The organism is Paraburkholderia panacisoli (assembly GCF_008369935.1).
Lineage (GTDB): Bacteria > Pseudomonadota > Gammaproteobacteria > Burkholderiales > Burkholderiaceae > Paraburkholderia > Paraburkholderia panacisoli.
The window spans coordinates 1-42,404 of record NZ_VTUZ01000063.1 but is presented as its reverse complement, the minus strand read 5'-3'; the positions used below and the strand labels follow the sequence as shown (position 1 = coordinate 42,404).

Genomic DNA, 42,404 nt, shown 5'->3' with positions numbered 1-42,404 from the left:
CGTTTGAAAACGGAGCTGTTCTATCCTCGGAACTGGCAAGCGACGACGATTGAGCAGTTCATCGAAGTGGTTGGCTCGTATATACGTTGGTACAACGACAAGCGAATCAAGATATCGCTTGGCTCACTCAGTCCCTCGGAATACCGGGAACGTCTCGGTATCGGTACATAAACCAGTCCAACTTATCCGCCGCACCCCCGTTTGCGACATATCGACTTCGCCTCGACGGGTGAGAGGTTTCCGGCGCCGCGTGAGATGTCGCGCTACCAGACGTGCGAGTTCTTTTGCCACTCCACCCGGCGCGTATCCAATAACCCGGGACGTTTCAGGGCCGGTGAGTGTGGTCGAAGCGGACTGGCTAATAGAGCGGTTGCGCATCCTGCTTGGCTGGTAGCAGTCAACTGACCGAGGGCTGGGCTGTGCGTGCGAGCTTCACGCGTCCGGTAGGGGAGTCTATGTGTCCTATGAAGATGACGATTTTGCAGCCGCTTCGTGTCACCCCAGAGCTCCTGGTGGCAACCGAGAGTGTCCTTCGTAAGAGCGAATCGCTTGAAGAGTTCATGGCGACTGCGTTGCGTGAATGCGTCGCTCGCCGTCGCTTCCAAAGTGGGTTTGTCGCGAGAGGTCTTGCGTGAGGAGCGTGGGCACTTCGCGACAATGAGTTCTTTAGTGCGGACAACTGTCCCTACCGCAAAACGCCTTCACGTTCCTGTGAATCGGCAAACGCGCCGCACGGCCACTCGATCAATCAGCAGAAGGTGGCTCGTACAGCCGCGGTATGACTCACTCGGTGCATGGAACTGGGGCTGTCTTCCTTCTCAAAGGAGGAAATAGTCGGCCACGTTTCCTGCGTTTGAAATTGCGTGAACCGCGAGCGGGCTATGGCGCAAAAAAAACCGAACCCCAGGGAGATTCACTTTCTGAGGAGCATTTGAACCGTTTAACGTGTCATCCGTGTACGGGAAAACACGTAGGTTTATGAGCCAATCGGAGGCCGCAGCAGAAATTGCTGTCGAGCCGAGCAGAGACGGTGAAAGCTGCTGTTCGGCCGCTCGATTAAAGTTCTGGTTGCCGCATCTGCTCAATACACTTAAGTCTCCATCTGGACATACGAGAGGAGTAATCGTGGAACTGACCGACTTCGACGCCCTTACCTTTGACTGCTACGGCACCTTGATTGATTGGGAGAGTGGCATTTTCCAAGGCCTGAGGCCGTTGCTCGAGCGCGCCAGGACGCCGCTCACGCGCGACCAGGTTCTGGAGGCCCATGCTCGCCACGAATCGTCGCAGCAGAAGTACACGCCGGCGAAGCGCTATCAGGAGCTGCTGCCCATCGTCTACAAACGACTGGCCGAAGAATGGGGCCTCTCGTTCACGCACGAAGAATGCGTGGCCTACGGTCGTTCGGTGCAAAATTGGCCTGCGTTTGAGGACAGCGCCGAAGCGCTGCAGTACCTGAAGAAGCACTACAAGCTCGTCATTTTGTCGAACATCGACAATGAGAGCTTCACGTACAGCAACGCCAAACTGCAGGTCGAGTTTGACGCAATCATTACGGCGGAAGACGTTGGCTCTTACAAGCCGTCGCCGCGAAATTTCGAATACATGCTCGAGAAGCTCGGTGACCGCGGCATCAAGAAAGAAAGAATTCTTCACACGGCCGAAAGTCTTTTCCATGACCACAAGCCCGCAAACGAGTTCGGATTGGCATCGTGCTGGATTTATCGCCGTCATGCGCAGACGGGCTTCGGTGCGACGATGAATCCCGGCACGCAGCCGAACATCGACTTCCGGTTCAACAGCATGGCCGACTTCGCCAAAGCACACCAGGAAGCACTGGCAAAGAAGTAATTTATTGATGTCTTGTCAGCGTCGCCGAGGCGCGGGTTATCCTCGCGCTGAGGATGCTGGTGGGACATTTGCCGCGCAACGGGGCGTATGAAGGCACTGATACATAGGGGGCGTTGTGGCTTTGACAGATTTCAAGGCACTCACATTTGACTGCTACGGAACTCTGATTGACTGGGAGTCAGGGATCGCATCGGGTCTGTCGGAGCTTGCCTCGCGGGCGCCCGAACCTTTAGCGCGCGATGAAATCCTTGAGGCCCATGCACGTCATGAGTCGTATCAACAGAAGATGACGCCCGCGATGCCATATGACCAGCTCCTTCGGGTTGTGTACAAGCGCCTGGCGGAGGAATGGGGCCTGCGTTACAGCTGGGCCGAAGCGGTCGCGTATGGCGCCTCGGTGGGAGATTGGCCCGCCTTTCCGGACTCGGCGAGCACGCTGCAATATCTCAAGAAATATTTCAAGCTGGTGGTCGTATCCAATGTCGATAACCGAAGCTTCAGTGCGAGCAACGCGAAGCTGGCGGTCGACTTCGACGCAATCGTGACGGCCGAGGATGTCGGTTCGTACAAGCCGTCGCGGAACAACTTCGAGTACCTGTTCTCGACGCTGTCGTCGATGGGCATCGCAAAGGACGATACACTGCATGTCGCAGATAGCGTCTATCACGACCACCAACCTGCGAGTGAAATGCAGCTTCGCTCATGCTGGATTCAGCGGCGCTATGAGCAGCGTGGATTCGGAGCAAACATGAAGTACTCTGTCGAACCATCCGTTGACTACAAGTTCACGAGCATGGCTCAACTGGTCAAGGCACACCACGAGGACTTGGCTCGCGCTTAGTACGGCAGCCTTCGATTGACGCAACAGCCAATTCGAACACGCACGATATGCGACAAAAGCTTGACCGGACCGATATAAAAATCCTTGCCGAACTGCAGAAGAACGGCAACACGACGAACGCAAATCTCGCGAGCGCCGTCGGGTTGTCCGCAAGCCCTTGCCTGCAGCGTGTGAAGCGTCTTGAAGCCGCAGGAATCATATCCGGCTACGGAGCGCATCTGAACCTGGCCAAGCTAACCAGCACGGTCACGGTCTTCACTGAAATCATGCTTCACGACCACAGGCGCGAGGATTTCACGCGCTTCGAAGCGAACCTGCGTGATTTTGACGAGATTACAGAGTGCCATCTCGTCAGCGGAGGCTACGACTACCTCCTTAAGTCCATCGTCAAAAACATCGGCCATTACCAGGAAGTCATCGAAAAGCTGGTCGACCGCAATCTCGGAATCGAGAAATATTTCAGCTACATCGTCATTCGGTCGCCCTTCGTCAAACAGACGATGCCGCTCGATAAGCTGCTATCCGACGACGAATAGGAGGAGAGCGAGCACAATTTCAGTTTGAATTCGCCGCTGTGGCGTCGATAAGAACCTCTTGCTGGCATGACCTTCTCCTTCAAGTGAAGGCCCAACAAGCGTATCACTTCCGAACCTCGCCCGGTCCAGCCTCAGGAGTTCACTCAAATTGCAGCGCAGGGTGGGTCAGGATTCCGTGCAAATCAACACACGAGCGTCCAGTTGAGCGGCTGCCCTTCAATCTTTTGTCGGTGAGGGCATTCCAAGAGTCGGGCGCTAAAAGGCCAGCCTTCTTGAAAGCATCCGCGTTGTAGCCGAGACCCGTCGCGACCACGCCAATGCCAACAGCGTCTGGGCCGAGCCGAGCCTAGCCAAGGGGTAAAGGTCGTTCATGACAAGCCCGTCCTCGAGCTTCGAGCACAACCCGATTCGAGTGGCCTGGTACATAGGGCCATCGTCCATCAATGCGACGTTAATCTGCTGGCGACTTTTCTGAGCCTGCAGTTTCGCGAACGTACCGCACCTTCACGTCCGGCGGCTACAGCCACCTGGTCTGTTGGTGCGAATAGAAGCTCCGGCGTCTCATCGATGAATTGGGCTATCAACCACGGGCAGGCTATACGGTCGATTTTCGGGCGTTCACGCGTAACCCATTTCATGTCGGTCTCCGCGTCGGCTGTGCGGCACTGAACCGTTGCGCAGCATTTTCCCAGTTCAGCAGCGTGAAGAGCTGGGTGAGGTACTCATTGCGCTTGTTCTGGTACCGCAGGTATTACGCGTGTTCGAAGACATCGAGAACAAGGATGGGCTGGATGCCCCAGGCGGTCAGCTTCTGATGATTTTCACACTGCAAGACCATCAGCTTCCCGGTTGTTGGATGGTATCCGAGAACGCCCCAGCCAAACGCTTCTAGCGCTAGCGTCGCCGCGAACAGCTGGGCCTTGAACCTGGCGTACGAACCGAAGGTCTCGTCGATTGCCTTGGCCAGTTCGCCTTTAGGTTCGGCGCCTTTGCCCGAGACGCTGGTCCAATAAATCGTGTGCACGATGTGGCTCGAGAGTTGGAACGCCAACTCTTTCTCGTAGAACATCGCCAATGCAAAGTCGTTCGAATCGCGTGCCTTCTCAAGCGCCTCTTCCGCCTTGTTTAACCGGACGGCTGGGCGGAGGCACTTATTCCGGCGTCGCCTTGGCTTCGAGCCTAACCAGCTGACGCTCGGCACTTCCATCGTCACTGTCATGCTCTGGGGGACGTCCGAGCTTTCAGGCGCGCTGGATTGCGTCGGGTTGCGAGGCCAGGACGGTACAAATGCTTACAAAGCATTGTGCTTGCGAGTACACCATCTTCGCTGCTGTGACGTTATTGCAGGCACATCCCAGTGGAGCTCGCAATGAACACGAACGTCGCCTCGAACATGCCGCCGCGCGGTCGCATCCATCCCCTGGTCGCGGGTGCGGCCGTGGCCGTTATCCTCGCCAGCGCGACCGGCATCGCGGCGATGACCGGAATACTGCCCACTTCACGAGCTGTTACGGCGCCTCCGACGCAAGCTGTTGCGGCCGCCGCCCCGGTCGCCAGCGCGCCGGTCACATCGCCGCAATCGTACGTCGAACAACGTGCGACGCAGGAGGCGCCAGCCCAGCCGCGCGTCCATCACCACCGTAGCGCTCCGGTTGAGCAGGCTCCGAGGTATGCGAACAACGATACCTATCAAAGTCAGGCTCAACCCGCGCCAAGGCCAGTAGCATTTGACCCGAATGCCGGGGAAGTTGTCGCCGTCAACGTAGTCCAGGAACCCGAGCCGACGACGGGGCTCGGAGCCGTAGGCGGCGCTGTCGCTGGCGGGCTGTTGGGAAATCAGGTCGGTGGAGGACGCGGTCGCGTTCTGGCAACGATTGCTGGCGCGGTCGGTGGCGGGCTTGCGGGCAATGGCATCGAGCATGCGGTGCGCAAGTCTACTACCTACCAGGTGCAGGTCAGAATGCAGGACGGCAGCAACCGGAATTTCACCTATACGACACAGCCTCAGGTTCAGGTCGGAGAACGTGTCCGTGTCTCGGGCGACTCCCTGAACGCGTCGTAGGCATGGTCGGAACCGGCAGTATCACAGCGTGATACAGCCGGTTACAGTTTTGGCATTTCCGCCGCACCTGCTTCCGCGCGCCCCCCCTAAAATCCGCGTCGTCCGCCATTGTTTGGCACCCGCCAGAAACGAGCAGGACAGGAGAACTCCATGAAACACGCTACCCTTTTTCTGGCAGTGGGCCTTTCCGCTGCGTGCGCATCCAGCGTGGCTCTCGCCCACGCTGACATTGGAGTTTATCTGGGGGCGCCCGGTCCCGTCTATGTCGCACCACCCCCAGTCGTGTACGACGCACCGCCGGTGGTCTACGCGCCAGCCCCGGTCTACGGCTACGGTTACCGCTATGAAGGGGATTACGACGAGCGCAGGTGGCATGACCACGGTCGCCACCGTGGATGGGAACGCCATCATCATGGCGACGATGACGACTAATTCACCGATGGCTGCGCCCGATAGCGACTGAATGCTCGCGGACGGGATTCGACGCACACCCAAATCGGGTGTTCATCATCTACCTTGAAGTGCTGCAGGATGCCGGTGTTGCAGCCGAGCCCGCGCAGACCGCGTCGCCATATCCGGGTAGCTCAATAACGGCGGCCACTTTTGTGTCGGGCGCGTTCGTCTTTGGCATACATACAACAGGTGATGCTTTTGTGTGCAACACCTGGATTTTTTCATCGGTCGCTGTGGCGGCTCCCGCATGAAGCCGCAGACATATAAGGGTTACGTGTCATCCGTGACCTTTTGGGCCTGCGAGCCGGCGCCCAAGATTTAACTGGGGCACTCGATGCGTGCATCTATATTCTGCGCCACAAAAAGTTAAAACATAGTTCGCTACGTATCATCGAATGCCATCTTTAGACATTCGAGCCATTCAATGGATGGGGCTCTTTTTTTGAAAGAACAGGAGCATCTTGCAGATGCTCCCAAAAAAGGGCGCTTCATGAATTGAGCGAAGACGAGAGAGCGCCTTCGTGGCAGTCGAGTGCGAGTTGGCTAACCTCGTAGCTTTTTTTACCCATGTGTATCGACCCACGCGCGAGCCCAACCGAGTCCTGCGTGTTGGGCTTCTTCTTCAGTGTCTCGAAGTAACTGAGAACTCCTGATGCTTGAATCAGCTTCCCGCGCATCCTGATGGTCCCGCTAGCCGCTTAACGCTCCGCTGCAGGATGTCTTCCTGCTGGAGAATAGCCCCCATACGCTGTAGCCCTCATAGCTTTGAGACTCCATCAGCGTGCGACCTCGGCGGTGGCTCTGGGGATGAGGGCGCGCATGTATCGATCTGCATGTTTGGCGGGTTGGTCCGGGTCACATGAGCGCAGCGGTGTCGGTCGCGACCAATGAGGCGCAGCGCGACTCGCGCTTCTATCACGCCGTGCTCGAACGCTTCAAAGGTTTGTCGCATATCACAGTCGAGGCTCAACCCGCTCAATCTGCAACGTGACCGATTGTCGTTAAGTCGCCAAGCGCCGAATTTCTCGGAGATTTGCTCTGTAGTTGGGCGCCGCCATCCTAAGGGCACGCACAGTAAAATGTTAAGCGCTCAAATTCAAGTGACGCCTCCGCGGTACGGAAGAGTTTTTTGCATGGACCTTTCCACTGTGGGAAGGTCAAGTAGCGGAAGTCGCTCAGGCGCAAAGAGGCAATAAATTGCCTGGAACATGGATAAATGGCTCCGCTATAATCCTGGCCATGAAAGTTCTCCGGACATTGCTCCTCCTGTTGCTCTGCGCTGCGCTTCCCATCAGTGGGCTGGCGGCCAGCGGCTTGACAGGAGAATGTCCGATGCAGATGGACATGGGCTACGACGATAGTAGTGCGATGTCTTCGGAGATGCCCGGATGCGAGACCATGAAATCTTCGCAACCGGAAAAAGTCAAAGGCTTCTTTTGCAAGGCAACGGCGCAATGCCAGCTTGGTAGTCTGTATCACCCGGTTTCCACTATCGAAGTAACCCGTCCCGCCGGGCTGTCCAGCCCCGTCGTATTCCACTACGCACTGTCGCTCACCGTCCGCGAACCGGCCGGACTCTGGCGACCTCCTCGCGCCATCTAATCCCTTTCTGACAGGTTCACCGCATCTGCGGTGAGGTCGTCCTGCGTCCAGGACGTGGATTCCCTGTGGGAGTCCGCCGTTGGGGTTAGAACATGCCTTTAACTATTTGCACGCCGTCATGCCGGCGTGCACCACTGCGCGCGCGCTCGCTTTTTGCCGCGCTGATTCTCGCGAGCGTCGCTGCGCACGCTCAGGAAGCACCCGTCACGCTTGATGCGGCGCTCCAGTCCGCTACCGACCGCTCCGCCGCCATGGGGGCTGCGCAGGCATCAGTGCGCGCCAGCTCAGAAGCCTCCGTCCGCGCAGGACAGTTGCCCGACCCGATGCTCAAAGCCGGTGTTGATAACCTGCCTGTGAACGGACCGCAACGGTTCACCATCGGCCAGGACTTCATGACCATGCGCCGTATCGGCATCGAGCAGGAATGGGTGTCGGGCGACAAGCGCCGACTCCGGTCCGCATTGGCGAACGATGTAGTGGACCGAGAGCGGGCTGGCTACCTCGGCCAGCTTGTGAACACCCGCCAGCAAACGGCCACAGCGTGGCTGAACGCGGTCTATGCAAAGAAGGCCGTTTCGCTGCAGCAGGAACTCGTTGACCACATGACCCATGAACTGGACGCGACGAAAGCGTCTTATCGCGGAGCGAAAGCGACTGCCGCCGATGTTACGCAGGCCCAGGCGATGCTCGCGCAAACCCAGGATCAGTTGCTCAAGGCCCGGCAGACGTGGCAGACCGCGCTCATAGGTCTGTCCCGCTGGACGGCAACGCCCGTTTCTGATGTGACGGGCGAGCCGCCGGCGCCACAGTCCTATGTATCGTCACTGCCGCCCGAGGAACTGCGTGAGGTGCAGCCGGTGCTCGTCGCAGCATCCCGGGACATCGCCGTCGCCGATGCCGATACCGCCGTTGCGAGCAGTAACCGCAGTCCCAACTGGACGTGGGAGGTCGCCTACCAGCAGCGCGGAGGCGGGTTCTCGAACATGGTCTCGGTTGGCGTCAGCATCCCGCTGCCCATCCATCGAAAGAACTATCAGGATCGGGATGCGGCGGAAAAAGCTGAACTGGGCACCAAGGCGCGACTGATGTACGAGGACGCGCAGCGTCAGGTCGAAGCGGATATCCGTACGCAGTCAGCCACGCTCGCGAGCGGTCGCGAGCGCATTACCCATCTCACCCACTCCCTGCTTCCGGCTGCGGACCAGCGCGTGCAACTGGCGGCTGCCGCATACAGGGCAGGCACTGGCTCGCTGGCCGATACCTTCGCTGCCAGGCGTGCGCAGCTCGACGCCGAACTTCAGGTGCTCGACCTGCAGCGCGACGTGTCGCAAACCTGGGCGCAACTGGAATACCAGGTCGTGCCCGCCTCGATGTCCGCTTCGACGCCCGTCAGTCAGTGAAGGAGAACAACATGCAGAAGAGACAACTGGCACGCGCGGCCCTGATGGTGTTTGCCGCAGTGGCATTGCTGGGTGCCGGCTATGTCGCCGGCACGCATCGTTCAACGATGGGCGGCGAGAGCGCTGTTGCGACAACTCCCTCCAGCGACAAAACCGACCCGAAGACTGGCCGGAAGGTACTGTACTGGCACGACCCGATGGTGCCGAACCAGCATTTCGACAAGCCGGGCAAGTCGCCTTTCATGAATATGCAGTTAGAGCCGGTCTATGCCGACGAAGGGGGCGCCAACGGCATCAAGATTGACCCGGGCCTTCAGCAGAACCTGGGCATTCGCTACGCGGCGGCGCGCCGGCAGGAAACAACAGAAGGATTCGACGCGGTAGGTACGACGCAGTTCGATGAGTCGAAAGCTGACGTCGTCCAGTCGCGGGTGACCGGCTACATTGACCATCTTTACGCAAGCGCCCCGATGCAACGCGTCGCAAAAGGCGCTCCGATTGCGTCGCTCTTCGTTCCAGATTGGCTTGCGCCGCAGGAAGAGTATCTGGCGCTGAAACGTGGCGGCATGGATGACGGCATGCTTGCGGCGTCACGTGCGCGCATGCGGGCGATGTCCATTCCGGACGGCGTGATTGCAAGTCTCGACCGCACCGGCAAGGCGCAGACACACATCACGCTATCCGCACCGGAAACCGGCGTGCTGACCGAACTGAATGTGCGTGATGGCGCGATGGTGTCGCCCGGTCAGACGCTTGCGAAAGTCTCCGGGCTCGACAGGCTGTGGCTCGTGGTGGAGGTGCCTGAAGCGCTGGCGCTTCAGGTCCGACCGGGCATGAGCGTGGACGCCGTGTTTGCCGGTGACCCTGCGCAACATTTCACGGGACACATCCGTGAAATCCTGCCAGGCATCAGCACGAGTAGCCGTACGCTTCAGGCTCGCCTCGAAATCGATAACGCGGACTTCAGGTTGACGCCGGGGATGTTGATGCGGGCGCGCGTCGGCGCCGCAAAAAAGATATCGCGGTTGCTGGTTCCGTCGGAAGCCGTCATCACGACGGGTAAGCGGTCGGTGGTCATCGTCAGGAATTCAGACGGCAGGTTACAACCTGTCTCGGTCACCGTTGGCAACGATGCCGGCGACGATACCGAGGTGACCAACGGCCTGATCGAAGGCCAGCAGGTCGTCGCATCCGGCCAGTTCCTGATTGACTCGGAAGCGAGCCTGAAATCCGTTCTGCCGAAGCTCGAAGCAACCGCACCGACCGGTGCGAGCGCGCCTGCTCCAGCACCTGCCGCAGCAGCACCGCAGACCTACGACACCACAGGTAAGGTCGAAGAGATAACGGCGGGAGACATCACGTTTTCACATCAACCCGTTCCTGCTCTGGGCTGGGGCGCGATGACGATGTCATTCAGCAAACCGTCGCCGACAGCGTTTCCGGACGTGAAGCCTGGCCAGACTGTTCATTTTGTCTTCACGCAGTCGGGTGACGGATACCAGTTGACCAAGGTCGAACCGGTCGGGGGCGCCAAATGATTGCGCGCCTGATAAGGTGGTCCATCCACAACCGTTTCCTGGTTCTGCTCGCGACCGTGCTCGTTACGGCATGGGGTGTCTATTCGGTCACGCAAACGCCGCTCGATGCGCTGCCCGACCTGTCCGATACGCAGGTCATCATCAAGGCGTCGTACCCGGGCAAAGCACCGCAGGTCGTCGAGGACCAGGTCACGTATCCGCTCACAACGACGCTGCTCGGCGTACCGGGGGCAAAGACCATTCGCGCGTATTCCTCGTTCGGCGATGCGTTCGTGTATGTGCTGTTCGACGACAAGACCGACCAGTATTGGGCACGCTCGCGCGTCCTCGAATATCTGAATCAGGTGCAGAGCCACCTGCCGCAGGGGGCAACCGTTTCGCTGGGACCCGATGCAACCGGCGTGGGCTGGGTGTACGAATATGCGCTCGTCGACAAGACCGGGCAGCACGACCTTGGACAACTTCGCGCACTTAACGACTGGTTCCTGAAGTTCGAACTGAAATCAGTGCCTGACGTTTCTGAAGTCGCGAGTATCGGCGGCATGGTGCGCCAGTTCCAGGTTGTGCTCGACCCGGACAAGCTTCGTGCGTATGGCATCACGCAGGGGGCGGTGGTCGACGCACTCAGCAAAGCGAACCAGGAGTCGGGCGGGTCAGTTGTCGAGATGGCCGAGTCAGAGTACATGGTCCGTTCGTCTGGCTACCTGCACACACTCGACGACTTTCGCAACGTCGTATTGCGAACGAACGATGCCGGTACGCCGGTTCTGCTCGGTGATGTAGCCCGGATTCAAATCGGGCCTGAGATGCGGCGAGGTATCGCTGAGCTGAATGGGCAGGGAGAAGTCGCGGGGGGCGTCATCGTCATGCGCTCCGGCAAGAATGCGCTGACGACCATCGATGCAGTGAAGGCGAAACTGGCTGACCTGAAGCGGTCGTTGCCGACCGGTGTCGAGGTCGTGACGACCTACGACCGCTCGCAGCTCATCGAGCGTGCGGTGGACAACCTCAAGGACAAGCTCATCGAGGAATTCATCATCGTTGGGCTGGTCTGCGCGGTGTTCCTGTTCCACCTGCGCAGTGCGTTCGTCGCGATTCTGTCGCTACCGCTCGGCGTGCTTGCCGCGTTCATCGTCATGCGCTATCAGGGTGTCAACGCGAACCTGATGTCGCTGGGAGGCATTGCGATTGCCATCGGCGCGATGCTTGACGCGGCCATCGTGATGATTGAAAACGCTCACAAGCATCTGGAGGCGTACGACCACGAGCATCCGGGCGAACAAATCACGACCGCACAGCGCTGGGACCTTATCGCGACATCTGCAGCGGAGGTGGGGCCGGCACTGTTCTTTTCGCTTCTCATCATCACCCTGTCCTTCATCCCGGTGTTTTCGCTGGAGGGACAGGAGGGGAAACTGTTCTCTCCGTTGGCTTTCACCAAAACCTACACCATTGCTGCTGCTGCCGGGTTATCGGTCACGCTCGTGCCGGTGCTGATGGGCTATCTGATTCGAGGTCGCATTCCTCATGAAAACTCGAACCCCATCAATCGCGTGCTGATTCGACTGTACCAACCGTTGCTGGAAGCGACGCTGCGGCGGCCGTGGGTTGCCATTGGTCTGGCGGTCGTCGCGCTGGCCGCTTCGGTGATTCCGTTGTCCCAGATCGGCGGCGAATTCATGCCACCGCTCGATGAAGGCGACCTGCTGTATATGCCGACAGCGCTCCCGGGAATTTCGGCCGAGAAAGCGAGTGAACTGCTGCAGCAGACGGACCGGCTCATCAAGACGGTTCCGGAGGTGCAGACCGTCTTCGGCAAGTCCGGCCGGGCCGATACTGCAACTGACCCTGCACCGCTCGAAATGTTCGAAACCACGATTCAGTTCAAGCCGCGTAGCCAGTGGCGACCCGGCACGACGCCGGAGAAGCTGGTCGATGAACTGGACCGGACCGTCAAGGCGCCGGGGCTGTCGAACGTGTGGGTGCCGCCCATCCGTAATCGTCTGGACATGCTGTCTACCGGCATCAAGACGCCGGTCGGCGTCAAGATTTCGGGCAGCGACCTCTCGCAAATCGACAGAATTGCGGAGCAGGTCGAAACTGCGGTCAAGAATGTACCGGGCGTCACGTCTGCACTGGCCGAGCGTCTGAACGGCGGCCGGTACATAGACATCGACATCGACCGCCAGACGGCTGCACGTTACGGCCTTTCCGTCGGCGATATCCAGTCGGTCATTTCTTCGGCCGTCGGCGGGGAAAACGTGGGCGAAGTGATTGCTGGCCGCGAGCGGTTTCCCATCAACATCCGCTATCCGCGCGAAATCCGGGATTCGATCGAGAAGCTGCGTCAGTTGCCGGTCGTCACGGACCGTGGCGCGCAAATCCAGCTCGGCGATGTCGCGCACATCACGATTGCCGATGGTCCTCCGATGATTCGCAGCGAAAATGCGCGGCTCTCCGGCTATGTCTATGTCGATATCCGCAATACGGACCTGCAGTCAGCGGTCGAGTCAATGCAGCGCGCGGTTGCGGAGAAGGTGACGCTTCCGCCTGGCTATTCGATTGCATGGTCCGGCCAGTTCGAATATCTCGAGCGCGCGGCGGCGAAACTGCGCACGGTCATTCCCGTGACGCTCGTTGTTATCTTCGTGCTGCTCTTCCTGACCTTCAACTCTGCGGCCGATGCACTCCTGCTGATGTCGACGGTGCCGTTTGCTCTGGTGGGCGGGTTCTGGCTCATCTGGATTCTGGGTCACGCGGTGTCTGTCGCAACCGCAGTCGGATTTATCGCACTCGCTGGTGTCGCAGCCGAGTTTGGTGTCGTGATGCTGCTCTACCTGAAGGGGGCGCTCAGTCGCCGGCTGGAGGATGGTGAACCGCTAACGGAGGCACTCCTGTTCGATGCGATTCGTGAAGGCGCCGTTTTGCGCGTGCGACCGAAAGCGATGACGGTTGCTGTCGTGCTTGCCGGTCTCATCCCCATCATGGTCGGACACGGCGCCGGCTCGGAAGTCATGCAGCGCATTGCCGCGCCGATGGTAGGCGGCATGGTCACGGCACCCATCCTTTCGATGTTCGTCATCCCTGCAGCCTGGTTCCTGCTGCAACGCCGCCGCGCGCGAAGGCTGGGCCATGCGCGTCATCCCCACGCAGTACCTTCCGGCATGAAAGTGCCTTCTACTCAAACTGGAGAAACCCAATGAAGAGGTTGATTGTTGCGTCTGTTGCTCTTGCAGCCATCGTTGCTGCGCCCGCGTTCGCTGGTGATGGTATGGCTGGCATGAACATGTCCGAGCCGTCAGCATCGAAGACGTCATCGAAAACCGCGCTCACCGAGGCGGAGGTCAGGAAGGTGGACGCTGTGACCGGCATGGTCACCCTGAAGCACGGCGCGCTGGATAACGTCGGGATGCCGCCGATGACGATGGCGTTCAAGGCGAAGGATGCCGCGATGGTCAAGCAGGTTCACGAGGGGGACAAGGTCAAGGTTCGTGTCGAAAACGTCAACGGCACCCTGACCATTGTGAAACTGGAAAAGCAGTCATGATGGCGCGTTGACACCGCACTCGCAGGCTCGCCGCGTGACAGCGGGCCTGCGGTCGCACATTTGCGCCCACATCTTGTGCGTAGAGGCACAGCAATGCGAAGGACATCATCCGACGGACGCAGGGAATTTGCCGTCAAGCAGACGCAGCGAAGCGTACGTTGCGCTTCGCGCTGGGCTTGCTGTTCGTATTCCTGTCTCTGGCTGCTTACGCGGTGACCGAATCTGACCTGCTGCCCGTCAACGAAGCCTTCCCGTTGACGGGCAGCGTCAGCGGGCCACAACAGGTAACGCTCGACTTCGGCACGCGTCTACCGAGGGCGTCATCCAGTTGGACCATTGCATCCCGACAAAAAGGCGAGGGCGTCAATTAGGCGCCCTTTGGAACATGGACCGCAGACTCCGGGCGGGCGAGGTCAGGGAGGCACTTGGCCGGGCGTACCGTCAAGAATACGAAGCTTGTCGGCCATGTCAGGAAGATTGTGGCCGCCCGAGCGGGATTCGTTGACGAGTCGATGCGCGGTTGCACGACATTGCGCAAGCGTCTCATGCAGTCGTGGTTCGGCCTGGAGGCCGGTCACCACCCTTTCCAGCTCAGACGGGGACTCACTCAGCAGGGCAGGAACGACTTCATCTGACGGTATCAGAGAGCCGTTACTCAGAAGCTGTGCGGTCCAGTCGCATCCGTAAAGCAGCGCGCGACGCTCGCTCCTTTGTGCTTCTTCCTGGTCCAGTGTGGCAAGGCTGTGCCGGTTCTTGTGAAGCGAGGTGCGCCAGGTTGTGAGGATGTCATTGCGCAATCTTGCAATTGCTTCACCGAGTGCCGCATTCTGCCCACCGGCTGCGAGGCGGCGTTCATCGAGTCGGTCGACGTAGTCCCGATATCCTTCGAGGAACGATTGCCAGTTCAGCGGCAATTCGGTCGTTTGCGAGAACGACTGGCTGAGCTCACTAAGCTCCTTGCTGATTTCGTGCAGGGCCTGGGCGTCGGTAAGACGTGCCTCATAGACCTCACGAGCCGTAACCATCTGGCGGTGCAGGGGAAACAGGGAATTGTTGTAGCGTCGTTGCAGGTGTCGCTCGGCAGCGCCGGGATGGGCGCTCCATTTCCAGTTGGGTAGCGTTTTCGCATCAAAGTCGACCGCGTCTATCATAGCTCGAAACACCGCCAGCGCCTCTTCGGTTGCATGGCCAAAGCAGTCAGCGAGCTTGTAGTCATTGCCTTGCAGACTGGCGCTCTCATTTCCAGCATAAGGGGATTCGGGCGCGAGCCGGAGGAAGCCTGTGGCCAGAAAGAATTCCGTCGGTAGCTCCACCGACAGGCCCTCGAGGTGGAACGTGCGCTCCAAGGAGGAAATCCCCTCGATAGAGTGCGCCAGGCGGTTTTCGAAGTCGAGGAGCGCATTAATCCTGTCGCCGGACGACGGTTGCGCTGCCTCAGCGAGCAGGCAGAAGGACTCACGTACCATTCGTGCCGAGATAGTGCCGTGCTTCTCGGCAAAAAGCCAGAACCAGAGGGCGAGCTGATATCCTTGAACTCCGTTTCGCAGGACCGGTTCGACATCTGGTGTGAAGCTGATGCCAGGTGCGGCCCACGCTGCGAACGGTGCTGCATCGCTGCCCAAGTACATGCCCAGAAGCTGCGTTATCGACTGATTCGCATCGCTGGGCCAGCTTCGCGTCCCATCTTGCCGCTTCTCAGTTTTCCAGAGTCTCCAGGCCATCCTGAACCTCGCAAAGGGATGCGGTATCCGCCTCGGCAACGATACTTGCACACTCAGCCGGGGGCGTAAACCGGCGGCTACCCTCGTTCTTCTTGGACAGTTCGACGCAGTCCTCGCGGCGTTGATGAGGCTTGTAGCCGGAATGGGGAATATCCGCAGGTGCGCCACCGGTGGCTGAACCGATGCCGCCAAAAGCAAGGCTTTTTCCGCCCGCTCCCCGGAGCCCGAGTAGAGGGCGTGCGCGTTGGCTGACGGTGGAGTTGACGAGGGCGCCAACAGCCTTTTGACTTGGTCTCTGGCGCTCGCGCCCGACTCCTTCTGTTGCCGGCCATCGTCGTTTCTGCTCTGGTTTCGCTGGCCGCGCAGGGCGGCCTGGCCGCGAAAGCTGGCGGGGCGAAAGTTGGCCCCGGCGTCATGCGGGTGGTCTTCTGGAGCGCATTGGCCATGGGCGCGTCCTCAGGCGTCGGCGCCTTATTCGGAGCGGTAGCCTGAGGCGCCGACGCCGTCCGAAGGGATATACCCGAGACAACGCTCCCGAAGCACAGTCGGGAAACGCTACAAGTGCTTACAAATCTTGCCGTCGCGACGTCCACCGGTTTGTCGGCTCCGGCGTTCTTGCTGATACACGTCAACGGAGCGCGACATGAATACCAATCTGACTTCCAATTTGCCGCAGCGCAGTCGTATCCACCCTCTGGTTGCCGGTGCGGCTGTGGCCGTCATCCTGGCCAGTGCGACCGGCATCGCTGCGATGACCGGCATTCTTCCGACGTCCCGAGCCACGACCGCGCCTTCCACTCCGGCGGTACCGGTCGTCGCGCAGACGGCCAGCGCGTCGCTTGCATCGCCGCAACCAGATGCCCAGCAACACGTCATGCGGGAGGAAGCGCCAGTCCAGCCCCGTGTGCATCATCATCGGACCAGCCCGGTGGAGCAGGCTCCCAGGTATTCAAACAACAACGCGTATCAAAACGCGGCGCAACCCGCACCAAGGCCGGTCGCGGTCGACCCAAACGCTGGCGAAGTTGTCGCCATCAATACAGTTAAGGAATCCGAACCGACAACGGGTCTCGGCGTCGTAGGCGGAGCTGTCGCTGGAGGCCTGCTCGGAAATCAGGTTGGGGGAGGACGTGGTCGTGTTCTTGCAACGATTGCTGGAGCGGTTGGCGGTGGATTGGCGGGCAATGGCATCGAGCACGCAGTACGCAAGGCGACGAGCTACCAGGTACAAGTCAGAATGCAGGATGGCAGCTACCGGAATTTCAACTACTCGACGCAGCCGCCGGTCCAGATGGGCGAGCGTGTTCATGTGTCCGGCGACTCACTGGCAGCGTCGTAAGCAGAGTCAGAGCCTCGGCTAAGCCAACGGTGTTGTGAACTCGCGCATAAAATCAAGCGGCGATACCCGTGCACCTACGAAGAACTGCCTATCGATGGCATCGTCGAGTTCTGGAGTTGAAATCGAGGAAGCCGTACGGGTCCGCCGGCGGCGTGCCCGGGATGGTGAAGGCAATGTCCTGAGTGTCGCCCGGAAGCTGCTCGACGCGGAGCGCGACCGGCTTGCTGGCCGTGAAGCCCACCCCGAAGAACTCGACCCTGTCGGTGACGTCAAGGCCCTGCGCCGTGCCGAAATATTCCCGCGTGGAAAGCCGGGCGCCAGGTGGTGGGTGTGGGGTCGCGCAGGCTGCGCAGAGCGCCGACAGGAGGAACGCGGTACCGGTTGCGCGCAATTTGCGGACAATGCTCATGTGCACTGCTCCTGCTATCCTGGAAGCGCGAAGGAAGGTTGGCGCCTGAAAGCTACAGCTAGGGCAGCGAGTGTAGTGAAAAAATCAGGCACCAGTCGCACGCCGCCATCACACTCGAGTGTGACCGGCGCGCCGCACGAGTCGCAGTGCGCCAGCTCACCGTCGTGCGCATCATCCGCCAGATGGACCTCACCGGCTTGGCCGCAGGCCGTGCAGCGGTTGACGTACAGGACCCGCCCGTCGGTTGTCACTTTTCTGCTCCTTGCCGGTCTGCCCGGATGCGTGCTCTGTCAGGGCGGTGCCCGGTTGGGTCCGCCAGGTCCCGTGTTGTTATTTGGCGAGCTGGCAGGTCTTGGAATCAAAGCCAAGCGTCATGTTCTTCGTCACGTTGGGTATGACAGCCATGGGTTCGTCCGGTTTTCGGTCTAGATAGGTAACGACGATGGAGCGGCCATGGAACACAATCGACCGCGGCATGATGCGGTCGCCAAGGAAGACAGCGTTGGTCTTACTGCAGTCACTGAATGCCACCGCTACGTAGTTGAAAATGCCGCTACCGCCTGGTTCGTCCGCCAGGAATATCGCGGCAGCAGGCTTCGAGTCAAGCCGGCCACCGGCGGGCTTGCCGAACACACGCGTCACGTGCTGCGTCGCCGAGCCAGGTGCGGCCGGCACCGCTCGCTTGCCATTCGACAACTTCACGTCTTCGTTGTCGATGCGGAAGGTCGCATTCCTGTAGTCGACATCGACAGATCCAGCCAGGGCCCGGACGGCTACTAGCGCGAGGCAGGTCGCGATTGCGGCGGCGGTCAACTGCTTCCTCATAATTCATGCGCTCCGTCAGGAAACGTCTGCCGCGTAGTCGCGAAGTGAACGTTCCGAAGTTGTTGTTGTTCGGGCAGCCCGTGGTCAGACGCCGACGACGTGCTCGCAGAACCACTCGTTGAACGCATCGAAGCCCTGCACGGTTAGCCCGAGCCGGTGCGCATTCTCGCAGGCCCGCACCAGCATCCAGGACGCGGCTTCCTCGAGGTCGGCTTCGAAGTCGGGCGCATCGGCTTTATCGAAGTGGCTCAGCGCGGCGGCCACACAGCTCTCCGCGGCATTGAAGGCCTGGCGGTCCAGCGGCCGGCCGTGCAGCTTCGTGTGCGCCAGGTCGGCCGCATCGAACTTCCAGTCCACGCCCGTTGGCTTGCCGGCGTGCCGCAGCGCCTCGCCCAGTACACGTTCGGCCGCGCTGGCCAGGGTGATGGCCGAGGCGAAGCGATGGCGCTCCAGGAACGCGACGAGCGCCATCTCCAGCTGCTCGCGCGCAAGGTCGATGTGGTTGCAGGTTTGCGAGGTCATGCCCAGGCTCCAGGACGGATGTGGAGGTTCCAGTCTATCGCCGCCGTGGCGCGTGCAAGAGAAATACTGCTGCGTCCGCTGCCACGCCGTGAAGTTTCCGCGCCCCCGGAGCCGATAGACAACCTCGTAGGGCGGCAAGGCGCCTTTGTTCGACGCGCCCTCAAAGCCATGCCCGCGGTGCGGGACTCTTCCGGCTGGAAGATTGCACTGGCAAGTAACGAGACAACTGAGAGAAAAATGGAGGGTCCGGCTGCTCACCGCTCGCCCAGATTGCGAGCAGCCTTTTCGTCGGTACGACCAGATTGGCACTGCTTCGCATGTGGTTGCAACATGAAACGACGAGTTGTTTGCACGCACGGGCCATGCCGCTCTCACAATGGCCGGACGCAATGAGTTCGCCGCGTCGCATGCTCTTCTTGTTCAGGCCAAGTCTCTATTAACCGAGGCATGAAATCAGCGGCGGCGAACTGGACGCGGTTACGCAGCTCGATTGTCGAACCTCGGCGGTTCAATGGCCATGCCCGCCTCCGTGCCCGCCATGACCGCCCCATTGGCCATGTCCACCACCCCAGTAGCCGAAGCTGAACGACACCGGCGGCCCCCACCAGCCGGGCCAGCCATACCACGGGTAGGGGGGATAGTACGCAGGGTAGTAGGCGGGCGCGACGTACATGGGCGTCGGAGAGACATACGCGGGTTCACTCGGCGATGCGGGCGGGATGTTCTGGGCGTCGGAGCCGTTCGACAAGCCGTAGCCTTGAGCAGGGACTTCGTGCTGGGTAGCGACAGAAGGAACGGCGGGATAGTATCCGTATGGATAGTAGCCGGGAGGGACGTAGTAGCAGCCGGACAGCGCAAGCAGTGCAAAGGCGCTACCGGCGCGCGCCGTTGCCGGGAAGGGCTTCATGACATGCTCCTGTTCCGTCGCGACGCCACGATGCGATGCGGCGCGCACTTATGAGCATACTTCAGCGCTGGAATAGAGGGAACGGTGCGTGGATGGCCGGATGCCGGTCCGACCCCAACCGCGGCGCCTGAGGAGGAAGCAGAGTTTCGCCCAAAACTGTCCTTCGCCACTTCCTGCCAATTGAGTCCTTGCCATTCTCTGCACCGGTCAGGCGCTCGCTGTCGCCCTCCGCCTGCACCCTCTCGGGGACGGTGAATTGAGCGGCGAACAAAGGAAACACAAACCTGAGTGCCGCGTGCTAACGCTTCCGTGTGTCTGTGGTTCTTTCCTAGTTCGATCAGCAGTGCATCAGGACGTCGAGCCTGGCTGGGGCCAAGGCCAACCCTTCTTCTCGTCGGGCGCATCCCACTCAGCGGCCGGCGCGGCCTCGACCGACGCTTCGACCGGACTCGCTTCTTCAGCGGCGACGTGAGCCGGTTCGTCCGAGACGCTCCTTTTCATCTCGGGAAGCCCGGTCCCAAACCATCCCACCTTCTTCTGCATATGGGCGACATACTTCTTCCAGCCGTCAGGGTTGCCATCAAAAAGGTCGTGCTGAACGGTTGACGCAAGCGCATTGCGGTTGAGCTCTGTCTCGAGCAGTTCCTTTGGCCACAGGAAGAACGCGCTCGCGACGCGTGCGCTGAACTCGGCCACCGTCATTTTCGGGGCAAGCGCCCGGAGGTACCCGAAGTCCTGCAACGAATCCTGTTCCTTCGCAAGTTGAGCCACCAGCGCATCGGGCCGACCAGTCTTGGTCAGACAGCTCAAAGCTTCGAGCATGTCCCCGAGGTGAAGTAGCAAATCTCGTCTATGAAATCGGTCGTCCATCGCGCATCTCCTTTCATTGCGTTCATGTTCGATGATACGTGTCTCGTGGGGACATCCACCGACCGCGTTGTGCGTGGTCCGCCGACCGGAATGGTCGACAGACGACGAAAGCGCAGGTCGTCCGCATGAGCCCGTCGTCTGGCTCAATTCATCCCAGAGGTCTTGTATCGCGCGCCGCTGTGCAATGGACAGGGCACTCATATTGTGAAACATTCCCGGCGCAATTCCCGCAATCCAGGCGTCAAATGCCAAGCGTCTAAAGTGACGGTTTGGTGTCACACCACCTGTCGGAAACGCCAATTGTTCAGAGCATTCTCCTCTGTTAAAAACGTGTGCGTGTGCGGCGGTCCACCGTCGCGTTTTACAACACATCAGTCTTTGAATAGGGTCAGGAAAATGGCAACGGGTACCGTGAAGTGGTTTAACGACGCAAAGGGTTTTGGTTTCATCACGCCGGATGAGGGTGGCGAAGACCTGTTTGCTCATTTTTCGGAGGTGAAGGCGGAGGGCTTCAAGTCTCTCAAGGACGGGCAAAAGGTGAGCTTCGAAGTCAAGCAAGGTCCGAAGGGCAAGCAGGCGGCAAACATACAGCCAATCTGACACCTCACCGAACTCGCTGTCGCGTAGGGACCGGTCCGCCGAAGCGGACCAGTCCTTTTCAACAACGCGCCGTGACACGGTCTTCCCGGGTGTGCTGGTTTCGGACGTGAGCCGGATAACAAACGTGGGTGGACATCACGTGCGCCGGAATGAACGACCAGCGCACACGAGAAGAGGGCTTGTCCGATAGCAGCCATAGCGCGGTGTGGCCAGCGGTCAGCTCGCCGCGCGGCGCGACCACGTCGGGTTCAACGTTTCTTCAAATGATTGGTTCGGGTGGCCAGGTCGCTCGGTGTACCGGAACGCGACGTGACCCTTTGGCGCGCAGGAGTTTTCGTTCCGAAGAGTACGGATTGTGAGCGCCTTTCTGACCATCTCGACGCGGACGTCGCGCGGCTATGCGCAGGTGAAGCGTAGGCCGCAGCATGTCATGGTGGTCCTCATCGGACGCGAGCTCGCGAGTGATTCGGCTTGTCGCCACTCACCGGCGCCCCGGTCGGGTCGCGTGCCGGGCCCCTGCCATTGGCCGGCATCACGGTCGAAATGGCATGTTTGAATACGAGTTGCACGGCGGCTGGACCAGACTCCAGCAGAACGGCAAACTGGTCGAAGGCGGCCAGTTGACCACTCAGTCTGATGCCGTTCACGAGGAACACATTTACGGTGGTCTTGTCCCTTACGAGCGTCTGCAGAAAGTCGTCTTGTACGCTGGGCGGGCGGTCATGTTCTGAGGTCAATGGGATAGGTCCTTCGATTGTGCCGGCGATAGCTGAAGCCGCCAGCCGGACCAGAAGACGTGTGCTACTGCGACTCGATGGCGTCGAGGCGCGCTTCCGCTATTCTGTCCGGGTGTTGGTCGTGGTACGCGTCGAACTACTGTGAGCATAACTGAGCAGGTGAAGCCCCGTCAGCCCGGGCGCCAGATAGTGTTCACGGAAACAGTCACGCGTGCGCTCTAATGGCGCCACCCGCGATGTCCGTAGTAGCCACGGCCGTAGCACCCGCGGCCGTAATACCCACGTCCATAGTAACCAGGGCCGTAGTAACCGCGGCCGTAATAGCCTCGATATCCGCCGTACCCCTAGGGATAACGATAGTATCCGGGCGAGGGGCGCGGTCCAAGTATCACCGGCGGCCCGTAGATGACGGGAGGCGGCGCATAAATAACCGGCGGACCGACATACACGGGGCCCGGCACACCAATGCCGACGCCTACAGACACGTCGCCCGCCTGCGACTGGCGGTCCGCCTGGCACGCCTTACCCGTGGCGTCAGTGCTCGCTCGGCCTGATGGCAGGGTCGTTTTCCACCACTTCATGGGTCGCTGACCAGTACGGCTGCCGGTTGTAGCAGCTGTACGTTGACTCTCCCCACTTCGCATCTGCCATCGTCGGCCAGTGGTCCTTGTCGAAACCCGGGTCGTCCTTGAGGCGCTGTGCGGCAATGTCGACGACGAAGCACTTCTCGTTCGTATCGAGGGTCAATGCACCCCATGGGATGGCATGCAGGTTAGAACCCATTCCGAGGAAACCGCCCTCAGAAAGTACTGTGTAGGCGATGCGACCGTTGCGGACGTAGAGCATGATGTCTGAAATTTTCCCCACATGTTCGCCATCAGAGGACATGACCCTTCGCCGATACCACCGCCGACGATGTCAGCTCCGCGTCGGGTGTCACCTTGCGGGTTGATTGAGCCCCCCTCAATGTGTTCAATGCCTCAGAAATCGGCTCTGGTGAAAACACCTACGCCTTTAACCTCAAAACGTCTTTGACTGTCTTTCGAAGCGAAACTAAACTCTTTTGCAACGAAAGATAGGAAACTAGGCTACATGCTCCCAAGCAAAAGTTCTTTGAAGCGCAGGCTGCAAATTGTCGAGCTGGTTCGAAAGCGTGGGGAGATTTCTGTCGAGGAGCTGAGTCAGGTCTTTGATGTTTCAAGTGTCACGATTCGGACCGACCTGACCTACCTTGAACAGCAACGGTATCTCATCCGTTCGACGGGGAAGGCGCGCTATGTTGCGCAAAAGGCCGGCGTGAATATCCTTGTTCCGGTAACGGACGAGGCGGCCCGAAAGGCCTCGGAGACAGTGATTGCGCGGTTCGCGGCGGAAACTGTCGGCGACCACCAGTCAGTGATGATGGGGGCCGGCGTGATCGTCCACAAGATTCTGCCGTTTCTTTCAGACCGCTCGAATCTTGCTCTAACGGTGCACGATACGGATATGGCTCAGACCGCACAGCGCTTTCTCCACTGCGAACTCACACTCACAGGTGGCCAGCTGGAACACGCGACTGTCATGACTGGCCCTGATGCGGAGGCGATGGTGGCGCGACGTTCGATTGACCTCTGCTTCCTCGAGGCGACCGGGCTGGACCGCGAGGGAAACCTGATGTGTGATGAGCCGGCAGTGGCTCGTGTGTTTCAAGCGGCTCAGAGTGCGGCGAGCCGAACGATAGTTGTGGCCTACCAGCCGCATCTAAGTGAGCGCGAAGGCGAGATTTTCGCAAACCTCCGCGACATCGACGCGCTGCTGCTGGACGATGGAGTAGCCCCGCCGACCATGGACCTCATGCCGAAACATGGTCTTCAGCTTCACCGCCGGGAGAGCGGCATCCTGGAATACCGAAGAGACGCCCGATAGACCTGAGAGAACCTCGAAGAAGCTTGAATGATTTTGAAATCAGGCAAATTCGACAAGTTGTTTTTATAAGCATACCTAATAGTGTGCTCATATTTTGACTTGGTTATAGCTATGGAACGCCATCGAAAGGCGGTCCATTTTTCCAACGATCGCAGCAAGCTGCGAAAATCTCGTCGGCTGCGCGGAAGTTCAAACGAAATTCGCCATGGCTAACACTCAACTGCGCAAGTCCGGCTTCATCCTCACGATGGGTGAAATCCTCGTCAAAATTATGGCAACGAAACCCGGTCAGTCGTTTCGTCAACCCGGAACGCTCGTCGGGCCCTATGCGAGTGGCGCGCCCGCAATTTTTATCGACCAGGTCGCAAAGGTCGGCAGCCCTGGTGCCATGATTGGTTGCGTCGGTGATGATGACTTCGGTGCGCTCAACGTTGAGCGGTTGCGCGCAGATGGGGTGGACGTTTCTGGAATCGCCGTCATCAAATCGGCGACTACCGGAAGTAGTACGTGTATGCCCTGAAACGCGGGGCGCCGGTGAACGCTGACGCCCTTGCGAACCCCAAGGTGACACATCATGCAACAAGCTGTCTCTTCGGCTGCGATGCCTGCCGCTCATGCCGGCGGCCTCGACCAGAAAGGCGCGTCTTCGGCGCGTTGGCTATCGGGAGGGCGTATTTAAGGGCAATCCGCGCGAGCCGAGGGACTACAAACGCTCGACGTGGCGCTGACCGCTGCGTAGGTGCGTCACGTGTTCTCAAAAAAGCACAATTGGCCCGGTGCCACGCCGACAGGTTCTCATCGCCCGGCAAGGAACTGCGCGAGTTCGTGGAGGCCAGCATCTGGCTTCATGCTCTCAGGCGCTCGGAGTAGTATGGTCATACACACCTGACCACCAGGAGGGGAGACCATGATTACCTGTCAGCAATGTGGTGGCCAAGGAAAAATCAAGTGCGAAAAATGTGGCGGGACGGGAGAGGTACAGATAACCGAAATCGAGACTGTTTCAGACATGTCTCGCACGTCTAACACCATCACGTGCCTAAAATGCGCCGGAGAGCGCTGGCAACTCTGCACACGATGTTACGGTTCCGGAGAAGTCCATGATAACGAGACCTCCGAAATTTTCGACCCCGAAGGCCGAGATACTTGACTTCCTCAGGAGAACGCCGGGAAGACTCAATTGGCAGTTGCAAGTGCGATAGAACTATTGATGTATGGGCCTATCGCATACCCCCTTCTTTCTAGTAAAGGGTAAGGTGGTGGCGATTCCTGACCTGGGGCCCCCGCCGTCGTTCTTACGCTGCCGGCGGCCAGCCGTGTGTTTCGCTCTGGCAATCGCGACACCACGCATAGAGCGCGTCGTACATCACCATGCCGTGCGAAAGCATCTCATGGTCGTTCTCAAAGATTCGCGATAGGCCGAGAGATAAGGCCAACAAACCCGGTGCCTGCGCAGCCAGGTCGAGGCGCGCGGTATCCGCGCCACGTACGATTACTGCGAGCGCGGCCAGCGCAGGGTCTGTCAGGTGATACTCCGCCAGGAAAGTGTCGAAACTGCAAAGCTCGCCAACGTGAGTCAGTTTTACGGCAGGAATATCAAACGGAATTGCACCCTCGCGCTCCGCGACGACCAGCACCTGGTCCGCTGGCACAAAGAGAAATTCCGGCGACTTGTCGATGAACCTGTGGACGAGCCGCGGGCAGGCAATGCGGTCAATTTTCGGGCGCTCGCGCGTAATCCATTTCATGTCACCCTCCGCGCGGGAAGTGCGGCTTGCATTCTCTGAGCCGCGTTATTCCAGTTGACAAGGCTAAATAGCTGATTGACGTAATCGCCGCGTCTGTTCTGATACTTCAGGTAGTACGCGTGCTCGAACACGTCTAGCACGAGAATGGGCTGAATGCCCCAGGCTGTGAGCTTTTGATGGTTCTCACACTGCAGGACCATGAGCTTCGCGGTCGCTGGATGGTAGCCAACGATGCCCCAGCCAGACGCTTCCACGGCAACGGTTGCCGCCACCAGTTGCGCCTTGAACTTCGTGTACGCCCCGAAATTTCTGTCGATTGCCTTTGCGAGGTCTCCCTTCGGTTCGCCGCCTTTGCCCGATACAGTGGTCCAGTAAATCGTGTGAAGGATGTGACTCGACAACTGAAACGCGAGTTCTTTCTCATAAAATTTCACGAGCGAGAAGTCATTCGACTCTCGCGCTTTTACTAATCCATCTTCGGCTTTGTTCGCGGCGACTGCTGCCGGCTTATGGTGAAAGTTGTAGTGCAGTTCAACGGTGCGCGCGTCAATGACCGGTTCAAGCGCATCGTAGGCAAATGGCAATGGCGCTGCGGCGTATTTGCCGTCCGCGTCTGTCAGCTTATCGATGTAACCGGCGTCCTCTGCGGCATGTGCAGTTTGTGCCTGGGCCAGCATGATTCCCGCCCCAACAGCAGCCGAGTTGTACAGGAAGTTACGACGTGTTGCCATGATTGCTTTCCTCGCAGACTGCGCACACGTCCACCGTTAGATGCCGTGTGAGTGAATGAGCGGGTAGACAACAAGACCAAACAGGGCCGCCGCGACGACAATGACCGGCTCCTGCAATTTCTTGAAGCGCCACAGAAGCAGCACGGTCGCGACGGCCAGGGTCACAGTGGGAACGTCAATGAGCGAACGCTTTGCGATAACCAGTACGGAGCCCGTGATGGCGCCGACGGCGGCGGCCGTGATGCCGTCAACGAAAGCCTTGACAGCCGGCAGCTTGCCGTATTTTTTGAAGTACGGCGCCGGCAGAACCGTGAACAGATAACAGGGCAGGAAAGTCCCCAGCGCTGCGACACAAGCGCCCGAAAAACCCGCGACCAGAAATCCGATGAAGCCGACCGTGATGACGACCGGGCCAGGCGTAATCATCGCGACGGCAACCGCATCGACAAACTGACGCTCATTCAACCAATGATGTTCCGTGACCACGCCTCCATACAGGAACGGCACGATGGCAAGACCGGAACCGAAGACGAATGCGCCGGCTTTCGCGAAAAACAGTCCTATCTGCCCGAGCAGCGGCAGGTCCAGGCCGCTGAGCACGCCGCTCAGCGTCGGCAGATAACCCGCCGCAATTCCATTCACGGAGCCTTTGGTGAGCCACTTCGGTGGAGCGCGCCTTAACCACCCGATAACTCCCGCTGCAATGAAGAGCCACGCAATCTCGGACTCCGTGATGAACGTGACTGCGGCCAGCGTCAGGAAAATTCCCCACAGGAGCTTGTCCGAGCCGACTGTCTTTGTCGTCAGCTTGTAGGCGCTCATCGCGATGATGCCGACGACAGCCGCTCCCACACCATAGAACACCGCCTGCATCCACGACAGGCCACCAAAGTGCGCATACGCCCAGCCGAGCGCCACCACCATCAGAAACGAAGGGATGACGAACGCAATTCCGACGAGGGTGGCGCCCAGCACCCGGAAGTGCACATATCCGAGATAGATGGCGAGTTGCGCGGCCATCGGGCCCGGCGCCAGTTGCGCCAGCGCTATTCCTTCCTTGTAGTCTTCTTCGCTAATCCAGCCCAGCCGTTCAACGAGGTCGCGGCGCATGTAGCCGGCCAGGGCGACCGGGCCGCCGAAGCCAACGGTGCCGAGACGCAGCATGTAGCGGACGAGCTGGCCCAGTGTATAAGTGGGCGCGACGTGTGTGGCGGTGCTCATGGACGCTTCCCGGCGTCAGTCTTCCCAGATGCGGCAAAGTGCGCGAGCAGCGAATCGAGGACGTTGCTCATCTCGGCGAGCATTTCGTCGTCGGTCAACGCGCGCGCTTTTGCCCCAGCCATCACAGCTTCGAAGCCAATGGCTTCTGGCACAACCGGACCGCCAATATCGAGCGCGTGTACCAGCGCGCCCAGCTTGAGCAGCCCCGGTTCGTCGTCAAGGCCGAAGCTGGCTACCAGCACCTCGAAACTCACGCGGTCGCCGATGTGTGTGAACGCAGCGCCGTCGAAGTCAAAGCCCAGCGCATCGTCCGGGCACTCGCTCGGCGACGCGAGCCACAGGAAGCGTGCCCGCGAATCGATAAAACGCCGGATAAGCCACGCGCTGGCAACACGGTCGACCCACAGGCGTTGACGCGTTGCCCACGTCCGGCCCTGATGGTCTTCGCGAAGCAGTACGGCAATCGCACCCTCGGCCTGATGAGGTTCTCCCGGCGACAGTACGGTGTTGGTCAGCGCGACGAAGTCCTGCCAGGTGGCCTCGGCCCGTGTCGATGCCTCGTTGCGGAAAAAGTCGATGCTCGAAATTGCCTCGAAATCCTTGCCGACACGGCGCAATAGGCGGGTGATTTCAGCAGGAGAGAGGTCCGACAGGGTTTTTCTTGCGTCCGCGAGCGACCGCGCGAAGGCTGCGTACTCGTCGGTTCTGTCGAACAGGGACTGGAATTCGGCCTCCTGGTCCGCTCCCCGGCTAGAAGTGCGGACGACGTGGGCCGCTCCTCCGGCCTCCCCGATACTTGTTCCAAGCTCCAACAGTTCGGCTTCTGCGGCATCGGTCGCAGGCAGCAGATAGACCCCGTCCCGTAAGACAGCACAACCTTTGGCCTTGAGAGCGCGCCAGAAGCGCATCCGGGCCGTTGAGTTATCGGTCGGCAACGTCAACACGAGGAGAAGCCAGTCGTTCAGTAAATTCATGTTGTATACGTTACAACAAGGTAGAGAATTCTACAACATCCAATTCTGAGCGAAAGTTGGGACTGGCGGGACTGGAGCGGTTCCGACCTGGGGTCTTCGAAACTGGCTAGAAGAGGACTGGGGACCGACGGCCGCAGTGACGAACCAATGCCCGACGGCGCGCGTTTCGGATTGGCGTGCAACCGTCCGCTCAGCTTACGAAAGGTTACAGGAGACGCTTCGCCGTTTCACCTGCCGCTCGCTCCCTCATCTACCATCAAATTCGGGGATGTATCGGACCGCTCAGGCGGACTGTTTAAGTTGAAAGGAAGAGCATCGTGAAACGCGCGCTGGTTTTATCCGCTTTGGGAATTTGTTGTGCCTGCGCATCGGGGCTGGCGTCGGCGCATGCAGACGTCAATGTCTTTCTCGGCGTGCCCGGTCCGGTATATGTAGCGCCGCCTCCCGTGGTCTATCAACCGCCTCCAGTGGTCTATGCGCCCGCGCCTGTCTATCGCTACGGATATCAGGGCGAATACCGTGATGAACGTCGTCGGCATGACAACGGCAAACACAAGGGCTGGTACAAGCATCACAGGGACGATGACGAACAATAAATCGTTGCGTAATCGTTATCTGATGTCACGCAGGGCTCGTAACGGCATCGACCGTGCCCGGTCAGACACACCGCTCGGCCGTATCCAACTAGAAGGCGCGCTTCCGGCGCGACCCTCCACCGACGGCCAGAGCGCACAGGGTCAGCAAACAGAACCCTGCTCCCGCGTAGAACGTCGCGCCGGCCCCCAAGCGGTCCCACAACTGGCCTGCGACGATGCTCGCCACAAGTATCGCCAGACCGCTCATCAAATTGAAGAAACCGAACGCGGTGCCTTTCAGGTCCGGCGGTGCCGTATGCGCAACCATGGTTGCCAGCAGGCCCTGCGTGAGCCCCATATGCAGGCCCCACAACGCGACGCCCAGCAGTAGGACCGGCCAGTGGTTTCCATGCGCGAGTACGACATCTGATGCAATGAGTACCACGAGTCCGATGGCCAGCAGTCTGGTGTGGCTCATCGAGTCGGCGAGTTTTCCAAACGGATAGGCCGACACCGAATACACGAGATTCATCGCCACCATCACAAGCGGCACCAGCGCAATCGGTACGCCGCCTTGCATCGCGCGCAGGACGAGGAATGCCTCGCTGAACCGCGCGAGCGTGAATACCGCCCCGATGAACACCACCCACCAATAAGAGCGGCTTAGCTTCTTCAGGCTTTCGAGCCTCATCGGGTTGACACGTTTCGCGTCCGAATGGTGCGCCGGTTCATTGACGCCAAACACCAGCAACGCCACCGCGACGAGCCCCGGAATCACAGCCACCCAGAATACGAGACGAAAGTTGTCTGCCCACAGCAGCATCAGCCCGACGGCGAGCAACGGTCCGAGAAACGCGCCGATCGTGTCGAGCGATTGTCGCAAGCCATAGGCGGCGCCACGCAGGTGTGGGGGCGTGATATCAGCTACGAGTGCGTCGCGCGGCGCACCCCTCACACCTTTCCCGATTCGGTCCGCGACGCGCGCCGTCAGGACGATGCCCGCCGTCGGCGCGAGCGCAAACAAGGGCTTGCTCAACGCGCCCATACCGTATCCGATGACCGCCAGCCATTTCCGGTTGCCTAGATAATCGCTTAGCGCACCGGAGAACATTTTCACGATGGGCGTAGTCGCTTCCGCGACACCTTCAATCAGGCCCACCACCATCGCGCTCGCGCCCAGACTCGCCACCAGGAACATCGGCAGAAGGCTGTGAACGACTTCCGAAGAAATGTCCATGAACATGCTGACGAAGCCGAGCATCCAGATACCACGTGGGATTTGGCTAAGTGTGCCGGCGCGCGGCGTGGAATTGGTCTGCATCTTTTCTCGATTCCGGAGTTCGCCACTAACGCGACGTACGCTCGACTACCTAAGTAGCGTAACCGAACTTCGTAGCCAGGTCGTTCAAAGCCACCGCTACGAAATCCCAAGCCTGCTCGGCATGCAGGTCACTCCGTTGGGCTGGTCCGTGTTCAGACGGCCTGACGACGAACGCGGTCCTCGCGGTTTCGCTACGGAAACTACGACGGGTGATTGTGGCCACAACCATTTCTAGACCGAGTTACCGGTCAAACTCCTTGGTTTGCTCGGCTTCTTCAAACTTCTTGCCCAGACCTGTTGGCACAAGAATCAGAGACCGGTCCGTCGGGTCATAGTTTGCGGCCAACTTGAACGCTTCAGAAATGATTGCTTGCACGTCCTGCCGGATGAGGTGTCCCACCTTTGGAGGAGCCCGGCGCGCGCCTTGCCTGGCGGCAATGCTGCAGACTTTGTGTTTGTTAGAAGGATATCGAGCCCGTTCGATAACCGATTGCTGCAGACTTTGTTTCCTCGAACGTGTCTCCGCGACAACGGTGTTTCAGCGCTTTCGAGGACGTTTTGCTGCAAACTTAGTTGTTACGGCATAGCCCGCCTTTTCATTTCAGCGCGCAAGCAACGAGACGGTCGCGATACCCAGAATGGTCATCACCAGCGACGCCCCGACATGAATGGCGATCTCTCCCGCCGCCCAGCCGAGCCGTCCGTCCTGCAGGCGCTGCACGACTTCCGCCGAGAAAGTCGAGAAGGTCGACAGACCGCCCATCAGACCCGTAATCACGAAAAGCCGCCATTCCGGCGCGAGTTGCGGCGCGCGCGCGAATCCCGCGACCGCGACGCCGATTACATAACCGGCGATCACGTTGGCGGCGAGCGTGCCGAGCGGCAAGCCGCTGAAAAGTCCGTTCAGACGGAAACCGAGAAACCAGCGGAACAGCGAGCCGAGCGCGCCGCCGACGGCGACAGCGAGAAAGGACCAATACATGGGAGCAAACCTGGCAAAACCGGGTGGACAAGCCGGGCTGTACGGGCGACGCGATGCCGCGTCCGTAGTCATCCGGGCGTAGCAGGCATCATCAGCCCCGAGGGCGGTTAAGGGAGAATGCCATCTCCAGCGCGAAAGTCTAACATCCGCGGGAGCATGTGGGGACAGGTCCGCACGCTTTGGGCCGCAGCGCGCGCACCGGCTTCGTGATATTCCGCCAAAGTGGCACAGGCGCCACCTGATCGGACTTTGAGGGTTCGCTGTGCGCGGCCCGCTCGAATTCGGCGGGCTCACGGCGACTGGGTGCGTGCGCTGGAATTGGCGCGCGGTCGACGGACTCCCGTGGAGCAGGCGCGACCGGACGCCTGTCCTTTACTCCGACGTCGCCGAAATCCTGTGGATCGACAGATCCGCGCCGTTGTACTCCTCTTCCTGATCGAGCCGCAGACCCACCGTCAGGCGAATCACGCCGTACACGAGCGTGCCGCCGAGCGTCGCCACCACGATGCCGCCGAGCGTGCCGAGCAGTTGCGAGCCGAGCGACACGCCGCCCATCCCGCCGAGTGCGCGCAACCCGAAGATCCCCGCCGCGATGCCGCCCCACGCGCCGCACAGGCCATGCAGCGGCCACACGCCGAGCACGTCGTCGATGCGCCAGCGGTTCTGCACGCACGTGAACATATAGACGAACAGCGCACCCGCGATGCCGCCCGTGACCAGCGCGCCGAGCGGGTGCATCAGATCCGAGCCGGCGCACACCGCCACCAGGCCGGCCAGCGGACCGTTATACGTGAAGCCGGGGTCGTTGCGGCCGGCGAACCAGGCGGTCAGCGTGCCGCCGACCATCGCCATGAGCGAATTGACCGCGACGAGGCCGCTGATCTTGTCGACCGTTTGCGCGCTCATCACGTTGAAGCCGAACCAGCCGACGGTCAGCACCCATGCGCCGAGCGCGAGAAACGGAATGTTCGACGGCGGATGCGCGGCAATACCGCCGTCGCGGTGATAGCGGCCGTTGCGCGCGCCCAGCAGCAGCACGGCTGGCAACGCGATCCAGCCGCCGAATGCATGTACCACCACCGATCCGGCGAAGTCGTGAAACGGCGCGCCGAACACCTGCGTGAGCCAGGCCTGGATGCCGAAGCGGTTGTTCCACGCAATTCCTTCGAAGAACGGATAGATGAAGCCGACCAGCACGAAGGTGGCAAACAGCTGCGGGTTGAATTTCGAGCGCTCCGCGATGCCGCCCGACACGATGGCCGGAATCGCGGCGGCGAAGGTCAGCAGGAAGAAGAAGCGCACCAGCGCATAGCCGTTGTGCGCGGCGAGCGACTCGGCGCTGCCGAAGAACTGCACGCCGTACGCGATCGTGTAGCCGATGAAGAAATACGCGATCGTCGAGACCGAGAAATCCACCAGGATTTTGACCAGCGCATTGACCTGATTCTTCCGGCGGACCGTGCCGAGTTCGAGAAAAGCGAACCCCGCATGCATGGCCAGCACCATGGCGGCGCCCAATAAAAGAAAGAGCGTATCGGTCCCGGTTTTCAGACTTTCCATCGATGTGTCCCGCTTATGCCAAAAAAGCGGGCATTGAATGCAAGAAGCGGGCCAAATTCGTGCCCATACGCGTCGAGCAGGTGCAAATCGGCACCGGGATGGGATTTGACCGCGCCCCATGGAGCAGCGGCGTTGGTGTCGGCTGAATGGCGCGGTGCATGAAAGCACAATTAAAGTGCATACTGAGCCGCGCGCGGCAGATGTGATCCAGATAAGGGCACAATATTCGATTTTAATTACATTTCATTCAAAATCCTGACGTCAGGCGTGCGTTCGCCGCGCGGCGGGCGGGCGTCTTTGTCTTCTTTGGCAAACCCCGACATAATGGGCCGACTTTTCCGCCCGATTCGCCGGCCCACGACCTCCGATGCGCACGCATGAGACTGACCACTAAAGGCCTGCTGCTGATCGCGATTCCGGCCGTCTTCGAACTGGCGCTGTTGTCCGGGCTGGTCGAGGCGCAGTCCGACGCGGCGCAGGCGGAGCGCTGGGCCCTCCATAGCGGCGACGTGCTGCGCCAGACCGCCGCGGTGGTCGATCCGGTGCTGAGCGAATCGGTGGCGCTGCGCGGCGCGGTGCTCGCCGACAACGCGCGCTTCGCCACGCCGGTGGCGGTGTGGGTGGACGTCGACCGGCGTATCGATCGTCTGGCCGAGCTGGTCGCCGACAATCCGGCCCAGGTCGAGCGGGTGGTGCAGATGCGCCAGGCGGTGCAGGCGTACCGGCAATGGTCCGACCGGATTCAGGACCTGCTGCGTTCAGGGCGGCGGCACGATGTTCTCGACCGTTTCAGCGATCTGGGCCGGGCCGACGTGCTCGATCGTTTCCGTCAGCAGGTGCTGGCATTCCAGGCCGAAGAGCGCCACCTCGACACGCTGCGCTCCACTGCCGCCAGTGTCGCGCGCGAACGGCAGCAGAGCTTGATCATCGCGGCTGCGGTCGGCTCGTTGCTGTTCGTCGCGCTGGCCGTGTGGCTGTTCACGCGCGGCGTGCGCGGGCGTCTCGCGCGCCTGTCCGACAACGCCGGGCGTCTCGCGAGCAACGAGCCGCTCGCGCCCTTCAGCCCGGGCCGCGATGAAATTGCTCGCCTCGATCTGACCTTGCACGAGACCAGTCGGCGCCTGCTCGAAGCCGAGCGCCTCGAGGCGCGCTTCCGTGCGGATCTCGCGCGGCGCGCCGGCGAACTCGCGCAGATCAACGAGACCTTGCGGCAGCAGACCCAGGACAACGAGATGTTCATCTACAGCGTGTCGCACGATCTGCGGGCGCCGCTGGTGAATCTGCAAGGCTTCTCGAAAGAGCTGACCCGCGCAGGCGACGAACTGCGCACGGCGGTGCGCGAGTCGTCGCTCGCCGCCGGAGCGCGACGGCGGATCGAGCGGGTGATCGACGAGGACATCGGCGAGGCGCTGCATTATCTGCAGACGGCCGTCTTGCGTGCGTCGCACATCATCGACGCGCTGCTGCGGCTGTCGCGGGTGGGGCGTATCGAATACCGCCGGCAGAAGGTGGAAGTGCGCGACGTCGTGCAGCGCGTGGTCGATGCGATGCAAGGCTCGATCCGGGCGCGGCGCGCTCACGTCAGCATTGGCGACTTGCCTGCGGTCTGGGGCGACGCTACCGCGCTTGAACAGGTGTTCGCGAACCTGGTGGGCAACGCGGTGAACTATCTGGACCCGACGCGCGCGGGCAGGATCGAAATCGGCACGACGCCGGCGCCGCCGGGCGTGCATTCGTTACGCATCTTCTATGTGCGGGACAACGGCCTGGGGATTCCGGCAGTTGCTCTGCCGCGGCTCTTCAACGCGTTCCAGCGGCTGCACGGCAACGCGACCGCGGGCGAAGGAATCGGCCTTGCGCTCGTGCGCCGGATGGTGGAGCGGCATGGCGGACGCGTGTGGGCCGAGTCGAAAGAAGGGCAGGGCGCGACGTTTTATCTGTCGCTGCCCGAAGCGGGTGCGCGGGCCGAGGAAAGCGCCGGCGTTGCGATCCTTGCAACCGAGCGCGACGCTCGGACGAACCAGCCAGGCCGCGACCGCGCGAGCGCGAGTGGCAACCCGGCCGCGCATTCCGCCGATGCCGGCCCCGGCGTGGGCATGCGGTAGATTCGCCAGGGGCGGGCGCCGCTCATTGCCCGGCAAAGAGCCGCCGCGGCTTGAGCAGCCTGCTGCCGCGAATCCACCAGTAACAGGCGCAAGCAATCAGAATCGCGACGCCCGTCAATACTTCGAGCGGTGCGGCGTGCACGCCGGGCAGGCCGTCGATTGCGAACAGGCCGCGCACGACGATCAGCAGCGCCGCCCACAGCGAGCACGCAGCCTGCACCAGCATGCGCGTGCCGGTCAGACGCCGCGCGCGGTTGTCACGCGACCAGTTGGCCGGCGTGCGCGCGCAGAAAAAAGCGATTGCCATCAATGCGATGGCGAGAATGACAATCCAGTTGGTCAGTTCCATCGAAGCACACTCCCAAGTCAGCCACGACTATAGGAAGGTGTTCCGCTGCGAACTATCGGACGAATCTCAAACGCGGATTCTTATCTTTCAATCAGGCGAGCGCCGTTGGCCGTGAGGGCCTGGCGCTCGCCGTCGAACCCGGCGGCGATGGCTCAGAGTTCGATCCGAGTGCCGAGCAGCACGAGGAACTGGCGCAGCCATTCAGGGTGCGCGGGCCATGCGGGGGCGGTGACGAAATTGGCGTCGGTGACGGCGGCGTCGACCGGGATGTCGGCGTATTCGCCGCCCGCCAGTTTCACTTCGGGCGCGCACGCGGGGTACGCGGAAATGCGCTTGCCGCGAATCACGTCGGCGGCGGCCAGCAGTTGCGCGCCGTGACAGACGGCGGCGATCGGCTTGCCCGCTTCGGCGAATTGCCGCACCACGTCGATCACTTTGGGATTGAGCCGCAGATATTCCGGCGCGCGGCCGCCGGCGATCGCGAGCGCGTCGTACTGGCGCGGATCGGCGTCGTCGAACGAGGCGTTCAGCGTGAACTGATGCCCGGGTTTTTCCGTGTAGGTCTGGTCGCCTTCGAAATCGTGGATCGCGGTTTTCACGCGATCGCCCGCTTTCTTGTTCGGACAGACCGCGTCGACGATATGGCCGACTGCCTGCAGCGCCTGAAACGGCACCATTGTTTCGTAATCCTCGGCGAAGTCGCCGGTGAGAAACAGAATCTTCTTTGCCGCCATCGAATGCCTCCAGTTGATCAACGGAACACACTGAATCCAGCTTGACGCTCATCGACGCTCATAAGCGCCCAAGCAGTCTACTCCATCGCGTTTGACAGAACCGCGACGGATCGCAATGGGTGCGATCGAAGGTGGCGGTGCTTGCCGCGAATGCGGTTTCAGGTGGCCGTCAACGCGGGCATGTGCAGCAACGGCGTATGATGAGCGCGTTTTCGCACACGCAAGCCGCTCGACACGGCTCAACTTCAGACATGACTTCATCCGTTCATTCTTCATTGCTGCGCCGCGCGGCGTTCGTGGTCCTCGTGTTCGGCGGCCTGGCCGCGTGCCAGAAGAACGACGCGTCGGCCGGGCAGGCGGCCGGCAAGCTCAACGACGCCGCCCAGGCCGCCGGCCAGAAGCTCGATCAGGCGGCGAGCTATGTCGGCCAGCAGGTCGACGCGACCAAGGCCGCCGCGCAGCAGAACCTCGAATCCGCGTCCGCGCCGTCGATCACGATCGACCCCAACGCGCTTGCTTCGACCGCGCAGGCCAATCTGCAAAACGCCGCGAGTTCGGCCAACGCGCAGCTCGGCAAGGCCGCGTCGCTCACCGGTCAGAGCCTCGAAGCGGCGGGGCACAAGCTGCAGCAGTGGTCGGCGCAGAACTCGGCGTCGTCGGCGAACGCTTCCGCTTCGTCGTCGGCCGATTCCGCCGACGCGCAAAAGCAGATGGACAAGTGACAGGCACGCCGGTCCCGGCAGCAGTTTGACAGCTGGATTAAATGTAATTAACATGGTTACACATTGTCGTCGCCGGACGGGTTTGCTGTGAATACGAGTAGCCGGTTTGCATTTGCGGTGCATGTGCTCGCGCTGTTGTCGCTGCAGGAGGGCGTGCCGCTTTCGTCGGAGATGATCGCGGGCAGCGTCAACACCAATCCCGCGCTGATCCGGCGGCTGCTCACCATGCTGGCCGAGGCGGGTCTCACCACGTCGCAGCTCGGCTCGGGTGGCGGCGCGCTGCTGGCGCGCGCTCCGGGGCAGATCAGCTTGCTCGACGTGTATCGCGCGGTAGACGATGCGCAGTTGTTCGCGCTGCACCGCGAGGAGCCGAATCCGGCGTGCATGGTCGGGCGCAATATTCAGGGTGTGCTGCGCGGTATCATCGACGAAGCGCAGGAGGCGATGGAGGCATCGCTCGGCGCGCGCACGCTGGCCGACGCCACGGCGGACCTGGTGCGCGCGGAGAAGCAGCGGATGCGCAAACGGCGTTCGCAAGGATGACGCAGCAGTCAAGCAGCATGGGAAGGCGCGTGTTCAGCAGTTGCAAGCCGCGCGCCTGAAAACGGACGGGGCCCAGGCCTCTTTTCTTTTCGCCAGATATGTAATCAATATGGTTACATATAAATCAATCACCGGAGTAGTGAAATGAGTCAGCAACTGAAGATCGCCTTGTTCGGCGCGACCGGTATGATCGGTTCGCGGATCGCCGCAGAAGCGGCTCGTCGCGGGCATCAGGTGACAGCGCTCGCGCGCAATCCAGCACGCGTGCCCGCTGACGTCGCCAACCTGACGGCGGCGCAGGCCGATCTGCTCGATGCCGCGAGCGTCGGCGCCGCGGTGCGCGGTCATGACGTGGTGGCGAGCGCCTATGCGCCGCCGCAGGACGATCTCGCGACGCTGAGTAAAGCGACCCATGCGCTCGTCGAGGGCGTGCGCGCCGCGGGTCTGAAGCGTCTCGTCGTAGTGGGCGGCGCCGGTTCGCTCGAAGTCGCGCCGGGCAAGCAACTGGTCGATACGGACGGGTTTCCGGACGCGTACAAGCCGATCGCGCTTGCGCATCGCGATGCATTCGACTACTACCGCGGTATCGCCGATCTCGACTGGACCTTCTTTGCGCCGGCCGCGCTGATTGCGCCGGGCGAGCGCACCGGCACGTTCCGCACGGGCGCGAGTACGTTGCTGGCCGACGCCGAAGGCAATAGCCGCATTTCCGCTGAGGACTACGCGATCGCATTCGTCGATGAGCTGGAGCAGGGCCGTTTCGTGCGTCAGATCGCGACGGTGGCTTATTGAGGCTGGCGCAGGCGCGTGTAGCGGGTAGCGGGTAGCGTTGGCGTGGTTGCGCAGGAATGCAACTGAGTTGATGAGCACATTGTCGACAAGGATGCGGTGAGGCGGCGGCGTTATAGTGCCGCTTCGCCGCTTCGCCGCTTGGCCGCTTCGCCGCTTCGCCGCTTCAGCCCTTCAGCGCTTTCACCACCCGGCGCAAGCGCCCTAACATTCGGTTACGCATGTTCGGTCGCGCCCGATAAAACTACGGCTACACTGGCGTCTCCCGTTTTCCTGCGGATTGCCATGCAGTCATGCCCGTCGCGGCGTGAGTCCGAGGCTACGCCGTCCAACGGCGGCCAGCCGGCGACTCGCGCCACTCTTCATTTTTCCTCAGACCAGCCAGGCTCTGGCGAACGCGCCAGCTTGTGCGCGCGAATCGTCGCGCGTCTCGGCGCATGGGCCGCCGCGTTCTGCGTCGCGTTGCTCCTGTGCGTGGGCTGGATGCCCGCGCAAGCGCAAGCCGCCGGCACCGCGACCAGCACGCCGGTGATTCCGGCTTTGCAAAGCCTGATCAACAGCGCGACGGTGACGACCACACCCGCGTCCGCCGCCTCGGGCGCGTCGGCGGCCGACGCGGCGTCCGCGCCGTCGCCGGCAAGCCAGGCCGAACTGGCGCGCTCGCTCGACAGCGTGATCGCCACGCTCGACAACGATCGCCAGCGCAGCGCGCTCGTCAGCCAGCTCAAGAAGCTGCGCGACGTGTCGCAGAACATCGCGCCGGCCGCAGCCGCGCCCGCCCAGCCGAGCCCCGGCCTGCTAGGCGCAATCGCCTCGGGCATCGCGTCGTTCGAATCCGACGTGCACCAGGGCCGCACACCGGTGCGCTACTGGGGTGGGCGCTTGAATGCGGCCGCCAACGAGCTCTACACGATCATTACGAGCCAGGGGCGGGAGAGCTTCGGCAACGTTCTGCTCTCGATGCTGGCGATGCTGGCCGGCTGGGGCGCGTGCGCCGGCGCGTTGATCTATCTGCAACACCGGCTGCACCGGCGCTTCGGCATCGTCATGGGGCTGCATCCGAATCCCACCACGCGCGAACTGCTGATCTTCGCGCTGCGCCGCGTCGGGCCGTGGATCATCGCCTTCGTCGCGGCGCTGCTGTTCGTGCGCGCGATGCCCGACGCGCTCGGCCGAACGCTCGGCATGGTGGTCGCGTATGCAATCGTCGCGGGCGCGGTGTTTTCCGCGATCTGTCTGATCATGTTCTCGCTGTTCGGATCAGGGCATCGGCGCATCGCGGTGCGCCTCCTGATCGATCACGCGCGCAAGGTGCTGTTCGCAGTCGGCGTCTGCGGCGCGCTCGGCGACGCGGCCGTCAATTACGACGTCGCGCATCAGCTTGGCACGAACCTCGCCGCGCTGATTTCGACGGTCGCCAACATGACGGCCGCGGTGCTGACGGGCTACTTCGCAGTGGCGTTTCGCCGGCCGGTCGCGCATCTGATTCGCAACCGGCCGTACGAGCAGCGCAACCACCACAAGGCCGCGACCGATGCGTTCGACCTGCTCGCCGCGCTCTGGCACGTGCCCGTGCTGGTGCTGGCCACGGCGTCGGTGGTCGCCACGCTCGGCGGCTCGGGTTCCAGCGAAAACGTGCTGCAGATTTCAGTCGTGACCGCGCTGATGCTGGTGCTGGCGTTTTTCCTGTCGGCCATCGTGCTGCGCATGACGCGTCCGCGCAGCGCGCGTGCCCGTCGCCGCTCGCCATATCTGACCCGCCTGCTGCGCTTTTTCGGCACGCTGCTCACGCTCTTCATCTGGCTGTTCTTCTTCGAGCTCGCGGCGCGTTTGTGGGGCGTGTCGCTTGCGGCGATGGTCGAGAAGAACGTCGCGGCGCGCGGGATCGCGCATGCAGTGACGGCGATCGTCGCCACCGTGTTCATTGCGTGGCTGCTGTGGATTCTGGTCGATACGGCGATCACCGAGGCGCTCAACCCGGGCAGTCCGCGCAACAAGGCGCGCAGTCCGAGCATGCGCGCCCGCACGATGCTGCCGCTCGTGCGCAACGTGCTGCTGGTGTCGATCATGACGATCGCCGGCATCGTCACGGCGGCCAATCTCGGCATCAACGTGACGCCGCTGCTGGCGGGCGCGGGTGTGATCGGTCTCGCGATCGGTTTCGGCGCGCAGTCGCTCGTGACCGATCTGATCACGGGCCTGTTCATCATCATCGAAGATACGATTTCGGTCGGCGACTGGATCGATGTGGACGGCGGCCATGCGGGCACGGTGGAACATCTGTCGATTCGCACCGTGCGTCTGCGCGACGGCCAGGGCGCGATTCACGCGATTCCGTTCTCGCAGATCAAGATCGTCAAGAACCTGTCGCGCGACTTTGCCTATGCGGTGTTCGAAGTGCGGATGGCGTTCTCCACCGACGTCGATCAGATCACGCAACTGATTCGCGAAGTCGGCGCGGATCTGATGGCCGACTTCCGCTACCGGCGCGAGATGCTCGGGCCGATCGAGGTGTGGGGGCTGGACCGCTTCGATCCGAACTGGATGGTCGTGAAAGGGCAGATCAAGACGCGGCCCTTGCAGCAATGGAGCGTGGCGCGCGCGTTCAATCTGCGGCTCAAACTCAAAATGGACGAAGCGGGCATTGAGATTCCGGTGCCGCAGATGCGTGTCTACACGTCGTCGAAGGATAGCGAGGGGCAGCCGTTGCAGGATGACGAAATGTCCGGGTTCGTCGCGCATCCGCACGAGCAGGTGATGCGCCCGGTCGAAGCAGGGCCGGCGACGCGGGCCGCGCATGCGCCGCTTGCGGTGGCGCGCGATGTGTCGCACGAGCCGCGTCCGGCGCCGCCGCCGACCGGGCAGACCGCGCCGATTCCGCCGCAGATTCCGACGGCGGGCGAAGGAGGGGGGAAGGGGTGATCAGGCGGGGTGCGTGAAAATCCGCGGCTGGCGCCCCGGCGACGAACCCGGTCAGACGAGTGCCGTTGCGTCCACCGCGCGAACGATGTCGTTCACATGCGTCGTGATCTGCGCGCCCGGCACGCCGTAAATATGCAACGAGATGGCGGGCGCCTCGCTGCCATTGCCCAGCCGATGAATCCCGCCGCGGCCGCCGCGCACGAACGACACCGCGCCCTGGCGGCGCGTCTGCGTGCGCGTGGCGCTTGCGCAATGCTGCGCGCCGTTCCATTCGAAGATCGTTTCGGTCAACTTGCCCTCCAGCACCGCGTAGCCGCACCACGTGTGGTGCGCGTGCACGGGGCTCGCCTGGCGCGGCTGCCACACCAGCGCGGCGATCGCGTAGCGGCCGTGCGGATCGGCGGCGAGCAGGTGGCGGCGGTAGGTTTCGGCCGAACCTTCGCGCTGCGCCGGTGTGAGAAACGCCGGGTCGGCGGCCGCTTCGGCCAGCGCGATGCGCATGCTGCGCGCGAAGAAGGTCGAGTCCGACGGCTCGGGAAAATGCACGCAGGCTTCGAAGATCGCGTCCAGCGTGTCGCACAGGCGAGCGAGCGGGGCGCGGTGGCGCGGGCGCTCGCGGCCGCTCGAGGACCGGTACGATTGGGCGTCGGCGGACGTTTGGGCTGCCTGCGCGAGCGGCGCATGAGACTCGGGGAGACGGTCGAACGAGGTTGCGCGGAGGCCTTGGCTCATGGTCTTGGCGCAGCGGCATCGCTGCTTATCGGTTGTTTTCGGACAACGATATTTATACCCGTTTGACCGGAGAAAGAGTTTCCATATAATTCCCCTCGAAACCTGAAAAGTAGAATAATTTCCTATGGGGGTGACATGATGGGAATGGATATCATCGACCGGAAGCTGCTCGAGCTGCTGCAGGACGACGCGACCATGCCGATCGCCGAGTTGGCGCAGCGTGTGAATCTGTCGCAAACGCCTTGCTGGAAGCGGCTGCAGCGTCTGAAAGAGGCGGGCGTGATTCGCGCGCAGGTGGCGCTGTGCGACGCGCGCAAGCTCGGCGTGGGCACGACTGTGTTCGTCGCGGTGCGCACCAACCAGCATACCGAGGCGTGGGCGCAAACCTTCACGCGCGCCGTGCAGGACATTCCGGAAGTGGTGGAGGTGTACCGGATGAGCGGCGAGACCGATTACCTGCTGCGCGTGGTGGTGTCCGATATCGACGACTACGATCGCGTTTATAAACAGTTGATCGCTGCTGTGCCGCTGTATGACGTGAGTTCGAGCTTCGCGATGGAGCAGATCAAGTATTCGACGGCGTTGCCGGTGCGGCCTTCTGCGGTGACCTAGTGTCGTGAGTTAGAAGTTCGTTGAATCAATTCCCCGTTCTTTCCGGAATGACAAAGTGCTGATTAAAAAGTCGTTCGGACTCGCGCAGTCCTTCTTCCGTAAAGATCACGGACTTCGTC

At 61.2% G+C, this 42,404-nt stretch carries 41 protein-coding genes, 6 pseudogenes and 1 riboswitch; of the genes and pseudogenes, 25 read left to right on the top strand and 22 right to left on the bottom strand.

Annotated elements, in window-relative coordinates:
* The 4 genes from FVF58_RS45800 to FVF58_RS45785 form a co-directional block, all read left to right on the top strand.
* On the top strand, positions 1-171 hold a 171-nt coding region (locus FVF58_RS45800; RefSeq protein ID WP_149676167.1), incomplete at its 5' end, for an IS3 family transposase.
* A gap of 954 nt (positions 172-1,125) precedes the next feature.
* Positions 1,126-1,851, top strand: a complete 726-nt coding sequence (locus FVF58_RS45795; RefSeq protein ID WP_149676166.1) for a haloacid dehalogenase type II — start codon at positions 1,126-1,128, stop codon at positions 1,849-1,851.
* A gap of 115 nt (positions 1,852-1,966) precedes the next feature.
* Positions 1,967-2,692 carry a haloacid dehalogenase type II gene (locus tag FVF58_RS45790; protein WP_149676165.1) on the top strand — a complete coding sequence of 242 codons (726 nt, stop codon included), beginning with the start codon at positions 1,967-1,969 and terminating at the stop codon, positions 2,690-2,692.
* Positions 2,693-2,739: 47 nt separating this feature from the next.
* Positions 2,740-3,228 carry an Lrp/AsnC family transcriptional regulator gene (locus FVF58_RS45785; RefSeq protein ID WP_149676164.1) on the top strand — a complete coding sequence of 163 codons (489 nt, stop codon included), beginning with the start codon at positions 2,740-2,742 and terminating at the stop codon, positions 3,226-3,228.
* Between the two features lie 211 nt (positions 3,229-3,439).
* Here the strand turns inward: FVF58_RS45785 and FVF58_RS53765 are convergent.
* The 3 pseudogenes from FVF58_RS53765 to FVF58_RS45770 form a co-directional block, all read right to left on the bottom strand.
* Positions 3,440-3,723 (bottom strand): annotated as a pseudogene (locus tag FVF58_RS53765) (ABC transporter substrate-binding protein); the annotation flags it as partial.
* Positions 3,723-3,866 (bottom strand): annotated as a pseudogene (locus FVF58_RS45775) (chromate resistance protein ChrB domain-containing protein); the annotation flags it as partial. The pseudogenes FVF58_RS53765 and FVF58_RS45775, both read right to left, overlap by 1 nt.
* A pseudogene (locus FVF58_RS45770) lies at positions 3,863-4,297 on the bottom strand (superoxide dismutase). The pseudogenes FVF58_RS45770 and FVF58_RS45775, both read right to left, overlap by 4 nt.
* 300 nt (positions 4,298-4,597) lie before the next feature.
* Between FVF58_RS45770 and FVF58_RS45765 the strand changes: the two are divergent.
* From FVF58_RS45765 to FVF58_RS45755, 3 genes are all read left to right on the top strand, one after another.
* The gene (locus tag FVF58_RS45765; protein ID WP_149676163.1) at positions 4,598-5,290 is read left to right on the top strand and encodes a glycine zipper 2TM domain-containing protein; all 693 of its coding nucleotides are present in this window, start codon (positions 4,598-4,600) and stop codon (positions 5,288-5,290) included.
* 150 nt (positions 5,291-5,440) lie between these two features.
* Entirely contained in the window at positions 5,441-5,722 is a 282-nt protein-coding gene (locus FVF58_RS45760) for a hypothetical protein (RefSeq protein ID WP_149676162.1), read from the top strand.
* A gap of 68 nt (positions 5,723-5,790) precedes the next feature.
* Positions 5,791-5,994: a hypothetical protein gene (locus tag FVF58_RS45755; protein ID WP_149676161.1), complete on the top strand. Its 204-nt coding sequence runs from the start codon at positions 5,791-5,793 to the stop codon at positions 5,992-5,994.
* A 310-nt stretch (positions 5,995-6,304) separates the two neighbouring features.
* Here FVF58_RS45755 and FVF58_RS53760 read toward each other — a convergent pair.
* Positions 6,305-6,520 (bottom strand): annotated as a pseudogene (locus FVF58_RS53760) (hypothetical protein).
* A 34-nt stretch (positions 6,521-6,554) separates the two neighbouring features.
* Here FVF58_RS53760 and FVF58_RS45745 point away from each other — a divergent pair.
* From FVF58_RS45745 to FVF58_RS45715, 7 genes and pseudogenes are all read left to right on the top strand, one after another.
* Positions 6,555-6,734, top strand: a pseudogene (locus FVF58_RS45745) (CDF family Co(II)/Ni(II) efflux transporter DmeF); the annotation flags it as partial.
* A 248-nt stretch (positions 6,735-6,982) separates the two neighbouring features.
* A complete protein-coding gene (locus tag FVF58_RS45740; protein ID WP_149676160.1) occupies positions 6,983-7,345 on the top strand; it encodes a hypothetical protein in 363 nt (120 codons plus the stop codon).
* A 92-nt stretch (positions 7,346-7,437) separates the two neighbouring features.
* Positions 7,438-8,745, top strand: coding sequence for a TolC family protein (locus FVF58_RS45735; protein ID WP_149676159.1), 1,308 nt, complete (start codon positions 7,438-7,440; stop codon positions 8,743-8,745).
* 11 nt (positions 8,746-8,756) lie between these two features.
* The gene (locus FVF58_RS45730) at positions 8,757-10,283 is read left to right on the top strand and encodes an efflux RND transporter periplasmic adaptor subunit (RefSeq protein ID WP_149676158.1); all 1,527 of its coding nucleotides are present in this window, start codon (positions 8,757-8,759) and stop codon (positions 10,281-10,283) included.
* Positions 10,280-13,486 carry an efflux RND transporter permease subunit gene (locus FVF58_RS45725; RefSeq protein ID WP_149676157.1) on the top strand — a complete coding sequence of 1,069 codons (3,207 nt, stop codon included), beginning with the start codon at positions 10,280-10,282 and terminating at the stop codon, positions 13,484-13,486. Before FVF58_RS45730 ends, FVF58_RS45725 begins: the two co-directional genes overlap by 4 nt.
* Positions 13,483-13,830, top strand: a complete 348-nt coding sequence (locus FVF58_RS45720; protein ID WP_149676156.1) for a copper-binding protein — start codon at positions 13,483-13,485, stop codon at positions 13,828-13,830. The genes FVF58_RS45725 and FVF58_RS45720 overlap by 4 nt, the downstream gene beginning before the upstream one ends.
* 158 nt (positions 13,831-13,988) lie before the next feature.
* On the top strand, positions 13,989-14,201 hold the full coding sequence (locus tag FVF58_RS45715; protein ID WP_149676155.1) for a hypothetical protein: 213 nt from the start codon (positions 13,989-13,991) through the stop codon (positions 14,199-14,201).
* 42 nt (positions 14,202-14,243) lie between these two features.
* On the opposite strand, the gene FVF58_RS45710 is transcribed toward FVF58_RS45715, so the two are convergent.
* Positions 14,244-15,551 (bottom strand): tryptophan leader peptide, encoded by a 1,308-nt coding sequence (locus tag FVF58_RS45710; RefSeq protein WP_149676154.1) that lies wholly within the window; start codon positions 15,549-15,551, stop codon positions 14,244-14,246.
* A 643-nt stretch (positions 15,552-16,194) separates the two neighbouring features.
* Here FVF58_RS45710 and FVF58_RS45700 point away from each other — a divergent pair.
* Positions 16,195-16,890: a glycine zipper 2TM domain-containing protein gene (locus FVF58_RS45700; RefSeq protein WP_149676153.1), complete on the top strand. Its 696-nt coding sequence runs from the start codon at positions 16,195-16,197 to the stop codon at positions 16,888-16,890.
* A gap of 88 nt (positions 16,891-16,978) precedes the next feature.
* Here the strand turns inward: FVF58_RS45700 and FVF58_RS45695 are convergent, their stop codons facing one another.
* The 5 genes from FVF58_RS45695 to FVF58_RS45670 form a co-directional block, all read right to left on the bottom strand.
* Positions 16,979-17,299, bottom strand: coding sequence for a hypothetical protein (locus FVF58_RS45695; RefSeq protein WP_149676152.1), 321 nt, complete (start codon positions 17,297-17,299; stop codon positions 16,979-16,981).
* Between the two features lie 330 nt (positions 17,300-17,629).
* Positions 17,630-18,112 (bottom strand): hypothetical protein, encoded by a 483-nt coding sequence (locus FVF58_RS45685; RefSeq protein ID WP_149676150.1) that lies wholly within the window; start codon positions 18,110-18,112, stop codon positions 17,630-17,632.
* Between the two features lie 96 nt (positions 18,113-18,208).
* Positions 18,209-18,646 (bottom strand): hypothetical protein, encoded by a 438-nt coding sequence (locus FVF58_RS45680; protein ID WP_149676149.1) that lies wholly within the window; start codon positions 18,644-18,646, stop codon positions 18,209-18,211.
* A 508-nt stretch (positions 18,647-19,154) separates the two neighbouring features.
* Complete coding sequence (locus tag FVF58_RS45675; protein ID WP_149676148.1) at positions 19,155-19,553, bottom strand: hypothetical protein; 399 nt, start codon at positions 19,551-19,553, stop codon at positions 19,155-19,157.
* Between the two features lie 348 nt (positions 19,554-19,901).
* Entirely contained in the window at positions 19,902-20,423 is a 522-nt protein-coding gene (locus tag FVF58_RS45670; protein ID WP_149676147.1) for a hypothetical protein, read from the bottom strand.
* Between the two features lie 396 nt (positions 20,424-20,819).
* Here FVF58_RS45670 and FVF58_RS45665 point away from each other — a divergent pair, with 396 nt between their 5' ends.
* Positions 20,820-21,023, top strand: coding sequence for a cold-shock protein (locus FVF58_RS45665; protein ID WP_149670884.1), 204 nt, complete (start codon positions 20,820-20,822; stop codon positions 21,021-21,023).
* A gap of 440 nt (positions 21,024-21,463) precedes the next feature.
* Here FVF58_RS45665 and hfq read toward each other — a convergent pair whose 3' ends face one another.
* Positions 21,464-21,760 (bottom strand): RNA chaperone Hfq, encoded by a 297-nt coding sequence (gene hfq, locus FVF58_RS45660; protein WP_149676146.1) that lies wholly within the window; start codon positions 21,758-21,760, stop codon positions 21,464-21,466.
* Positions 21,761-22,294: 534 nt separating this feature from the next.
* A pseudogene (locus FVF58_RS45650) lies at positions 22,295-22,728 on the bottom strand (PRC-barrel domain-containing protein).
* Positions 22,729-22,852: 124 nt separating this feature from the next.
* On the opposite strand from FVF58_RS45650, the gene FVF58_RS45645 reads away from it, so the two are divergent.
* Both FVF58_RS45645 and FVF58_RS45640 read left to right on the top strand, forming a co-directional pair.
* Entirely contained in the window at positions 22,853-23,665 is an 813-nt protein-coding gene (locus FVF58_RS45645; protein WP_149676145.1) for a DeoR/GlpR family DNA-binding transcription regulator, read from the top strand.
* A gap of 205 nt (positions 23,666-23,870) precedes the next feature.
* Complete coding sequence (locus FVF58_RS45640; protein WP_246217520.1) at positions 23,871-24,185, top strand: PfkB family carbohydrate kinase; 315 nt, start codon at positions 23,871-23,873, stop codon at positions 24,183-24,185.
* A gap of 775 nt (positions 24,186-24,960) precedes the next feature.
* On the opposite strand, the gene FVF58_RS45635 is transcribed toward FVF58_RS45640, so the two are convergent.
* From FVF58_RS45635 to FVF58_RS45620, 4 genes are read right to left on the bottom strand one after another with little or no spacing between them, the layout of a single operon-like run.
* On the bottom strand, positions 24,961-25,413 hold the full coding sequence (locus tag FVF58_RS45635; protein ID WP_149676144.1) for a chromate resistance protein ChrB domain-containing protein: 453 nt from the start codon (positions 25,411-25,413) through the stop codon (positions 24,961-24,963).
* Positions 25,410-26,144, bottom strand: a complete 735-nt coding sequence (locus tag FVF58_RS45630) for a superoxide dismutase (protein WP_246217519.1) — start codon at positions 26,142-26,144, stop codon at positions 25,410-25,412. Before FVF58_RS45630 ends, FVF58_RS45635 begins: the two co-directional genes overlap by 4 nt.
* Before the next feature lie 36 nt (positions 26,145-26,180).
* Complete coding sequence (locus FVF58_RS45625) at positions 26,181-27,365, bottom strand: chromate transporter (RefSeq protein ID WP_149676143.1); 1,185 nt, start codon at positions 27,363-27,365, stop codon at positions 26,181-26,183.
* Positions 27,362-28,339 carry a chromate resistance protein ChrB domain-containing protein gene (locus FVF58_RS45620; RefSeq protein WP_149676142.1) on the bottom strand — a complete coding sequence of 326 codons (978 nt, stop codon included), beginning with the start codon at positions 28,337-28,339 and terminating at the stop codon, positions 27,362-27,364. The genes FVF58_RS45625 and FVF58_RS45620 overlap by 4 nt, the downstream gene beginning before the upstream one ends.
* Positions 28,340-28,656: 317 nt before the next feature.
* Between FVF58_RS45620 and FVF58_RS45615 the strand changes: the two genes are divergently transcribed.
* Entirely contained in the window at positions 28,657-28,935 is a 279-nt protein-coding gene (locus FVF58_RS45615) for a hypothetical protein (protein ID WP_149676141.1), read from the top strand.
* A gap of 88 nt (positions 28,936-29,023) precedes the next feature.
* Here FVF58_RS45615 and FVF58_RS45610 read toward each other — a convergent pair whose 3' ends face one another.
* The 3 genes from FVF58_RS45610 to FVF58_RS45590 form a co-directional block, all read right to left on the bottom strand.
* On the bottom strand, positions 29,024-30,235 hold the full coding sequence (locus FVF58_RS45610; RefSeq protein ID WP_149676140.1) for an MFS transporter: 1,212 nt from the start codon (positions 30,233-30,235) through the stop codon (positions 29,024-29,026).
* Positions 30,236-30,836: 601 nt separating this feature from the next.
* Entirely contained in the window at positions 30,837-31,217 is a 381-nt protein-coding gene (crcB, locus tag FVF58_RS45595; RefSeq protein ID WP_149676139.1) for a fluoride efflux transporter CrcB, read from the bottom strand.
* A gap of 75 nt (positions 31,218-31,292) precedes the next feature.
* Positions 31,293-31,354: riboswitch (Fluoride riboswitch) on the bottom strand.
* A gap of 235 nt (positions 31,355-31,589) precedes the next feature.
* Positions 31,590-32,777 carry an ammonium transporter gene (locus tag FVF58_RS45590; RefSeq protein ID WP_149676138.1) on the bottom strand — a complete coding sequence of 396 codons (1,188 nt, stop codon included), beginning with the start codon at positions 32,775-32,777 and terminating at the stop codon, positions 31,590-31,592.
* Positions 32,778-33,154: 377 nt separating this feature from the next.
* On the opposite strand from FVF58_RS45590, the gene FVF58_RS45585 reads away from it, so the two are divergent.
* On the top strand, positions 33,155-34,882 hold the full coding sequence (locus tag FVF58_RS45585; RefSeq protein ID WP_149676137.1) for a sensor histidine kinase: 1,728 nt from the start codon (positions 33,155-33,157) through the stop codon (positions 34,880-34,882).
* A gap of 22 nt (positions 34,883-34,904) precedes the next feature.
* On the opposite strand, the gene FVF58_RS45580 is transcribed toward FVF58_RS45585, so the two are convergent.
* Positions 34,905-35,231: a hypothetical protein gene (locus FVF58_RS45580; RefSeq protein ID WP_149676136.1), complete on the bottom strand. Its 327-nt coding sequence runs from the start codon at positions 35,229-35,231 to the stop codon at positions 34,905-34,907.
* Positions 35,232-35,383: 152 nt separating this feature from the next.
* Complete coding sequence (locus FVF58_RS45575; protein WP_149676135.1) at positions 35,384-35,965, bottom strand: DJ-1/PfpI family protein; 582 nt, start codon at positions 35,963-35,965, stop codon at positions 35,384-35,386.
* A 251-nt stretch (positions 35,966-36,216) separates the two neighbouring features.
* On the opposite strand from FVF58_RS45575, the gene FVF58_RS45570 reads away from it, so the two are divergent.
* The 4 genes from FVF58_RS45570 to FVF58_RS45555 all read left to right on the top strand — a co-directional run bounded on the left by FVF58_RS45570 (position 36,217) and on the right by FVF58_RS45555 (position 40,941).
* The gene (locus tag FVF58_RS45570; protein ID WP_149676134.1) at positions 36,217-36,687 is read left to right on the top strand and encodes a BCAL1086 family glycoprotein; all 471 of its coding nucleotides are present in this window, start codon (positions 36,217-36,219) and stop codon (positions 36,685-36,687) included.
* Between the two features lie 87 nt (positions 36,688-36,774).
* Positions 36,775-37,230, top strand: a complete 456-nt coding sequence (locus FVF58_RS45565; RefSeq protein WP_149676133.1) for an Rrf2 family transcriptional regulator — start codon at positions 36,775-36,777, stop codon at positions 37,228-37,230.
* A 144-nt stretch (positions 37,231-37,374) separates the two neighbouring features.
* Positions 37,375-38,022, top strand: coding sequence for an NAD(P)-dependent oxidoreductase (locus tag FVF58_RS45560; RefSeq protein WP_149676132.1), 648 nt, complete (start codon positions 37,375-37,377; stop codon positions 38,020-38,022).
* 282 nt (positions 38,023-38,304) lie between these two features.
* Positions 38,305-40,941, top strand: a complete 2,637-nt coding sequence (locus FVF58_RS45555) for a mechanosensitive ion channel family protein (RefSeq protein ID WP_149676131.1) — start codon at positions 38,305-38,307, stop codon at positions 40,939-40,941.
* 51 nt (positions 40,942-40,992) lie between these two features.
* On the opposite strand, the gene FVF58_RS45550 is transcribed toward FVF58_RS45555, so the two are convergent.
* Positions 40,993-41,673, bottom strand: a complete 681-nt coding sequence (locus tag FVF58_RS45550; RefSeq protein WP_149676130.1) for a cysteine dioxygenase family protein — start codon at positions 41,671-41,673, stop codon at positions 40,993-40,995.
* A 138-nt stretch (positions 41,674-41,811) separates the two neighbouring features.
* Here FVF58_RS45550 and FVF58_RS45545 point away from each other — a divergent pair, with 138 nt between their 5' ends.
* Positions 41,812-42,285, top strand: a complete 474-nt coding sequence (locus FVF58_RS45545; RefSeq protein ID WP_149676168.1) for an Lrp/AsnC family transcriptional regulator — start codon at positions 41,812-41,814, stop codon at positions 42,283-42,285.
* Positions 42,286-42,404: the final 119 nt, after the last annotated feature.

What these genes read in the sequence shown, in the direction of transcription:
- FVF58_RS45785 (WP_149676164.1), top strand. Translation starts at nt 2,740, where the DNA reads ATGCGACAAAAGCTTGACCGGACCGATATAAAAATCCTTGCCGAACTG.
- FVF58_RS45765 (WP_149676163.1), top strand. Translation starts at nt 4,598, where the DNA reads ATGAACACGAACGTCGCCTCGAACATGCCGCCGCGCGGTCGCATCCAT.
- FVF58_RS45760 (WP_149676162.1), top strand. Translation starts at nt 5,441, where the DNA reads ATGAAACACGCTACCCTTTTTCTGGCAGTGGGCCTTTCCGCTGCGTGC.
- FVF58_RS45740 (WP_149676160.1), top strand. Translation starts at nt 6,983, where the DNA reads ATGAAAGTTCTCCGGACATTGCTCCTCCTGTTGCTCTGCGCTGCGCTT.
- FVF58_RS45735 (WP_149676159.1), top strand. Translation starts at nt 7,438, where the DNA reads ATGCCTTTAACTATTTGCACGCCGTCATGCCGGCGTGCACCACTGCGC.
- FVF58_RS45730 (WP_149676158.1), top strand. Translation starts at nt 8,757, where the DNA reads ATGCAGAAGAGACAACTGGCACGCGCGGCCCTGATGGTGTTTGCCGCA.
- FVF58_RS45725 (WP_149676157.1), top strand. Translation starts at nt 10,280, where the DNA reads ATGATTGCGCGCCTGATAAGGTGGTCCATCCACAACCGTTTCCTGGTT.
- FVF58_RS45720 (WP_149676156.1), top strand. Translation starts at nt 13,483, where the DNA reads ATGAAGAGGTTGATTGTTGCGTCTGTTGCTCTTGCAGCCATCGTTGCT.
- FVF58_RS45710 (WP_149676154.1), bottom strand. Translation starts at nt 15,551, where the DNA reads ATGGCCTGGAGACTCTGGAAAACTGAGAAGCGGCAAGATGGGACGCGA.
- FVF58_RS45700 (WP_149676153.1), top strand. Translation starts at nt 16,195, where the DNA reads ATGAATACCAATCTGACTTCCAATTTGCCGCAGCGCAGTCGTATCCAC.
- FVF58_RS45695 (WP_149676152.1), bottom strand. Translation starts at nt 17,299, where the DNA reads ATGAGCATTGTCCGCAAATTGCGCGCAACCGGTACCGCGTTCCTCCTG.
- FVF58_RS45680 (WP_149676149.1), bottom strand. Translation starts at nt 18,646, where the DNA reads ATGACCTCGCAAACCTGCAACCACATCGACCTTGCGCGCGAGCAGCTG.
- FVF58_RS45675 (WP_149676148.1), bottom strand. Translation starts at nt 19,553, where the DNA reads ATGAAGCCCTTCCCGGCAACGGCGCGCGCCGGTAGCGCCTTTGCACTG.
- FVF58_RS45670 (WP_149676147.1), bottom strand. Translation starts at nt 20,423, where the DNA reads ATGGACGACCGATTTCATAGACGAGATTTGCTACTTCACCTCGGGGAC.
- FVF58_RS45665 (WP_149670884.1), top strand. Translation starts at nt 20,820, where the DNA reads ATGGCAACGGGTACCGTGAAGTGGTTTAACGACGCAAAGGGTTTTGGT.
- FVF58_RS45645 (WP_149676145.1), top strand. Translation starts at nt 22,853, where the DNA reads ATGCTCCCAAGCAAAAGTTCTTTGAAGCGCAGGCTGCAAATTGTCGAG.
- FVF58_RS45640 (WP_246217520.1), top strand. Translation starts at nt 23,871, where the DNA reads ATGGCTAACACTCAACTGCGCAAGTCCGGCTTCATCCTCACGATGGGT.
- FVF58_RS45635 (WP_149676144.1), bottom strand. Translation starts at nt 25,413, where the DNA reads ATGAAATGGATTACGCGCGAGCGCCCGAAAATTGACCGCATTGCCTGC.
- FVF58_RS45630 (WP_246217519.1), bottom strand. Translation starts at nt 26,144, where the DNA reads ATGGCAACACGTCGTAACTTCCTGTACAACTCGGCTGCTGTTGGGGCG.
- FVF58_RS45625 (WP_149676143.1), bottom strand. Translation starts at nt 27,365, where the DNA reads ATGAGCACCGCCACACACGTCGCGCCCACTTATACACTGGGCCAGCTC.
- FVF58_RS45620 (WP_149676142.1), bottom strand. Translation starts at nt 28,339, where the DNA reads ATGAATTTACTGAACGACTGGCTTCTCCTCGTGTTGACGTTGCCGACC.
- FVF58_RS45610 (WP_149676140.1), bottom strand. Translation starts at nt 30,235, where the DNA reads ATGCAGACCAATTCCACGCCGCGCGCCGGCACACTTAGCCAAATCCCA.
- crcB (WP_149676139.1), bottom strand. Translation starts at nt 31,217, where the DNA reads ATGTATTGGTCCTTTCTCGCTGTCGCCGTCGGCGGCGCGCTCGGCTCG.
- FVF58_RS45590 (WP_149676138.1), bottom strand. Translation starts at nt 32,777, where the DNA reads ATGGAAAGTCTGAAAACCGGGACCGATACGCTCTTTCTTTTATTGGGC.
- FVF58_RS45585 (WP_149676137.1), top strand. Translation starts at nt 33,155, where the DNA reads ATGAGACTGACCACTAAAGGCCTGCTGCTGATCGCGATTCCGGCCGTC.
- FVF58_RS45580 (WP_149676136.1), bottom strand. Translation starts at nt 35,231, where the DNA reads ATGGAACTGACCAACTGGATTGTCATTCTCGCCATCGCATTGATGGCA.
- FVF58_RS45575 (WP_149676135.1), bottom strand. Translation starts at nt 35,965, where the DNA reads ATGGCGGCAAAGAAGATTCTGTTTCTCACCGGCGACTTCGCCGAGGAT.
- FVF58_RS45570 (WP_149676134.1), top strand. Translation starts at nt 36,217, where the DNA reads ATGACTTCATCCGTTCATTCTTCATTGCTGCGCCGCGCGGCGTTCGTG.
- FVF58_RS45560 (WP_149676132.1), top strand. Translation starts at nt 37,375, where the DNA reads ATGAGTCAGCAACTGAAGATCGCCTTGTTCGGCGCGACCGGTATGATC.
- FVF58_RS45555 (WP_149676131.1), top strand. Translation starts at nt 38,305, where the DNA reads ATGCAGTCATGCCCGTCGCGGCGTGAGTCCGAGGCTACGCCGTCCAAC.
- FVF58_RS45550 (WP_149676130.1), bottom strand. Translation starts at nt 41,673, where the DNA reads ATGAGCCAAGGCCTCCGCGCAACCTCGTTCGACCGTCTCCCCGAGTCT.
- FVF58_RS45545 (WP_149676168.1), top strand. Translation starts at nt 41,812, where the DNA reads ATGGGAATGGATATCATCGACCGGAAGCTGCTCGAGCTGCTGCAGGAC.